A 57,671-nucleotide genomic window follows, 5' to 3' on the forward strand; every position below is an offset into this window, starting at 1 on the left:
CGGCGCGCCGGCCGCCCGTTGAGCTGCCGTCGACGCCGCTCGATGATGTCTCACGGAAAATCGCGGCGCATGCGGCGGGCTTGATCGCCGACGGCAGCACGCTCCAGTTCGGTGTCGGCCGAATTCCGGACGCGATCCTGTCGTCGCTCTCACATGTACGCAATCTCGGCATCCATTCCGGCCTGATCAACGACGCCGTCGTCGAGCTGATCGAGCGCGGCGCGGTGACGAATGCGGACAAGGGAATCGACGTCGGGATCACCGTCACCAACCAGGTAATCGGCACAAAGCGGCTCTATCGTTTCGTGGACGAGAATAAGTCAGTGGCGGTGCGGCCAACGTCCTACACGCACGGGCAAGGCGTGCTGGCGCGGATCAACCGGCTGGTCGCGATCAACTCCGCGCTTCAGGTCGGGCTTGACGGCAGCGTGAATTCGGAGACGCTGAATGGTGTCGCGATCGGCGCGATCGGCGGCCAGCTCGATTTCGTGCGAGGCGCCAATGCGTCACCCGGAGGCAGAGCGATCATCGCGCTGCCGGCGGTGGCATCCGACGGATCCAGCCGGATCGTGGTGAATGTCGAAACCGTGACGACGCCGCGTGCCGATGTCGACGCCATCGTTACCGAATGGGGCGTTGCGGAACTACGCGGCTGCGGCCTTGCCGAACGCGCACGCCGCATGATCTCGATCGCCGCGCCCGAGCACCGCGACACATTGTCGGCGCAGCTCCGCGGCGTCGCGCGCTAGTTCATCATCGCGAATGTCGGACGCTGGCTCTCGTTGGACCCGATGATGCCGGGGAGATCCGTCGCCTCGCCCGCGATCATGCCGGACATCCGCCAGAACAAATGCGCGAGGCGGGAGAATACCAGCCGCTCGCGCTCGGCGGCGACAGTGCCGTCCGGGATTGTCACGGTTTCGAGGCCGACCACCTTCTTGAAGTCAGGCCAGATCGTCATCGACTGCGCGATCACGGAATAGCAGCGCGGATCCTCATCGCTTTCGTCGGGCGCCGGCGGTAGACCGGGATATTGAACCGGCGCCGCATAGAACTTGTAGGCGCCATAGCCGAGCTGGAGCAGGAACTTTTCAGGGACGGCGATGTCGGCGGCAAAAGACACCAGGCGCGCCTCGCTCAATACTTCCGACTCGATGGCGCCGAGGTCCTTGGCGCGCAACGCGGAGCAGAAGGCGAGCTCGCGATTGTGTTCTCTCAGCAGGTTGGCCAGCGGCTGCTGCTGTTGCGCGGTGTCGGTGAGCAGGATGATGGTCTTGAGCATCTTGTGATGTCCGTCAGGGAAAGAGATGGCGAGCAGTCATGACCGCATCGTCGGATGCGTGGGCGGCGAAGAAGTCGTTGGCGATGCGCTGTCCCGGCGCGATCTCCAGGATGCGGTAACGCGCCAGGGCAGCGGCATCGCGCGCGGTGCCGACATCCTCCTGCCAGGCGCAGAGCGATAGCTCCATCCGGCCGTAGCCACCGCAATCGGCGGCATAGGCGCCGGTCACGGCCTCCACGGTCGCAGCGACCGCGCCGGCGTCGCTGGCCGAGATATCCCGCAGGATCACGGAGATGCCGTTTGCAGTCTGAACGTTCGAGGTCATGACCACGAAGGCATCGCGTGCGCCGGTGCGGCCGGCGCGCCGCGCCGTACGCACGAGGCTCGCGAAGGCAGGATCGGGCCCGAGCTCCATCGTCGTGGTCTGCTGGTCATGCAGGATCGTGGCGCGCATCGCGCCGAGGTCGCCTTTCAGTGCGTGATAGGACCGCGGCAGCCATACGGTGTCGAGCGATACCTGCGACGAGGTCAGGCTCCAGGCCTGGTCGAGCAGATAGCCTTCCCAGATCGCGGGGTAGGATGCGGCGAGCTGCTGCCAGGTGCGCAGCAGCATTTCGGCGCTTTTGGAGCGGCCGAGATACAGCGTGCGCACCGACATCTCCCAGCGGTTCCATTTGTGCAGGGCGACGTCGCAGCCGAGGAAGGACGGCAGGAGAGGAGCCTCGCGCAGCACGGCACCGGCCTCGACGAACAGCAGCGGCTCGCGATATTTGTCCCACATCCGCATCATGAACTCGGCTTTCTCGAAGCAGAGCACGCGGTCGCTGAACTGGGTCTCGATCGGCTCAATGTGACAGGCGAGGTCGAACCGCTCGAGCGAGTGCCGGAGCGCGAAGGCCGCAGTTGCGTCGGCGCCGCGCGGATGGCAGGAGACGATCCGCGGACGAACGCCGGACGCATCGGCCGCGGTGAGAAACTTCGACCAGCCGATGCCGCCCCACCACATCTCGTGCGGGCCGTCTGCGCCGCAGGGGCCGACGGTGCCGAATTCGGTCAGCTTGGACTTGAGGAAGTCGAAGCCGGGATTTTCGCTGAAGGGAATGACGACGGCGCAGCCGGGGTTGAGCGAGCGATAGAACAGCTCGGCCGCCGCGCCGCTCGGCGGCTCCTTCAAGATCGTGATGCCGCTTCGTCGACCGTCGGGAACGCCATCCAGCGTCGGCGCGCCGTATTGGCCGGTCAGCCAGTCCAGGCGGTCGCGCTGGGCCCGGCCGAGCCGGATGCGGCCAGCTTGCAGCAGACGATCAAGGTCTTCGTGCGTCCCGTCCGTCAATTCGATGCCCCCACGTCGTGCCGACCGTTTTCTTGCCCTTGGATTTCAACGGCCAGGGCAGCGCGATCAGGCGCACTATTTCGGGCTGGAACCGAGCGGGGTGATCGCGACGGAATAGATGGCGATGTCATGCGTCATCGCAGCGACCGGGATCAGCAGGCAGGCGTCGTCGTTCTCGGTGCGATAATGCGCGCCATTCCGCTGCATGCCTGCGTAGACCAGGCTTTCAGCGGCGATGCCGACAACGTCCTGGCTCTCGGCGGCGTCACGAACGTCGTCGCCCTGCTGCACGGTGACGCCGTGAAGAAGGCCTTCGGGCGCGAATTTCGCCAGCGGCAGCGTGATCATCGCGATGCCCATGGCGCGCGAGACCGGAACGCGCAAGCGCAGCTCGCCGAGGCCGGTCCGATGGACGGTCGCCGTCTCCAGCGCCGCTTCGCCGTTGGCGCGGAACAAACCGATCTGAACCGGGCCGCAGGGGCTTTCCTCGAAGACGTCGGCCGGGAGACGATTGGCGCCGAATAGCGCATAGAGATAGGCGTGGGACGGTGACAGGCGCGCAAAACTGCCTGCGAGCCACATCGGCGGCGCGAGCGACGTGCAAGCGGCGGAAAGGCCGCGGGCGGTGATCTGCCTGCGGATGAAATCGCTGTCGATCATTGGTGCTAGCGCATGCGTGCCGAGATTGACGTCATGCTTCAGTCCGCCGAGCAGCGCCAACTCCTCCTCATCCGGCAGCAGCAGGAGGCGCGCCAGTGTCGCCGTGCACCAGCGTGCGGCGATGTCCGGCGCGGCATGGGGGCTGAGACAGAAGTCGAGCGCGACATCTTCCGCCTTCTCCGCAAAGGCCAAGGCACCGGCCTGGATCTCCGCAGCCAGCGCGATCTGGCTTGCGGGGCGGGGATTGATCTCGCGAAGGACCTGATTGCCGTCATAGTCGCGCACCGACCCGTCGGCCGAACAGCAGACTTGCTCCAGCAGCGCCACGTTGCGGATCAGCATGCGCTTGATGTGAGGGGTCACGACGAGGTCGGAGATCAAGCCTGCGGCGCTGTCCTGTTCGGCGATGTCATCGAAGGCGTCGTCGAGCGAAAGCAGATAGGCGCCGTGCAGACGGATTTTGATGCCCTCCATGTCGAAGACGCGACGCAGCGCCTTCTGCACGCTGCCGGAATAGCCGAGATCGGTGAGCACGAGATCGGTGCAATCGTCGAAGCCAGGGATCATGTGGCGCAGATAGGCGAGCAGTCGCGCGCGTAAGGCTGTCGCGAGCTGGACGATCTGGTCTGCGTCCATGAGCTCAGGCAGCGCCTCGGCAATGTCCGCGCCGGTCACAATGCCATCAGGCGATTTCGCGAAGAGCGCCGCGACCTTCGGCGGCAGGATCTTGATCATGTCGCGGAAGGTCGGTGCGTCGATCTTCAGGATCTTGCTGAGAAGGTCGACCAGCGGCTGCATCGTATCGGCCGAGGCAATCAGGCTAACGCGACGGTTGATCTCGAGATAGGCGGACGTCATGCGGTGCAATTCCTGCCAGATCCGGTGCGGCAGAAAGCCGTCGCGACCGAGGAAGGCGAGGCCGACATGTCTGCCCGGACCCGCAATTTCCTCGCAACGCCTGGCGACGAAGGCGTCGAATGCCGTCATCACCGGGCCAAGCACGGTCACGCCGAGATGGAAGGCCGGAGATTTCTCGGCGCTACGCGCGGCTACCACGCGCCGCAAGGTGCGCGCACCGTGATCGAGCCGGGATGGCGCGCCCTGGCACAAGAGTTCGAACAGCGCGGTTTCGCGCAGAAATATCGAGGCCAGTTTCGGCGTGGCCTGCGGATAGTAGCGCGGGCGAATGCCGTGGCGCTTCGCGCCCTTGATATCGGCCCTGTCATTATCGCCGACGTGAAAGGAAGCGGCGGCGTCGATGCCTTCCATGGCCAGGTACTTTGCGAACAGCGCTTCGCTCTTGCCGCTGCCGTGGTCGCAGGACGCGTAGAGGAAGTCCCACGTCAGTCCGGGACGGCAGGCGCGCAGCAGTCGCGCCAGCCGATTGCAATCCCAGTAGGTGTCGGAGATGAATCCGACGCGGTGGCCGGCTTGTTCCATGTCCAGATATTGCCGAAGCATGTCCGGGTTGGTGCGGCAGAGCTCGAGCTCCGCCGAAAACTCTGATTCGACCAGAGCGTTCAGATGATCGCGTGTAAGGCCGAACAGCCTGAACGGAAAATAGGAATAGATTTCATCGATGCGCACTTCGCCGGCGCCGCACTTGTCCTTCGCGACTCTGCGCGCACGTGCTTCGGCCTGAATACGATGCTGAACGAAACTCGCGGAAACATCCGGACAAGTTCGTGAAATGCCCGAAAGCTCGTAAGTCCTTTCAAATACGCCATCCGGCGTCGTGCAGGCGCGAAGTAGAAATGTATCGAAAACATCGAACGACCATGCAGAAACAATTTTCGCGCGGCGCTCTGCGCCGGCCATTGCGATCGTCATGCCGAGATTCCCCGCCCATCAGAGCGATTAACGTGCGCAACGGTGAAGTCAGGCGCCACAACGACGAAAAAAATTCACGCGCGATTCAAAAACGCACTCGTCGCGACTGACAGATTCAAAAAAATCGCTAGGTTCGAAAAAGGTGATTCGGAAAAAATTGCCGGGTGCGGAAGTCGTCTCGCGTTCATTCACACTCGGAAACAATCGCTTCTTGATGCGCTACGCGCGTGTCGCGTTTGATCACCTAGTGCCGCGTAATGTCAGCGTTTTCTCCAAAGCACATCTGTTCAGGATGGATGATCCGCCATGGCGCGAGACGATGCGATGATTGCAGGACGGAAGCGCGGGAAGCTCGCGCAGTCGGCAATTATTGCCCGATGCTCGGCAAAAGATACCGGCTAACATCTTGAAAAATAACAAAAATTATCCGCCTGGATTGTTTTCGCCCTGCGTTCAACGCTTGGAAGCCGTGTGGCATGTGCGCTGCCGGCATTGCGGGTTGGAGATTGCGGGATGAGTTACGCTGCTGATGTCTGGGCTCCCGCCGAGGTCGAGATCACGACGACGGTGCCGGCTGAAGAGATCGTGCCGATGACGCCGTCGGTGCCGCTCGCGCCGGACTGCGCGCCGGTCGCCGCCGATGTCGTCTTCGATGAAGACAGCGAACTCCTGGACAGGCTCGCGACCGGTGACGAGGCAGCGTTCCGCATGCTGGTCGAGCGCCACATCGATCGCGCATATGCGATCGCGCTGCGCATCGTCGGCAACGCCGCCGATGCCGAAGACGTGGTGCAGGACACGATGCTCAAGATCTGGAGCCATCGCGGACGCTGGCAGCACGGCCGCGCCAAGTTCTCGACCTGGCTCTATCGCGTCATCTCCAACCGCTGCATCGACCTGCGCCGCAAGCCGCGCACCGAGAATGTCGAGACCGTCCCGGAAGTCGCGGACGGCCAGCCGGATGCCGCCGATATCATCGAGCGCAACGAGTTGAACAGCATGCTGGAGGTCGCGATGCAGCGTCTGCCCGAGCAGCAGCGTATCGCGGTGATCTTCTCGTACCACGAGAACATGAGCAACGGCGAGATCGCCCAGGTCATGGATACCACGGTGGCGGCGGTGGAGTCGCTGCTCAAGCGCGGCCGCCAGCAGCTTCGCCAGCTCCTGCGCAAGCACGAGCGCGACATCCGCACCGCGTTTACCGATTGCTAACCATAAAATTCGGCTCGCCAAAATTTTCGCGCCTGATCTCCTTGCGCTCCACCGTTTGAGCGAACGGACGGGGCTGCGCCCGCGTCGTCAGTCGTCTTCAACGATGCGGCACGTGATGCCCATCAGCACAGGAGCCTCCAATGCCCGCAATTTCCACCAATACCGCGGCGAACTCCGCGGTCCGCTACCTCAACATCAATTCCGCGCAGGAGAGCAGCGCGCTCGCGAAGCTATCGAGCGGCTCGCGCATCACCTCGGCTTCCGACGACGCCGCCGGCCTCGCGATCTCTACCCGCATCTCGTCGGACGTCACCACGCTCCAGCAAGCCGCGACCAACGCCTCGCAGGCGACCGCGATCCTCCAGACCGCGGACGGCGGCGCCTCGAACATCTCCGACATCCTGGCGCGCATGAAGTCGCTGGCCTCGGAGTCGGCGTCGGGCACCACCACCGACTCCAGCCGCGCCTACATCAACTCGGAATTCTCGCAGCTCACGAGCGAAATCGATTCGATCGCGACCGGCACGCGCTATTCCAGCCAGAGCCTTCTGGACGGCTCGAGCGTGTTCTCCTCGGGCGTCTCCGTGCTGGTCGGTTCGTCCGGCTCCGACACCATCACCATCACGCTCACGAGCCTGACGGCGTCCTCACTCGGGGTGTCCTCGCTCGACGTGAGCTCGCTGTCGGACGCGACCTCGGCGCTCGACACGCTGGATACCGCGATCGACACGGTCTCCGCCGCCCGCGCCAGCATCGGCGCGCAGGAATCGCGCTTCAACTTCTCGTCCGACTCGATTTCGACCCAGACCCAGAATCTGCAATCCGCGAACTCGGCGATCAAGGACGTCGACATCGCGGCCGAGCAGGCCACGCTGTCCTCGGCCGAGGTGAAGACCCAGGCCGCGGTCTCGGCCGAATCCGCGGCGAACCAGATGCCGCAATACCTGCTCAAGCTGCTCGGCTAAGGCGCAAGGCCTAGGCGACCGCCTAACGATCGTCATACCGGGCCGGCGTGACGCCGGCCCGGTCCACCTCGCGATGGATTGGGCAGCAAAGTGACCAGCGTCAGTTCGAGCACCAGCAGCACGGCGACAACCAGCTCGAGCACCTCGAGCGCTTCCTCGGTGACCACGACCGGCACCACGACATCGACCAGCCTCGACTGGAGCGCGCTGATCACGGCGGCGGTGGACGCCAAGCTCACCCAGGCGACCACGATCTCGACCACGATCACCAACAACGAGGCCAAGGTCACGGCCTACCAGACGCTCCAGACCGACCTCTCGACACTGTCGAGCGGGCTTGCCTCGCTCGCGACATCCGTCGTCAATTCGCTGGCGACCAACTCCTTTGCCACGCGCTCGGCGACCATCAGCTCGACCGGCGACGTGAGCGCATCCTCCGCGCTCTCCATGTCCGTCAGCAATGGCGCCGCGACCGGCGACCACACGCTGACGATCAGCCAGGTCGCGACTGCGCAAAAGGTGGTCGGCACCGCGCAGTCGAGCCAGACCAGCGAGCTCGGCTATTCCGGCACGTTTTCCATCGGTCTCGCGGGCGGCAGCACGGCCGATATTACCGTCAACAGCACGATGTCGCTTCAGGACGTCGTCGACACCATCAACGCCCAGACCTCGACCACCAATGTCCAGGCCTCGATCGTCCAGGTGTCGAGCGGGTCCTACGAGATGGTGCTGACGGGGACCGAGGATGCCGCCGATATCACCTATTCGAGCACGTCCGGCGACGACGTCCTGAACAAGCTCGGGGTGACCGACAGCTCGGGCGCTTTCAGCGACGTGCTGCAAACGTCGCAGGCCGCCGAATTTTCGCTCGACGGCATCGCGATGACTCGGGATACTAACGACATCACCGACGTGCTCACGGGCGTGACCTTCAACCTGCTCCAGGCGACGCCCAGCGGCACATCGCTCAGCATCAGCATCGAGCCTGACACCAGCCAGATCGAAACAGCGGTTCAGACCTTCGTCACCGACTACAACAATTTTCGCGACGCGGTGATCGCGCAGCAGGCGACCGCTTCGGACGGTACGGCGGACTCGAGTGCGGTGCTTTTCGGCGACGGTACCATGCGCGACATCATGGACGCGCTCCAGAATGCCATGAACAGCACCGTCGGTGGCCTCACCATGGCCGACCTCGGCCTGTCCTTCAACGAGAACAACGAGCTCGAGCTCGACACCTCGACGCTGTCGGAGATCCTGAGCACGAATTTGAGCGGGGTCACCACGCTCTTGTCGGCGCAGACCAAGACCTCGTCGAGCCAGCTCACCGTCGTCAACACCGGGACGTCGCCGCAATCCTTCACCCTGGACCTGACGGTCGATTCCTCCGGAAATCTCAGTTCGGCCTCGGTCGGCGGCGATTCCTCGCTGTTCACGGTCAGCGGCACCACGATCATCGGCAATGCCGGAACGGACTATGCCGGCATGGCCTTCACCTATTCGGGGTCGACGTCGCAGTCGATCACGGTGACCTCGACCTCGGGCCTCGCCACGCAGGTCTACCAGCTCGCCAAGAACTATTCGTCGAGCTCGGGCCCGTTGCAGACGCTGATCACGAATCTGACCGACCGCGACAGCGACCTCCAGCAGAAGGTCAACGACATCGAAAGCGCGGCGTCCGCCTACCAGACGCAGCTCCAGACGCAGTATGCGAAGTACCAGGCCGCGATCGAAAGCGCCAACAACACGCTGACCTATCTCAAAGCCTTGCTTAACTCCAGCTCGAGTAGTTGATGATGCATAATCCGATGGCGTACATGGCCAATCAGGCCTATCGGGGCGCGGCAACCAGCGTGCCGCCGCTGAAGGCGATCTCGATGTTGCTTGGCGGCGCGATCACCTTCCTCCAGAAAGCACTGACCGCGCAGGAAGCGCGACGCTTCGAGGAGGGGCACGAGCACCTGATGAAGGCGACCGCGATCCTGCGCGGTCTCAGCCACAATCTCGACTTCACCAAGGGCGGGGCGGTGGCCGAGCGGCTGTTTCAGACCTACAACGCCCTGATCCTGGCGAGCCTGAAAGCCTATGGCCGTCCGCATGCGCGCGAAAGCTTTCGGCGGATCATCGCCGGGCTGACCGAACTGCGGGAGGCCTGGGAGTCCGTCGATGCGACGGTGCGGGGCGGCAAGCCGGCCCCGGCCGATTCGCCCAGCAAGGGCTAAGGAAGGCCCGGCGTCCCGGTCCCGAGGGGCGCCGCGATCGCCGGGGCGACGTTTTGGCCGCCTTCCGTAAGGCTCCGGGCACTTTTGGCACAGGACACCGCGCAAATCCGGTTTCCGCCACGCCGGCAATGCTTTATGACGGGCCGGACCGAGGCGGGACCGGCGGGCGATGGACGTCACCGAGTTTGAGGAACTGATCGACCGGCTGGGCGAGGATCTCTCGCGCTGGCCCGACGACCGGCGCTTGCCTGCCGAACAGCTGCTGGCACGATCATCCGCCGCGCAGGCCCTGCTGGAAGAGGCCCGCGCCTTGCGCCGCGCGCTCGCCGCACCTCCGGTCCGGGCGCCCGCAGGCCTTGCCGACCGCATCGTCGCCGCCGCTTCGAAAATGAAGAGCGACCCCGCCGAGCCGCGCACGGAAGGCGAGACGGCGGAGAGCTGAGCGGCTCTCTTCGCATCTTGTCTGTTCTTTACCTCTTCCCGCAAGCGGGGCGAGGGAGCGCATCGCAACAAATCAGCTCGAGATCATCGCGCAGCTAACTCGCACGTGCGGCAGATTTTGCCGACTCGAAAGCGATTTTGCGCGGGTGAATCCCCGCCTGAATCCGCGCGCCCACCCGTTTCATCAGCACACAGATTTCAAGCGCCTCGAACCGACATCCTCGTCGTCGGCCGCGCGAGAAAGCCGGAGTTTCTGATGACAGTTTCCGCAACGAGTTCTGCCTCGACGGCCGCCACGACGACGTCGTCGTCATCGTCGAGCACGTCGTCCAGCTCGACGCTGACTTCCAGTGATTTCCTGAGCCTGCTCGTCAGCGAGCTTCAGAACCAGGATCCGCTGAACGCGACTTCGACCACGGACTTCATCAATCAGCTCACGTCCTACGCCAATTTCAGCCAGCAGCAGTCGATCAACTCCAACCTGACTTCGCTATCGAGCTCATTCTCGAGCCTCGTGACGCTCAACTCGGTCAACTATATCGGCCACACCGTCGAGGCGAAGACCGACACGTCGACCTTGAGCAATGGCTCGGCGACGTTCGGCTACTCGTTGTCCTCGGCTGCCTCGAATGTCGCAATCACTGTCAAGGATTCTTCCGGCAACACGGTCTACACCGGCACCGGCACGGGCAATTCCGGCTCCAACAGCTTCACCTGGGACGGCAAGAATTCCAGCGGCACCCAGCTCACCGACGGCGGCCAGTACACCATCTCGGTGACCGCGACGGATTCCGCCGGCAACTCGGTCCTCAACTACACCACCGTCACCGGCACGGTGACGGGCATCGACACCTCCACTTCCACGCCGTCGCTGACCGTGAACGGCGTCTCCGTCAGCGCCGCCAACATCATCGGCGTCACGTCCTGATCTTACGTCCCGAATTCTCTGGAGTGTCATCATGAGTCTCACAGGTGCATTGTCCTCGGCGATCTCGGCGCTCAGCGCGCAGAGCCAATCCCTGTCGATGATCAGCGATAACATCGCCAATACCAGCACGACGGGTTACAAGACGACGTCGGCGATGTTCGACGACCTCGTCACCGCATCGAGCAACGCGACCTCCTATGCCTCGGGCGGCGTCACCGTTTCGGGCCGCGCCAACATCACCCAGCAAGGCCTACTGGCTGCGACCTCCAACGCCACCGACGTCGCCATTCAAGGCTCAGGTTTCTTCGTTGTGAGCAGCGCCACGTCGGGTGGCACCGTCTCCTACACCCGCAACGGCGCCTTTTCGACCGACAACGCCGGCTATCTCGAGAACAACGGCAGCTACCTGGAGGGATGGCGCACCGATTCGGACGGCAATGTCGTCGGCAACGAATCAGCGAGCAACCTCCAGGCCATCAACACCCAGGTCGCCTCGACCAGCGGCAGTGCCACCACCAAGACCACGATCGCGGCTAACCTGCCGTCGGATGCGGCCGTCAACGACAAATTTACGAGCTCGATGACAGTGTACGATTCGCTCGGTGCTGCAAGCTCGATGCAGATCACCTGGGAGAAGACCGGCACCAACACCTGGAGCGCGAGCGTCGGCACACCGACCTCGACGTCGGACACCACGACTGCGACTGCGACCAGCGCGACGGCTGGCACGAGCGGCACGATCAGCATCGTCTTCAATACTGACGGCTCGCTGCAGAGCACAGACCCAAGCCCGGCAACCGTCGCGGTTACCGGTTGGACCGACGGCGCGGCGGACAGCACGATCACCATGGATCTCGGCACGGTCGGAGGCACCGACGGCCTGACGCAATACGCCTCGGGCGAGACCACGCCCACCGTCAACGTCACCAGCATCGACTCGGACGGCCTGTCCTACGGCAAGCTGTCCAGCATCGCGATCGGTAAGAACGGTGTGGTCGACGCCACTTATTCCAACGGCCAGACCATCGCGATCTACAAGATCGCAGTGGCGACCTTTGCCGATCCAACCGGACTTTCGGCGGCCAGCGACGGACTCTATTCCGCGACCGTGACATCGGGAAACGCAGCGTTGCAAGCGTCCGGCGAGAACGGTGCGGGCACGATCTACGGCAGCGAACTGGAATCTTCGACAACCGATACCTCTAGCCAGTTCTCCAGCATGATCTCGGCTCAGCAGGCCTATTCGGCCGCGTCCCAGGTCATCTCCACTGTCAGCAAGATGTACGACACCCTGATCTCGGCGATGAGGTGAGCGATGCGCAGTGAAGCCAAGGCCGTCGGAGACGCGCTGCTGCGCCGGCTGCGACGGCTGGTCGCGCGGGCCGCGACCGTCAAGGGCAGCGACCACAAGCAGTTGCTTGCGCTGCTCGACGATGTCGAGACGACCCGCCGCGGCCTGTTGAAGGAGTGCGCCGAGGTCGAGGGTGAGATGAGGCAGGCGACCGTCAGGACGACCGCGATTGGCGCGTATTTGCGCAGCTCGCAGGCCGGCCGCGGCAAACGGCATAATTAGAAGAAGGCGATGACCATGAGTGTAGCCAAAGCCAACAGCCAAGCCACGCGGACGAACGCCGCAACCGGCGATGCACGGATCAAGTCGCTGATCGCGCTGATCGACGTCCTGACCGCGCTGGTCGCGGAGGAGAACGCGGAGCTCGCCAAGGGCCTGCCGGCCTCACGTTTGAAGCAGGTCGACGAGAAGAACCGCCTGGCGGAGATCTTCGAACGGACTGTCGCCGAGTGCGCGGCGGGCACGAGCACCCTGAACGTGAGGGACCGGATCCTGCGCGAGCAGCTGCTGGAGCGAATCCTGAAGTTGCGCGCGGCGATGGACGAGAATCTGGTGCGCCTGCGTGCGGCGATCGAGGCCAGCAACCGCCGGATTGAAGCCGTCATGCAGGCGATCCGCGAGCAGATCGCTGCGGTGTCGCCCTATGGCGCCTCCGGCCGCGTCGCCGCGCGGGCCGTCTCCAGCGGCACCAGCCGCAGCGCCTGACGATACGAGGAGCCCGCCGTGTCGCTCGATATCGCACGATCGATCGCCTTCAGCGGCCTGTCGTCCACGTCGGTCCAGATCAGCGTGACGTCGTCGAACATTTCGAACGCCGACACGACGGGCTATACCAAGAAGACCGCGAACCAGTCGAGCAGCGTCACCAACGGCGTCGGCACCGGCGTCACGGTGACGGGCATCACCTCGACGGTCGACAAGCTGCTGCTGAAGTCGCTGGTCAGTGCGACCTCGGATCTCGGCTCGGCGGACACGACGAACAGCTATCTGACGTCGCTCGAAAAGCTCTACGGCTCGACCAGCAGCACCGACAGCTCGTCGACCGGAACGTCGCTCGCCAACAGCATCGCCTCGCTGGAATCGGCGCTGTCGTCGCTCGCGAGCACGCCGAGCAGCGCCTCACTGCAATCCAACGTCGTCAGCGCGCTCGACGACGTCACGAGCCAGTTGCGGGAGACCTCCAGCGGGATCCAGAAGCTACGCTCCAATGCAGACCAGGACATCTCGTCCTCGATCGACGACGTCAATACGGACCTGCAGTCGATCGCGGATCTGAACGCCGAGATCAAGCAGACGGCGGCGGCCGGCCAGTCGACGGCGGATCTGGAGGACCAACGCAACACCGCGCTCCAGGACGTCGCCTCGAAGATGAACGTCAGCTATTTCACGGCGTCGAACGGCGACCTCCAGATCTACACCACGACCGGGCAGGCCCTGGTCGACAGCTCCGCGCACAAGATCAGCTATACGGCCGCCGCCAACGTGTCGTCGTTGACGACCTACACTGCCGGTTCGTCGTCGAGCGGTTTCAGCGCGATCACGGTGAACGGGGTCGACATCACATCCCAGATCACCGGCGGTGACATCGGCGCGCTGATTACGCTCCGCGACAAGACCCTGCCGGCGGCGCAGTCCCAGCTCGACCAGCTCGCAACGCAGCTTGCCTCTGCGGTGAACAGCGTCTCGAACAGTGCTTCCTCGGTGCCAGCGCCGACCAGCCTGACCGGCACGACCAGCGTTACCAGTAGCACGGCGCTGTCCGCTACCGGCACGGTGCGCCTCGCCGTGACCGACCAGAGCGGCGATCTGGTTTCCTATAGCGATCTCGATCTGTCGTCCTATTCCACCGTCGGCGATCTCGTCACCGCCATCAACGGCATCTCCGGCGTGTCGGCGTCGGTCGATGCGAACGGCCATCTTTCGATCACGGCGACCGGTTCGGGCAACGGCGTTGCCATCAACGAGATGACCAGCTCGGTCGGAAGCTCCAGTGAAGGATTTTCGGAGTATTTCGGTCTCAACGACCTCGTGACGGGAACGAGCGCGTCCGACATCGCGGTCAACAGCAGCATCCTGTCCGGCACCAGTGAGTTGCAGCTCGCCACGCTGGATTCCTCCTCGAGCCTCACGGTCGGCAGCAGCGTGCTGTCATCGGGATCCGCGACCGTGGTCAATGCGTTCTACAGCGCATTGACATCCTCCCGGACGTTCTCCTCCACCGGCGGGCTCGCCGCCACCACCGGCTCGTTTGCCGACTATGCCTCGGCCATCGTATCCGACGTCGCGAGCAAGTCCTCGCAGGCTTCCACCAATTACACCGCCAAGGAGACCGCGCAGTCGACCTATGCGAGCTCGCTGTCGTCGCAATCGGGCGTCAACCTCGACGAGGAATCGGCCAATCTGAGCACGCTCCAGAACCAATATACGGCGGCCTCCGCGCTGATCCAGGCCATCAACATCATGTATTCGGCGCTGCTGACCGCCGTGCAGTCGTCTTAAAGCGCAGGAGCAGGCCCATGGTCGCGATGCGGATCGCCACCTTCGCCCAGTCGAACAAGATGATCGCCGACGCGATGCGCGTGGAGTCGGTCATGGCCAACGAGCAGGTCCAGGAATCGTCGGGCATGATCTCGACCGATTACGGCGGTTACGGCTCGAACGCGCAGCATGTCGTCAATCTTCAGGTCTCGGTGACGCGCGCGCAATCCTATGTCGATGCGGCCACGCTCGCCGACAGCAAGGTCCAGGTGATGTATTCGGCGGTCGGCTCGATGACGGACATCGTCACGCAGCTCCGGTCCCAGCTCAGTGCCGCCTCGACCGGAAGCACGACCGAGTCGAACTCGGTGATCTCGTCCGCTCAGCAGATGCTGGAGCAGATGGGATCGCTCATGAACACGCAGTATGACGGCCAGTATGTCTTTGCCGGCGGCAAGACGGACACGGCACCGGTCGATCTCACCAGCTTCTCCACCGGGACGGGGTCCACCACCGCAGCGGATACCAGCTACTACAACGGCGACGATGAGATCGCTTCGGTGCGCGTCGCCGCCGACGACACCGTGTCCTATGGTGTCACCGCCGACAATTCGGCGTTCGAGGAGGTGATGCGGGTACTGAAGTTCGTGGCCAACAGTACCTCGCTGTCGTCCTCGGACATCACCAGTGCGCTCAATCTCGCCAGCACGGCGCTCGACGACACCGCGGCCGTGCAGGCAAAACTGTCCAGTTCGGCATCCGCGATCGAGACCGCGAGCGCCCGCCAGACCGATTACAAGAGCTATGCGGAGAGCCTGTCGAACGACCTCACCGGCGTCGACGTCGCCGCCATCACCGCGCAGCTCTCGACCTACCAGGCGCAGCTCACCGCGTCCTATTCGGCGATGTCCAAGATTCTCAGCATGAATCTCGCGAGTTACCTGAAATAGACTGGCCTATTCAGCGGCGATGCGCTCCATCGCCATGGCGCGGAGCCTGGCACGCTGGATTTTCACGCCGTTGGCGCTGTCGGTGACCGGGAAGGCATCCACGACGTAGATCCGTGCCGGGATCTTGTAACCCGCGAGCCGCTCGCGCAAGTGTGCGGTCAGTGCGTCCTGCGGCGGCGGCGCAGCGGCCGAAATCACGAAGGCGACGCAGCGGGCCTGACCCTTCAGATCGACCGCGACGACCTGGGCATCGGCAATGCCGGGGCAGGATTTGAGCTCGTCCTCGATCTCACCGGGTGCGACCAGGAAGCCGCCGAGCCGCATCGCATCACCCGCGCGGGTCTCGTAGACGAAGGAGCCGTCGCCGCGCAGATGGCCGATGTCGCCGGTACGGAAGAAGCCGTCCGGGGTGATGGCGTCGCGCGTCGCCTCGGGATTGTTGAAGTAGCCGAGAAAGCGCGACGGAGCGCTGATCTCGATCTCGCCAGACGCACCGGCCGCTGCAAGCTCGCCGGTCTCGGTGTCGCGCACGCGGACCTTGGCCTCAGGCGACATCGACCAGCCGCCGCCCTCGATACGGTCGGCAAAGGCATCACTGGCCCGGCTGATCGAGAACAGCGCCTGCACCTCACTCGACCCGTAGAGGCCGAACAGCGGCACGCCGCGTGCCTCGGCGTCTGCGGCTAACTCGCGCCAGCCCGGCTGGAACGCAGCGAAGCCGCAGATTTCGGCATGCGGGAACAGCCGCGGTGCATCGGTGAGCGCGAGGATGCGGCGGAACATCTCGTCGGAGCCGAAGACATGGGTGATCCTGTGTGCGCTGAGCATCTTCAGCGCCGGTTCCGCCTCGAAGGCGTCGAGCACGTGAAGGGTCGCGCCCGCTGCGATGAAGGCGAGCAGGCTCGTCATGCCGAAAGTGCCACAAAACGGCAGCATGGCCAGCAGCGAATGACGCTGTGGCGAAAGCTGAAGCGCTCCGGCGACAGACGCGGCATGCGTGGCCAGCGTCCGCTGCGAATGCGCCACGAGTTTTGGCCCCTTGGTCGTACCCGAAGTGGTGTAGAGCAGCACCGGCAAGTCGACGTCACCACCGTGTGGTAGCGAGGCAGGCGGGCAGGCCTTGTCGAAGGCGTCGAAGCGCACGCAAGGCCATTGCGCGGAGATCGCATCCGCGCCGACCACCGCGAGCCTTTGCAGCGCGGGCACGTCGGCCCTGGAGACGTCGGCGAGAATGGCGGCGAAATCGATCGCGCGGAACGCGGCCTCCATCACCATGAGCCTGGCGCCGGAAACCTTGAGCAGATGCGCGACCTCGGCACTGCGGTAGCGCGTATTGACGGCGGCGATGACCGCGCCCAGCCGGGCAGCGGCGAACAGCAGCGCGACCCATTCGATCCGGTTGACCAGCCAGACCGCGACCACGTCGCCCTTGCCGATGCCTTGCGCGGCAAGCCAGGCCGCGGTCTGGTCGATCTTCAGCGAAAATTCCGCGCGCGAGACCGGCGTGCCGTCGAGCACGAAAGCGGGATCGGCGGCAGTCTCCAACCCGATCAGCGAATACAATGAAAAACCGTCGGCTTGCATGGCAACCGGAGTAACCCGATCGCGCAAACCTGTCTACTTGGTGCCGAACATCCGGTCGCCGGCATCGCCGAGGCCCGGCACGATGTAGCCGTGGTCGTTGAGCCGCTCATCGATTGCGGCAGTCCAGACCGGCACGTCGGGATGCTCGCTCTGGAATTGCGCGATGCCTTCGGGCGCGGCCAGAAGGCAGACGAAGCGGATGTCGCGGGCGCCGCGATCCTTGAGCAGGGACGCGCCCGCGCAGGCCGAATTGCCGGTCGCCAGCATCGGGTCCATCAGGATCACGGTGCGGTCAGACAGGTCCTGCGGCGCCTTGAAGTAATATTCCACGGCCTGCAATGTTTCGGGGTCGCGGTAGAGTCCGATATGGGCGATGCGCGCCGAGGGCATCAGCGCCAGCATGCCGTCGAGGAAGCCGACGCCGGCGCGCAGGATCGGCGCCAGCGTGAGCTTCTTGCCGGCGATCTTCGGCGCCCGCATCGGCGAGATCGGCGTCTCGATCTCGACCAGCTCCAGCGGCAGGTCGCGCGTCACCTCGTAGCACAGTAGCATCCCAATCTCGTTCAGGATCTCGCGAAAGCTCTTGGTCGAGCGGTCCTTTTCCCGCATGAGCGAAAGCTTGTGCTGGACCAGGGGATGGGCGACGACATGGACGTTGCTGGTGCTCATGAAACCGCTCTACACGGTTCCGCGAAACTGCGCCAGATCGGCCGGGTTTTTTCCGCGGGATAGGCGGCCTATCCCGCCACTGCCACCGCGGTTCGCGCCCGATTGCTCGCCTCATAGGCAGCCATGGTCAATTCGCGGTCGATCGCCATGAGGGCTAGACCCCGAGCCCACGCGCCACGAGCGTGATGACGATCGTCAGGATCGCGCCCCAGACCAGGCTCAGCGTCATGGTCAGGATGGTCGTGGTGACCGCGTGCTCGAGATTTTCCTTGAGGAGTTGCACGCTAGCTGTCCGAGGCGGCCGCCGCTGTGACGCGCATGCCGAGCAGCAATGCGCCCATCAGTGCGACGAGGATGGCGATCTTGAGCTCGATCATGTCCGTCGCCGTGTGGCCAGGCGCGCCGACAATTGCCTGGCTCGCTCCAGCAATCGCGCGGCCAGTACGATCAACGAACTGCCCCGGTTCTCGACGTCGAGCTCGAAGGATTCAGTGGGGAAGACCAACGCGCAACGCACCGGTTCGCTCTGATGGTTTGCGAAATCGACTGCGGAGCTCTTGAACAGGAAGAGACCGCCGATGCGTCCGTTCGCCTCGCGCGCGACCCAGAGGCCGGCCTTGTTGCGGCCGATGAAGAACGCAGGAATGGAAGCGCTGACGACGTCAGGGTCGAGCGGCTTGAGCGCAGAGGCCGCCTTGGCCCCAGCGGCCCGGCGGCGGGCGGCTTGAAGAGCGATCGCGGCCATGGCGGCCTCCTCACACATCTGCAAGGTCATAATGGTCAACCTCAGGCGTGCAGGTGCCACACATAGATTGCGGTCTTCACCGCAATCAGGGCAGCGAGCACGCTGCCCATCGAGAGCACGGCCAGCGCGCGCAAGGCGATGCGCCTGAGCTGCGCCTTGCGTGTCTTCGAGATCCGCGCCGGGCGTTCGATCTCGAAGGCCCGGTCAAAGCCATGTGTCAGCATCGACATGTTGGAAATCCTTGTCTGTGGCGCGGCGAGACGGCCGCTCCTGTCATGCCCCGTATGATGTTCATCGCTGCGTAGGATTGCGAGATGAACGCCGTGGCCGCCGCATAGGAATCTCATAAAGAAGCCTGCCGTCGCGCCGGCAGCCCCCTGAAGAGGTCGAGGTCTCGCTTCGGTCGAGGTGCGGCCGGAGTAGTCTTCGAATGCGAAAGCCCGACGGACGCGGCGAAGGCGAGCCGCAGGCGGGGTTGATCGATCTGTTTGCAGAAGCAGTCCAGAAAGGCCTCCGCGTTCTGTTGCTGCCCGCTGATCGCTGCGCAGAGTTGGGAGCTGGTTCGTCGGAAGAAGTGGAGGGAGTCCCGGGCGTTGCGCTGGCCGCCCAGACGATCGAGCTCTACCGCGAGAGCCGCGACATTCTGTCTGTCAAAGTCGTCCAGCGTCACTGCAAAGCGCAGGATCGCGAGCTGCCAGGCGCAGAGCAGCCTGCGATGTTCCTCGGATGATGGGAGCGAACTCATGCGATATTCAGGTGGCCGAGAAACGTCATGCCCCGACGCTGTCGATCAGCTCCTCGTCGGCGATCGCGGCGAATGCTCGCGCGACCTCCGCCTGGGCCGCGGTCTCCAGCGGTACGATCGGCAGCCTTGTGGCCGGAGACATCAGGCCGAGCGTACTTAGCGCGTATTTGAGCGCCGCCGGGCTCTCCCTGGAAAGGCAGGCGATGAGCGGGGCGAGGCGCTTGTGCAGATAGCACGCCGATTGCAGCCGGCCTTGCCTGACCTGCGAAAAGATTGTCCGGCAAAGATCCGGCGCGATGCTGGCGATCTCCGAGATTGCGCCATCGCCGCCGCCTGCGATGGTGCCGAAGGAGGTGACGTCGTCGCCGGACAGCAGCCGAAAGCCGACGGGCAGCAGCCGGCTCAGGCGCATCGGGCGAGTGATGTCGCAGCTGCCATCGCGCAAGCCCACAAACTGGCGGGATTCGACGAGACGCAGAAGCGTCTCGTCGGCGAGCGGGCGCAGCGTGCGGGAGGGAACGTCATGCAGGATCACGGGCAGCCCGACCGAACCGGCGACGGCGCGGAAGTGGGCGAGCATCCCCTCCTGCATCGGCTTGTTGTAGGCGGGCACCACCGACATGATTGCATCGGCTCCGGCCGCTTCCGCGCGCCGCGCGAGTTCTATGGCATGGCCGGTCGCATTCGAGACCGTACCCGCGATGATTCGCACGCGGCCGCAGGCGACATCGACCGCGGTGCGAATGACGAGCTCCTGCTCGGCCGGTGAGAGTGTCGGCGCCTCGCCGGTTGTCTCGCAGACCACGAGCGCGGGAACGCCGGCGGCGACCTGGCGCTCGCAGAGTGCGGCGAACGCCTTGAGATCGATTGTATCAGCCGCATCGAACGGGGTCGGCAGGTCCGGAATGAAGCCGGTGAACCAGGCAGAGGGAGGGATGAACATGGCTCTTTCGCCGGAAAGCGCCGGCTCAGGCGGCGCGCTGCGAGACGACAGCGTCGGGACTCTTGCCCATGTCGAGCTCGATCTCGCGCGGCAGCTCGACGATGGTCTCGGGATGCTGTCCGTTCTCGAACAGCGCATATTTGATGGCCTGGACGCGGCTGACGAACAGGCCGCCATAGAGGCCGTTCTGCTCTTGCGCGATCCATTGTCCCCGGTGGTTCCGGCCGATGAAGACGATGGTCGAGGGGGAGCTGCACGAGGGAGGTTCGACGAGTTTCACGGATTTATTCCTTCCGATTGACGCAAGTCGCGGGAGCATGTCAGGCACCCGCGCGCTCAATATCCCGTCTCGCAAGTATGTTTTCGAGGGCGCCCGCAAGGCGATCTCATAGGAACGTCATAAAGCCCGCGCTCAGGCTAATTCATTGGCGATATGAACCAGCGCGAAGAGCGCAGCGAACGCGACGGCTTCGTCCCAATGGTTGAGAGCGACGCCGAACAGTGGCTCGCGTCTGATGAGACCGACGCCGGCGCACAGGATGATCGACATCCAGAGCAGAGCGCCAAGGCTTCGGTTGAAGCCGACGCTGCCGAATGCGGCAAAGGTTGCGAGCAGCGCGACGCGGACGGCGAAGCGCGCCAACACCCGCGTCGGGCTCAGCATGTGCGGCACGTCCGGAGATTGCGGCAAGGCTGGAACCCTGTCAGAAACTTGAACCCGCCAGGCTGCTCTAGCCGAAATGATCGCAGAGGACCGGCTCGTAGAGCGGGTCCGGCGCGGGACGAACGGAGGGAACGCTCGGCCGCGACGTTTCCAGGGCCAGTGCCTGGACTTCGATGAAAGTCGACAGCAACGCGAGCGCAAGATCGGCGTGGCGGCCTTCAACCGCGGCGTCGAGCCAGTCCGGCAATTCCCGTTCGCGCGAGAGCGCGCAATACCATTCGCCCTCGTCATAGGCGATGCGGCGGACCTGCCACAGCGGCAGCTCGAGCTCCATCAGCGCCAGCGCAGCATCGCCCCAGGCCTCCGCATCGATCAGGCGCGTGAGACGCGCCGTGCGCTTGCTCTGTCCGAGCGACGGGAAACGCCGGCAGGCCTTGTCGATGATCTCGAGCATCAACGGCCGCGTCATCGCATGCGCGTTGCGCAAACGATCGTTGAGCGAGGGTGGATCGTAGTTTCGGAGAGCGGCGGTCATGTCAGGCTTCCTGGATTGGACGTCGGTCAGTCGGCCGGCCTCTCCAAGATGGCTGGAAGGACATTTGAAAACGAGATGGGGACGGGGCGGGAGATATAGGGATTCCATAAGTGTCGGGACGACAGCGGGAATTGCTTCACGAGCTTTGTTTGACCGCGCCACCGGCCCCGGCCCTTTATGAGATTCCTATAACTCCGCCATAGCCCTCATCTCGAAAACCTATGCCTGCAGTGGCACTTCAGCCCGGTGAAAAGTCCCGGCTGGCGTCGTGGAAACGGGTTTGCGTTTCTGTTTCCACCGATGCCCGCCGGGCCCCCGAGAAACGGTTGCGCCGGACATAAGGGCGCAATGAGGAGTATCCCCATGATGGACATTCTGATGCTGGCGTTGGGCTTCGCCTTCTTCGCCCTTGCGATCGGCTACACCTACGCCTGCGAACGGCTGTGAGGGAGCGGACCATGATCTTCGATTATGCGCTCGCCGGTGCCGTTTCGTTCGGCCTGCTCACCTACCTCACCTACGCGCTGCTGCGGCCCGAGCGGTTCTGACCGTGCTGCTCCTTGTCAAATTACTGCTGGCGGACGCCGTGCTCGTCGCGGGCCTGCTCGCGCTGGTCCTACCGCTTCTGCGCCGGACACAAAGCCTGAGGGGTTAACGCCATGACTATGATCGGTTGGTTCCAGATCATTCTTTTCTGCGCTATTATCGTCGCGCTGGCCAAGCCGCTCGGCTGGTACATGACGCGCGTGTTCAACGGCGAGCGGACGTTCCTGTCGCCGGTGCTGCGTCCGATCGAGGCGGGCATCTACTGGTTCTCCGGCGTCGACGAGAGACGAGAGCAGCACTGGATGACCTATACGGTCTCCATGCTGCTGTTCCATGTCGGTGGCTTCCTCATCATCTATGGCGTGATGCGATTGCAGGCCATGCTGCCGTTCAATCCGGCCGGGCAGGGTGCGGTCGCGGAAGACCTCTCCTTCAACACCGCGATCTCCTTCATCACCAACACCAACTGGCAGAATTACGGCGGCGAGAGCACGATCTCCTACCTCGTGCAGATGGTCGGCCTGACGCACCAGAACTTCCTGTCGGCGGCGACCGGCATCGCGCTCGCGGTGGCCCTGATCCGCGGCTTCTCGCGCGCCTCGATTCGTACGGTCGGCAATTTCTGGGCCGATGTGACCCGCTGCACGCTCTATGTGCTGCTGCCGATCTGCATCGTCTACACGCTGTTTCTCGTCTCGCAGGGCATGCCGCAGACGCTCGGCGACTACGTCGAGGCCACGACGCTCGAAGGCGCCAAGCAGACCATCGCAGTCGGACCGGTCGCCTCGCAGGTTGCGATCAAGATGCTGGGCACCAATGGCGGCGGCTTCTTCAACGCCAACGCGGCGCATCCTTTCGAGAACCCGAGCGCGCTGTCGAATTTCGTGCAGATGCTGTCGATCTTCACGCTCGGTGCGGCGCTGACCAACGTGTTCGGCCGCATGGTCGGCAACCAGCGCCAGGGCTGGGCGATCCTATCGGTGATGGGCGTGCTGTTCATTGCCGGCGTCACCGTCACCTACTGGGCGGAAGCCAACGGCACCTCGACGCTGCATGCGCTCGGCCTGACCGGTGGCAACATGGAGGGCAAGGAGGTCCGCTTCGGCATCGTCGCGTCCTCACTGTTCGCCGTGATCACGACAGCGGCGTCTTGCGGCGCAGTTAACGCCATGCATGACAGTTTCACTGCGCTCGGTGGCATGATCCCGCTGATCAACATGCAGCTCGGCGAGATCATCGTCGGCGGTGTCGGCGCCGGCCTCTACGGCATGCTGCTGTTCGTCGTGCTCGCGATCTTCGTGGCGGGCCTGATGGTTGGCCGAACGCCGGAATATGTCGGCAAGAAGATCGAGGCCCGCGAGGTCAAGATGGCGATGCTCGCGATCCTGGTGCTGCCGCTGATGTATCTCGGCTGGACCGCGGTCGGTGTGGTCTATCCGGCGGCGGTCGCCTCGATGGCGAATGCCGGTCCGCACGGCTTCACCGAGGTGCTCTACGCCTATACGTCGTCGACCGGAAACAACGGCTCCGCCTTCGCGGGCCTCACCGGCAACACCTTCTTCTACAACCTCACGCTCGCCAGCGCGATGTTCGTCGGCCGCTTCTTCATGATCATTCCGGCGATGGCGATCGCGGGCTCTCTGGCCGCCAAGAAATCGATCCCGCCGTCGGCGGGCACGTTCCCGACCACTGGCGGGCTGTTTGTCGGTCTCGTCGTCGGCGTGATCCTGATCATCGGCGGCCTGACCTTCTTCCCGGCCCTCGCCCTCGGTCCCATCGTCGAGCATCTCGCGATGAATGCCGGCCAAGTGTTCTGAACAGCAAGTGTTCTGATCGACCGTCTTCTGATTGTTTGGAGTGACCTCCATGGATACCATGAAACTGCAAAAACGCGCGTCCGGCTCGGCGATGCTCGATCCCAAGATCGTCGTGCCCGCGATCCGCGCGTCCGTCGTCAAGCTCGATCCGCGGCTGATGATCAAGAACCCCGTGATGTTCGTGGTCGAGATCGTGGCCGCGCTCACCACCGTGATCTTCCTCCGCGACCTCGTCACCGGCGGCGAGAATCTCGGCTTCACCTTCCAGATCATCCTCTGGCTCTGGTTCACGGTGCTGTTCGCCAATTTCGCCGAAGCGGTCGCCGAAGGCCGTGGCAAGGCGCAGGCCGAATCTCTGCGCAAGACCCGCACCGAGAGCCAGGCCAAGCTCCTGACCGGCGTCGGCCAGGCCTTCACGCTCGTGCCGGGCACGAGCCTCAAGGTCGGCGATATCGTGCTAGTCGAAGCCGGCGATGTCATCCCCTCCGACGGCGAGGTGATCGAGGGCGTCGCTTCCGTCAACGAGGCCGCCATCACCGGCGAATCCGCGCCAGTCATCCGCGAATCCGGCGGCGATCGGTCGGCGGTGACCGGCGGCACGCAGGTGCTGTCCGACTGGATCCGCGTCCGCATCACGGCGGCGCAAGGCTCGACCTTCATCGATCGCATGATCAAGCTGGTCGAAGGCGCCGAGCGGCAGAAGACACCGAACGAGATCGCACTCAACATCCTGCTGGCCGGCCTCACCATCATCTTCGTGTTCGCCACCGTCACTATTCCGAGCTATGCGGCCTATGCCGGCGGCTCGATCTCGGTGATCGTGCTGGTCGCGCTGTTCGTGACGCTGATCCCGACCACCATCGGCGCGCTGCTCTCGGCGATCGGCATCGCCGGCATGGACCGCCTGGTCCGCTTCAACGTGTTGGCGATGTCCGGACGCGCGGTCGAGGCCGCCGGCGACGTCGACACGCTGCTGCTCGACAAGACCGGAACGATCACGCTCGGCAACCGCCACGCGACCGCGTTCCGTCCCGTGCGCGGCGTGAGCGAGCAGGAGCTTGCGGATGCGGCCCAACTCGCCTCGCTTGCGGACGAGACGCCGGAAGGCCGCTCCATTGTCGTGCTGGCCAAGGAGAAATACGGCATTCGCGGCCGCGACATGGCCGAGCTTGGCGCCACCTTCATCCCGTTCACGGCGCAGACCCGCATGAGCGGCGTCGACGCCGGCGGCTCGGCGGTACGCAAGGGCGCGGTCGATGCCATGCTCAATTATGTCGGCGGCGGTACGCCGCTGGCCGTTGCGTCCGGCAACACGGCGCGGGCCATCCAGCCTGCGGCGCTGTCGGATGTCGATCGCGAGGTCCAGACCATTGCGGACGAGATCGCCAAGGCGGGCGGCACGCCGCTTGCGGTCGCCAGGGACGGCAAGCTGCTCGGCGTCATCCAGCTCAAGGATATCGTCAAGGGCGGCATCCGCGAGCGTTTCGCCGAGCTGCGCCGCATGGGCATCCGCACCATCATGATCACCGGCGATAACCCGATGACGGCGGCCGCGATCGCGGCGGAAGCCGGCGTCGACGACTTCCTGGCGCAGGCAACGCCCGAGGACAAGCTCAAGCTGATCCGCGACGAGCAGGCCAAGGGCAAGCTGGTGGCGATGTGCGGCGACGGCACCAACGACGCGCCGGCGCTCGCACAGGCCGATGTCGGCGTTGCCATGAACACCGGTACGCAGGCAGCCCGCGAGGCCGGCAACATGGTCGACCTCGATTCCAATCCGACCAAGCTGATCGAGGTGGTCGAGATCGGCAAGCAGCTGTTGATGACGCGCGGTGCGCTGACGACGTTCTCGATCGCCAACGACGTCGCAAAATACTTTGCGATCATCCCCGCGATGTTCCTGGCGTTCTATCCGCAGCTCAACGTGCTCAACGCCATGCACCTGGCGAGTCCGCAGAGCGCCATCCTGTCGGCAATCATCTTCAACGCGCTGATCATCATCGCGCTGATTCCGCTGGCGTTGAAAGGCGTTGCCTATCGCGCGGTCGGTGCCGGTGCGTTGCTCCGGCGCAACCTGATGATCTATGGCTTGGGCGGCATCATCATTCCCTTCATTGGCATCAAGGCGATCGACCTCGTCGTCACCGCCCTGCACCTGGCTTGACCGTCGTTGCGGGTGCGCAGTGCGCGCCTCGCGCAATGATGATGAAATAGGAGACGTAACATGCTCAGAGAAATCCGCCCCGCCATCGTCTTGTTGCTGGTGCTCACCGCCATCACGGGACTTGCCTATCCGCTCGCGATGACCGGCATCGCCGGTGCGATTTTCCCCGCGCAGGCACAAGGCAGCCTGATCGAAAAGGACGGCAAGGTGGTCGGCTCGGCGCTGATCGGGCAGGAGTTCAAGGACGACAAATACTTCCACGGCCGCCCTTCGGCGACGCTTGCACCCGATCCGAATGATTCGACCAAGACGGTGTCGGCGCCCTACAACGCCGCCAACTCGGGCGGCTCCAATCTTGGCCCGACCAGTAAGACGCTGGCCGATCGGCTGAAGGAGGATGTGGACAAGCTGAAGGCGGAGAACCCGAACGCCGCCGTGCCGGTCGACCTGGTCACGACCTCGGCCAGCGGTCTTGACCCGGATATCTCCCCGGAAGCGGCGCAATTCCAGGTGCCGCGGGTGGCGAAGGCGCGGAATCTGTCGGATGACCAGGTCAAGCAGCTCGTGGCCTCCAACACCCAGGGCCGTCTGCTCAGTCTGATCGGCGAACCGCGGGTTAACGTTCTGGCGCTGAACCTCGCGCTCGATCGCGTTGCCGCGAAGTAGCGGTCTAGGCTCACGGCGCCCGGATCATTATATTGGCCTGATGGTCCGAGAGCGCCGCGATCCCGAACAACGTCCGTCCCCCGAGGCGCTGCTGGAAGCAGCGCGCCGGGAGGAGAGCGCGAGCGGCAAGCTGAAGATCTTCGTCGGCGCCGCCCCCGGCGTCGGCAAGACCTACGAAATGCTGCAAAGCGCCCACGCCAAGCGCAAGGCCGGCATCGATGTCGTGGTCGGCTTCGTCGAGACCCATGGCCGCGCCGAGACCGAGGCGCTGGTGCGGGGGCTGGAAGTGATCCCGCGCAAGAAGCTCGATTACCGCGGCCAGATCGTCGAGGAGATGGACCTCGACGCCGTGATCGCGCGCCGGCCGGCAATCGCGCTGGTCGATGAACTCGCTCACACCAATGCGGTCGGCAGCCGTCATCCCAAGCGCTATCTCGACGTCGACGAGCTGCTCTTCCAGGGCATCGACGTCTACACCACCGTCAATATCCAGCATATCGAAAGCCTGAACGACGTCGTCGCCCAGATCACCCATGTGCGCGTCCGCGAGACCGTGCCGGATTCCATATTCGACCGCGCCGACGCGATCGAGCTGATCGACCTCACGCCTGACGATTTGATCCAGCGGCTGAGAGAAGGCAAGGTCTACGTCCCCAAACAGGCCGAGCGGGCGCTGGATCACTATTTCTCGCCGGGCAACCTCACGGCGCTGCGCGAGCTCGCGCTGCGACGTACGGCCGAGCGGGTCGACGAGCAGCTCCTCTCCCACATGCAGGCGAACGCCATCGCCGGTCCCTGGGCCGCTGGTGAACGTATTCTGGTCTGCGTCAGTGAGGATCCGCGCGCGGCCGGGCTCGTGCGTTACACCAAGCGCCTCGCGGACCGGCTGCACGCGCCGTTCACCGCGATCTCGATCGAGACCCGGCGGTCGCTCCAGCTCTCCGACGAGGAGCGCGACCGGCTCGCCGATACCCTTCGGCTCGCCGAGTCGCTCGGTGGTGAAGCGCTGACCATTCCCGCCGTCGGCCGCCGTATCGCCGATGACGTCATCAATTTCGCGCAAGGCAACAACGTCACCCAGATCGTAATCGGAAAGTCGACGCGCTCGCGCTGGTTCGAGATGACGCGCGGATCGGTCGTGCATGATCTGGTGGGCCGCGCCGGCAATATCAGCGTTCACGTCATTCCGGGCGACGAGCTCGCGAGCGAGCCGGCGCCAAAGACGGCGGTGCAAACCGCGGCACGGTCCGAGCCGTTCGATGCGCTGCCTTATCTGAAGGCGCTCGGGATCACCGCGCTCGGCCTTGCCGCAGCGGTGGCCATCAAGCCGTATTTCGGCATCGAGAACGTCGACCTCATGTTCCTGACCGCGGTGGTCGCCGTGGCCGTCCGCTATGGGTTGTGGCCGTCGCTGCTTGCGAGCATCGCGGCGTCACTGGCGTACAATTTCTTCTTCCTGCCGCCGGTGTACACTTTCACCATCACCGATCCAACCAACGTCGCGGCGTTCTTTTTCTTCATGTTGATCGCGTTCGTGGTGTCGAATGTCGCGGCGCGGGTGCGGACTCAGGCCGACACCGCGATCGGCCGCATCAGGACCACCGAACAGCTCTATGCCTTCAGCCGCAAGCTCGCCGGCACCGCCACGCTCGACGACGTGCTGTGGGCGACCGCGTATCAGATTGCGCTGATGCTGAAAGTCCGCGTCGTGCTGCTGCTCCCGGAAGACGGGCTGTTGACGGTGAAATCCGGCTATCCGCCGGAGGATCAGCTCGATCAAGCCGATCTTGCCGCCGCCAACTGGGCCTGGAGCAACGACCGTCCGGCGGGCCGCGGCTCGGACACGCTGCCCGGCGCAAAACGGTTGTTCCTGCCGATGCGAACCGGCCGCGGCCCGATCGGTGTCATCGGCATCGACAACGACCGAACCGGTCCGCTGCTGACGCCGGACCAGCGCCGGCTGCTCGACGCGCTGGTCGACCAGGGTGCGCTGGCCATCGAGCGCGTGCTGCTGGTCGAGGACATGGACCGCGTCAAGCGCACCGTCGAATCCGAACGGCTACGCTCGGCGCTCTTGACCTCGATCTCGCATGATCTGAAGACGCCGCTCGCCTCCGTGCTCGGTGCCGCCTCGACCATGCGCGATCTTGCCGGCGCGCTGTCCGACACCGAGAAGCGCGACCTGCTTTCGACCGTGATCGACGAATCCGAGCGGCTCAACCGCTTCATCGCCAATCTGCTCGACATGACCAAGCTCGAGTCCGGCGCCATCGTGCCCAACACCGCGCTGCACGATCTCGGCGAGATCGTCGGCAGTGCGCTCCGGCGTGCAGCCAAGATCCTGACCGCGCACAAGGTGGAGCTGGTGCTGGCCGCCGATCTGCCGATGCTCGAGTTAGATGCCGTGCTGTTCGAACAGGTGCTGTTCAACCTGCTCGACAACGCCGCGAAATATTCAGCGGCCGACACCACGATCTCGATCAAGAGCCAGCGCGAGCGGGATCAAGTGGTGCTCCAGATCGCAGACCAAGGCGACGGCATTCCGTCCGACGAGCTCGAAAGCGTGTTCGACAAGTTCTATCGCGCGCAGAAGGGGGATCGTGTCCGTCCCGGCACCGGGCTCGGGCTCGCTATCTCCCGCGGCTTCGTCGAGGCGATGCGCGGTACGATCTCGGCCGCCAACCGCAGTGACCGGAGCGGCGCTGTTTTGACCATCCGTCTGCCCGTCCCGGCACAGACCCACGCATTGGATACCGCCGCATGAGTGCTGCCCCGATCAAGGTTCTGGTCATCGACGACGAGCCGCCGATCCGCAAATTGCTGCGGATGGGGCTCACGACGCAGGGTTATGAGATCTTGGAGGCCTCGAACGGAAAGATGGCGCTGGAGAAGCTCAACGAGGAGCCCGCGCTGATCATCCTCGATCTCGGCCTGCCCGACATCCAGGGCCATGAGCTCCTGCGCACGATACGCGCGCGCAACGAGAGCGTGCCGATCGTCGTGCTGTCGAGCCGCGGCGACGAGTCCGGCAAGGTGCAGGCGCTCGATCTCGGCGCCGACGATTACCTGACCAAGCCGTTCGGCATGGACGAGCTGTTGGCGCGCCTGCGCGCCGCGCTGCGGCACCAGCTTCAGGTCCAGGGCGAGCGCCCGGTGTTCCGCACCGGTGATCTCTCCGTCGATCTCGTGCGACGGATCGTCAAGGTCGGCGAGCGCGACGTCAAGCTGTCCCCGAAGGAATATGATCTTCTGCGCGTGCTGGTCCAGCACGCCGGCAAGGTGCTCACCCATCGCTTCCTGCTTAAGGAGCTCTGGGACGAACTGACCGATGCGCAATATCTGCGCGTCTATGTCCGCCAGCTCCGCCAGAAGATCGAAGCCGATCCGGAACGGCCGCAATATGTGCTGACCGAGACGGGGATCGGGTACCGGCTGAAGGCGGGGGATTGAGCCACGCCGTCATTCCGGGGCGCGCGTCAGCGCGAGCCCGGAATCCATTTCTCCGCCAGGCACGCTTGTCACGATGGATTCCGGGTTCGATGCTTCGCATCGCCCCGGAATGACAAGCCTTGCTACCCCGCCTTGCGATGCCGCGCCGTCGACCGATGCGTCTTCTTTGCGCTGCGACTCCGTCCCGGCGCGCGGCGTGCATGGGACTTCGCCATCGTTTTCCCTCCTGCGCGCCTCTTCAAGCTCTGCTTCAGCGCGTCCATCAGGCTGACCACATTGCTCGGCCGTTCCTCCGGCTCCGGCAGCTCGATCTTCTTGCCGCTTGCCTTGCGCTTCACCAGCGCCTTGAGCGCGTTCTCATACTCGTCCTTGAACTTGCGGGGATCGAAATGCGCAGCCTTGGTGTGCAGGATGTGGCCGGCGAGCTCGACCATGTCCTTGGTGATCTTCGGGCTCTTGATACCGTCGAAGAACTGGTCCTCGTCGCGCATTTCGTAGGGGTAGCGCAGCGTGGTGCCGAGCAGGCCCTTGCCGAGCGGCTCGATTGTGATGACGTGCTCGCGGTTGGTGAGCACGATCTTGGCGAGCGCGACGCGGCCCTGATCCTTCATGGCGTCGCGGATCACGGCAAAGGCGTCAATTGCAGCCTTGCCATCGGGGGCGATGTAGTAGGGGTGGTTCAGATAACGCTGGTCGATCTCGTCGCTCGGTACAAAGCTCTCGATGTCGATGGTGTGGTTGCTCTCGATCTGGACGGCCTCGAGCTCTTCCGGTTCGATCTCGACATATTTACCCTTGCGCAGCTCGTAGCCGCGTCCCTTCTGATCGCTCTCGACGACGTCCCCGGTCTCGGAATCCACCATCTGCTGCTTCAGCCGGTTGCCGGTCTCGCGGTTGATCATGTGAAACCGTGTCTTCTCGGCTGCCGTGGTCGCCGGATAGAGCGCCACCGGGCAGCTGACCAGCGACAGCTTCAACGTTCCCTTCCAATAGGCGCGCGGAGCCATTCCATTCTCCAGTGTTTTCAAGGCCTTTTCGGAACTCCAACCGCTCTTGCGGGTTTTGGTTCCGAGCGGGACTTTTGCCGTGATAGGCTTCAAGGCCGAAAGAGATGCGGGACCGGTCGTGCTGCGAAAACTTTCCACCTATCGACAAAAACGCGATTTCGAACAGACGCCGGAGCCATCCGGCGAGGCTGCGGTGGCGCCGTCGCAGCAGCGACGCTTCGTGATCCAGAAGCATGATGCGACCCGGCTGCATTACGATTTCCGGCTCGAGTTTGATGGTGTCTTCAAATCCTGGGCGGTGACGAAAGGCCCCTCGCTTGATCCGCACGACAAGCGGCTGGCGGTCGAGGTCGAGGACCATCCGCTCGACTATGGCGATTTCGAAGGCACGATTCCGGAAGGCCAGTATGGCGGCGGCACCGTGATGCTGTGGGACCGCGGCACTTGGGAGGCCGATGATCCCGAACATGGCTTCAAGAAAGGCGACCTGAAGTTCACGCTGCACGGCGACAAGCTGCACGGAAGCTGGGTGCTGGTGCGGATGCGGCATGACCGCGACGGCGGCAAGCGCGCCAACTGGCTCTTGATCAAGCATCGCGACGAATACGCCCGTGAGGGCGAGGACCTCCTTGAGGAGGACAAGTCGGTGGCCTCCGGCCGCGCGATGGCAGAGATCGCCGATGGCAAGGGCCGTGCGCCAAAGCCGTTCATGCTGGCGAAGGGCGCCAGGGGCAAGGCCGATGCGGTCTGGCAGTCCAACCGTGTGGAGGAGACGAAAGGACGCACGGTCAAAGCTGCGCCGCGCACGGCGTTGAAGGCAGGCAAGACGGCAAAGAAAAAAGCGACCACGGCAACGACTGCCAAGAAGGTCTCGGAGATGCCGGACTTCGTCGCGCCGCAGCTCTGCACTGTGGTCGAGCGTCCGCCGTCGGGAGATGGCTGGTGCCACGAGATCAAGTTCGACGGCTACCGCGTACAGCTTCGAATCGAGGACGGCAAGGCGACGTTGAAGACGCGGAAGGGACTGGACTGGACCGACAAGTTTGCGTCGATTGCGAAGGAGACCAGCGCGCTGCCCGATGCGATGATCGACGGCGAGATCGTCGCGCTCGACCACAACGGCGCGCCGAACTTTTCCTCGCTTCAGGCCGCGTTGTCGGATGGCAAGACCGAAGACCTGATTTTCTTTGCCTTCGATTTGCTGTTCGCCGAAGGTCTTGATTATCGGAGGCTGCCGCTGGGCGAGCGCAAGACGCGCCTTAAGGAACTGCTGGAAGCACGCAAGCGGAAATCGAGCCAGATCCGCTATGTCGAGCATTTCGTGAGCGGCGGCGATGCGGTGCTGCAATCGGCCTGCAAGCTCGAGCTGGAGGGCATCGTATCGAAGAAGCTCGATGCTCCGTATCGTTCGGGGCGGACGGAGAGCTGGACCAAGGCAAAATGCCGCGCCGGCCATGAGGTCGTGATCGGCGGCTGGAAGACGACGGCGGGAAAATTCCGCTCGCTGATGGCCGGCGTCTATCGCGGCGATCATCTCGCCTATGTCGGCATTGTCGGCACCGGCTTTGGTGCCGACAAGGTCAAGCGCATCATGCCGTTTCTGAAAGATGCGTCCTCGAGCGAAAGCCCGTTCGGCGGCAAGAATGCGCCGAAGAAGACGCGGGACGTTCATTGGGTCAAGCCGGAGCTGGTCGCCGAGATCGAGTTCGCCGGCTTCACCGCCGACGGAAATATCCGCCAGGCGGCGTTCAAGGGCCTGCGGCAGGACAAGCCGGCCGAGGAAGTCGAGGCGGAAATGCCTGTTGATACCAAGCTCGCCCAGCCTTCCGTCAAAAAACGCGTCCCGGCGAAGCCCGCCAAGCAGTCAAAGGCGGCCGGCAGTGCCGAAGTCATGGGCGTCGTGATCTCAAAGCCGGACAAGGAGCTGTGGCCGGATGGCGGCGACGGCGAGGGCGTTACAAAACTCGACCTCGCGCGCTACTTCGAGGCGGTCGGTGGCTGGATGATCGCGCATCTGAAGGGACGCCCCTGTTCGATCCTGCGCGCGCCCGACGGCATCGGCGGCGAAAAGTTTTTCCAGCGCCATGCCATGCAGGGCAGTTCGAACCTGCTCGAACTCGCCAAGGTCTCGGGCGATCGCAAGCCGTATCTCCAGATCGACCGCGTCGAGGGCCTTGCGGCGGTGGCGCAGATCGGTGGTCTCGAACTCCACCCCTGGAATTGCGCGCCGGACGCCTATGACACGCCGGGCCGGCTGGTGTTCGATCTCGATCCCGCGCCGGACGTCGATTTCTCCGATGTCGTCGCGGCAGCGAAGGAGATGCAGCAGCGGTTGACGGATGTCGGCATGGAGAGTTTTTGCAAAACCACCGGCGGCAAGGGCCTGCACGTGGTAGTCCCGCTGCTATTTGGCGCGCGCGACAAGGTGAGCTGGAAGGAAGCGAAGGCCTTCGCGCAACGCGTCTGCCAGTGGATGGCGAATGACGATCCCGAGCGCTATCTGCTCAACATGTCGAAGAAGCTGCGCAACGGAAAGATCTTTCTGGACTATTTGCGTAACGATCGTTTGTCGACGGCCGTGGCCCCGTTATCGCCCCGTGCGCGGGAGGGTGCCACGGTTTCGATGCCGGTGACTTGGGCGCAGGTGAAGAGCGATCTCGATCCGAAGCGCTACACGGTGCGGACGGCACCGGGCTTGTTGGGGCGCTCGAAAGCGTGGGAGGGATATGACGATGCCGCCACGTCGATCAAGGCGGCCATGAAGAAGCTCGCGGGGAAGGTGAAGTAGGCGCCTCGCTCGACAGCACCAGAATTCGTAGGGTTGGCAAAGCGAAGCGTGCCCACCATCCTTGTTGCAGGAACGAGGTGGGTACGGCGCGTTGCGCCATTGCCCACCTCACGTAGTCATGCGCGCTGCTAGATCCGTCCCAGCAGCAGCAATATCAGCAGGATGACGATAACGAGCCCGAGGCCGCCGCCGCCGTAATAGCCGGTGCCGTAGAACGGTCCGCCGCCGACGCCGCTGAAGCCGCCAAGCAGGGCGATAACCAAAATGATCAGAATGATCGTACCGATAGACATGCTAATCTCCTCCAGCCCTTTGTTGAAAGGGTCGTTTGCACCTGTCCCTTGGTGCTGGGCAACCTGCCGCAGGTTTTAAAGTTCCGACGATGAAACACTGGCTACGGGCCTAACTTGCATGGAACCTTTGCCGTTGCGGCCGGCATGACTATGTGAGGATCAATCAGCACGGGGCAGACCATGTCAGCACCGCTTGTCGTTTCAATTCCGCATCGCCTCGGTCGCGAGGAGGCGGCGCGCCGGCTCAAGACCGGGCTCGGCCGTGCCGCAACCAGCATTTCCGTCATGCAGGTCGAGGAGGAGCGCTGGAGCGGCGACACCATGAACTTTCGCATCCGCGCGCTCGGCCAGATCGCAACCGGCCAGGTCGATGTCGCCGACGACCACGTCAAGGTCCAGGTGGTATTGCCCTGGCTGTTGCAGCGTTTTGCCGAGATCGCGCAAGCCACGATCCGCAAGCGCGGCCAGTTGCTGCTGACCAAGGACCAGGGAAAATGAACCTCAGGCGCGCACGCGCTGTCGTGCAGGCCTTGTCGCAGTCGCGGCGCGCGCTTCGATGACAGCCGCAGGAAAATCGCGAAAGGCTTGCGCGAGCGGCAATTCGTTGTTTGCGAGGCCCGGCGCGGTAAAGCCCGCGATGTCGATAGTTGCGTCGAAGCCTTCGAGCACGGGCCATTCACGGCCGGCCTGCGTGAATGGTGCAAACAGCCGCCCGACCACGACAATCGCCGCGTTGCGGCCGTGGCGGCGGGCGAAGGCGATGACATGGTCGGCGTCTGCGCCGCGCACCTCCAGCGGCCGGTAGTCGCCACGCGTGAAGACATCGGCCAGCCCGTTCCGCAGCTTGAGGAGCCGCCGCGTCCAGGCCAGCTTGAGCTGGCCGTCCGGCCAGGTCCTGATCAGGCTGCTCCAATCCGGATCGTCGAGCGAGTTCAGTGGCGCATGACGCGCGGCAAAGTCCACCGGCCGGCGGTTGTCGGGATCGACCAGTGACAAGTCCCAGAATTCGGTGCCTTGATAGAAGTCGGGCACGCCTGGCAACGTCGTCTTGAGCGTGAGTTGGCTCAGCGAATTCAGCGCGCCGAGCAGCGCGATGCGCCGGGCCAGGGTTTGCAGCGCCTCCAGGAATTCGGCGGACTGCGCCGGATCGAGGATCTTCTCGATAAAACTTCGTACGCCCGACTCGTAGACCTCATGCGGGTTGAGCCAGCTGGTCTCCTCCTTGCCCTCGCGCGCGGCCTTGAGCGCATAGGCCTGGATACGCTCGACGAAGCCGGCATCGGCAGGCTCCTGCAGCGGCCAGGCTCCGAGCAGGGTCTGGTAGAGCATGTATTCGAACGTTGCCGACGGCGCCCGCAGATTGCCTTGAAGTGCGAGGTGCGGTGCGTTCAAGACCTTCCAGCGCGCCACCGCGCTGGTCCATTCGCCGGGAATCTCGCTGAGCGCGGCGATCCGGACGCGGGCGTCCTCGCCGCGCTTGGTGTCGTGCGTGGCGGTCGCGGTCATGCCGTGCGCCCATTCCTTGGCGCGAGCCTTCATCGCCTCGTGGAAGGCGGGAATCGCAAGGCCGGCGCTTGCGGGATCGCCGCCGACCTCGTTCAGCGCGAGCAGCCGATGGAATTGATAGAACGCGGTGTCCTCCAGTGATTTCGCCATCATCGGCCCGGTGAACTGCTGCACCTTCAGCGCGAAGCGGCGCACGCGCGGAGCGCTGTGTGGAGGACGGCCGGGCTTGAGCAGGTCCATGGTCAGCGCGTCGCGCAGGAAGTCGAAAATGCCTTCGTCCGCGGCGAACCATTCCGCGCGGGCGCGTTCGATGGTCTCATCGATCAGCTTGCGGTCGTGCGTGGTTGGCGCGCCGGTCGTGAGATAGGTGCGATAGACCGGGAAATGCAGCACGTACAATTCGAGCGCCTGCCGCAGACTGTCGGCGGAAAAATCGCGGGTTGAGTAGTGCCCGTTGGCGATGCGCGCGAGCAGGCGCGTCAGCAAGATGAATTCGCTGGTGAGCAGCGTTTCCAGCACGCGCCGCTTGGCGTCCTTGACGTAGGGCGCGAGCCGCGGCGGCCGGTTGCTGATCTGCCGCCAGGTCTCGTCCAGCGCTCCCAGCCCCTTGGCGTCGACCAGGACGTGGGTGATGACGTTCATCCATTCATAGCCGGTGGTGCCCTGAACGCCGGCAAAATGCGGCAGGCGCTCGTGCTCGCACAGGATCTTCTCGATCACGGTGTAGAACGGCTTCGTGTTGCCTTGCGCGTCGCGCACCAGCCGGCGCAGCCGCTGGCAATATTGCGCGGGATCGCGCAGGCCGTCGATGTGATCGAGGCGGATGCCCTGGAGCTTGCCGTCGGCAACCAGTTGCTTCACCAGCCGGTGCGTGGCGGCGAATGTGCCGGGATCCTCGACGCGCAGACCTGCGAGCCCGTTGACGTCGAAGAAGCGGCGGTAGTTGATGTCGCTGGATGCAAGCCGCCAGTGTCCGAGCTTGTAGTGCTGGCGCTCGAGGAGGTGATGCAGCGCCAGCGTTTGCGCCGGGCGATCCTTTGCGGCTCGATAGGCAGCGAGGCCGCCTGTGATGGTATCGGCCGCGCCGGCGATCTCCCGAAGCTCCGTCTTGAAGCCAGGGGCTTCCTTGCGGTTCGGGCGGCGCAGTCCCGTGTAGCGTGCCGCCAGCGAAAGCAGGCGCTTGCCGGCCTCCGTCTCGGCGGCGTCCGCCTCCTTCACGACCATCCGCAGCACTTCGCCATAGCGCTCCGGCGCAATCGGCAGGCGATGCTCGAAATACCAGGCGGAAAAACTGCCTTCGCCGGCATCGTAGCGCAGCTCGATATCGCCGCGCTCGAGCGCCTCGCCATAGGACGAGCCAAGGATCGGCAGCAGCACGCCGCCGCGGGCGCGATGGGGCAGCAGATCCCAGTCGATGTCGAACGCGGCCGCATGCGGCGAGGTCGGTCCCCATTCCAGCACGTCCAGCCACCAGGGATTGTCGGCAAAATGCACGCCGACATGGTTCGGTACGAAATCGATGATGAGGCCGAGGTCGTGATTGCTCAGCGCCTCGCTCAGCCGCGCAAAACCGGCTTCGCCGCCAAGCTCGGGATTGAACTGGCTGTGATCCACGGTGTCGTAGCCGTGGGTCGAGCCTTTGCGGGCCTTCATCACTGGCGAAGTGTAGAGATGCGTGATCCCCAGCGCCTTCAAGTAAGGCACCAGCGCGGCCGACTTGTCGAAGTCGAACTCCGCGGTGAGCTGAAGCCGGTAGGTCGCGAGAGGAATGGTCGAAGGCATGCTAACCTCCGAGACGCCAGACCACCGACCAGGGCGGAAGCCGGTCGCCGGCCGCGCCGCCCCAGATCGGCGTGCCCGCATTGTTGTTGGAATACGCGATGTCCTTGTCCGATAGATTGGCAGCGAGGCGCAGCGTCGCGCCATCGCCCATGCGCCAATGCGCGGTCAGCAAGCCATTGTCGGCGGCCTCGGCGTCGCCGAAGGTCGCGCCTTTCAGCCGCGGCGCAATCTGCTTGCGGCGAAGTGCGAGCAGTTCGCACACGAGAGCAAGTCGCTTATCTTGATCAGGCGTGCGGCCGGTCCAATCAAGCACAGCCGATTGCAGCGTTGCCGGATCGAATGGATCCGGCACGTCATCGCCATATTTCTCATAAGCCCAGGCATATTCCTGCCGGCGCCCCTTGCGCACGGCATCAGCCAGCCCGCCCTGGAAATCGCAGAAGAACGGGAACGGCGCTGTCGAGCCCCATTCCTCGCCCTGAAACAGCATCGGCACCATCGGCGCGAGCAGGGTCACTGCGAGCGCCGCCTCGATCTGCTTGGGCGATGCCAGACTCTCGAGCCGATCGCCCAGCGGCCGGTTGCCGATCTGGTCGTGATTCTGGAGGAAATTGACGAAAGTCGCCGGCGGTAATTCGCCACTCGGCTCGCCGCGCGGCTTCTTGCCCCAGAATTCCGAGATCTCGCCCTGGTAGACGAAGCCCGACGCGAGCGCGCGCGCGAGATCCATGCGCGGCGTCTGATAATCTGCGTAGTAGCCGCCAAGCTCGCCGGTCAGCATCACATGCCAGACGTGATGGTAATCGTCGTTCCACTGCGCGCGATATTTGCCGCTCGGTGGCTCCTGTGCGGCGTCGAGCAAGCTCGCGCGGTTGTCGCCGTTCTCCAGCACGAGATGGATGTGCCGTCCCGTGGCCTTGGCAAGCTCGCCGGCGGCGACGCTGAGCTCTTGCAGCATCGACTGCTCGCCCGGGATCGCCATGATGTGGTTGGCGGCATCCAGCCGCAGACCGTCGAAGCGGTAATCGGTGAGCCAGGACAGCGCATTCTCGACCGCAAACGCGCGTACCTGAGGCACGCGATAGTCGATCGCGCTGCCCCAGGGCGTATGCGCATCGGTGAAGAAGGTCGGCGCATAGCGGCCGAGGTAATTTCCTTCGGGACCGAAATGGTTGTAGACGACGTCGAGAAACACCATCAGCCCACGCAGATGCGCCGCGTCGATTAGTGTTTTCAGGTCCTCGGGCCGGCCATAGGCGCCGTCGGGCGCATACCACAGCACGCCGTCATAGCCCCAGCCGCAGCGGCCGGCGAAATCGGCAAGCGGCATCAATTCCAGCGCGGTGACGCCTGCGGCAACCAGATGATCGAGCTTGTCGATCATGGCGCGATAAGTGCCCTCGGCCGTGAAGGTGCCGACATGCGCCTCGATCAACACGGTGTCTTCCCAGGGGCGGCCGCGCCAGTCCGTGGCGCGCCATTCGAATGCCGCCTGATCGATCACCTCGCTGGGGCCGAACACGTCGTCGGGCTGGAAGGCCGAAGCCGGATCGGGCACGTCGATCTCGTCATCGATCCTGAACTTGTAGCGGCTGCCGGCGGCGAGGCCGACAATCTCGGCCACGTACCAGCCATCCTCGCGACGCCGCATCGCATGACGCCGTTCGAGAAGCAGATCGACGCGTTTTGCGGCCGGGGCCCACAGGCGGAATGATACGCCGTCCTTCGTCGGCCTGGCGCCGAAGGATGGCCTCATAGCGCCCCCGCGAAAGCGAGCACGGAACGCGGCGGCGCCTTGCTGTCGCTTCCGGGTAGGAAATCAACGCTGTTCAGCTTGGCGTCGGTCGTGTTCAGGATCTGCTGCCAGCTCTTGTATTCGGGCATTTTTGGCAATTTGAATGCGATCTCTTCGGGGGCGGCGTTCAGTACGATAAAGATCGCGGCGCTGCCCGGTTCCATCGGCCCCATCACATAAGAAAGGAACCGCCCCTCCGGGAATTTCCAGTCGTTCTCCGTCATCTCGGCACCGGCGGGCGTCAGCCAGAGCGCGCCGTAGGAGATGCCATCCTTGGGCCGGCCGTCGAGCCAGCGATGGCTGCGGAGCTGCGCGAAGCGGCGGCGGAGGTCGGCGAGATGAGCGACGAAATCGATCATATCGTCACCGTCCTTGCCGAGATTGTCCCAGCCGATCCAGCCGACCTCGTTGTCCTGGCAATAGGCGTTGTTGTTGCCGGACTGCGAGTTGCCGACCTCGTCGCCGGCGAGAAGCAGGGGAATGCCCTGGGCGAGCATCAGGCAGGCCAGCACGTTCTTGCGAAGCTGGCGGCGCAGGCTGAGGATATTCGGATCGTCGGTCGGACCCTCGACACCGCAATTGTTGCTGTGGTTGTCGTTGGAGCCGTCGCGATTGTCCTCGCCATTGGCCTCGTTGTGCTTTTCGTTGTAGCTGAAGAGGTCGGCCAGCGTGAAACCGTCATGAACGGTGATGTGGTTGATGCTGGCGCGCGGTCGCCGTCCGTCATGGTTGAACAGGTCGGAGGACGCCGTCATGCGGCTGGAGATGTCGCCGATCAGGCTGCCTTCGCCGCTCCAGTAGCGGCGCATGGCGCTGCGATAGCGATCGTTCCACTCCGACCATTGCGAGGGGAATGCGCCAACCTGGTAGCCGCCGAGGCCGAGGTCCCAGGGCTCGGCGACGAGCTTGACGGTCGCCAGCACCGGATCCTGCCGGATCGCGGTCAGGAACGAGATGCCGCGGTCATAGCCGTTCGGCCCGCGCGCGAGCGTGGTGGCAAGGTCGAAGCGGAAGCCGTCGACATGGCAGACCTCGACCCAGTAACGCAGCGAATCCATCACCATCTGGAGCACGCGCGGATGGGTGAGGTTCACCGACGAGCCGCAGCCGGTGAAGTCGTCATAGTAGCGGGGGTTCTCGCGGTTCAGCCAGTAATAGGAGGCATTGTCGATGCCGCGGTAGCACAGCGTCGGGCCGAGGTGATTGCCTTCGGCGGTGTGGTTATAGACGACATCGAGCATCACCTCGATGCCGGCATCGTGCAGGCGCGCCACCGTGGTGCGGAAGGAGTCGAGTGCATTGTCCTGGGCGTAGCGCGGCTCCGGCGCGAAGAAGGACAGCGTGTTGTAGCCCCAGTAATTGGCGAGCTTCTTCTCCACCAGCATGCGGTCGTCGATGAAGGCGTGGATCGGCAGCAACTCGACCGTGGTGACGCCGAGCTTCTTGAGGTGCTCGATCATCGCCGGCGACGATAGGCCGCCATAGGTACCGCGCAGGTTCGGCGGAACGTCGTCGCGCTTCTGCGTCAGGCCCTTGACGTGGGCTTCGTAGATGATGGTGTCTTCCCAGGGGACGTTGGGCCGGATCTCGCGCCGGCCCCAGTTGAAGGTTTCGTCGACGACGACAGCCTTGGGCATCCCGCGGGCATTGTCGCGCCGGTCGAAAGACAAATCTTCGCGCGCGCTTCCGGTGCGGTAGGCGAAATGTGCGTCGCTCCAGACCAGCCGGCCCGCAAGCCGCTTGGCATAGGGGTCGAGCAGCAATTTGTTGGCATTGAAGCGGTGGCCGTGCTCGGGCTCATACGGGCCGTGCACGCGATAGCCGTAGAGCTGGCCCGGCGAGACGTCGTTGAGATAGCCGTGCCAGACGTCTTCGGTGCGTTCCGGCAGCTCGATGCGCTCGAGCTCGCGTCGGCCCTGGCTGTCGAACAGGCACAGCTCGACCTTCTGCGCGTTGGCGGAGAACAGCGCGAAATTGGTGCCGCGTCCGTCCCAGCTTGCGCCGAGGCGTGCAGGCGATCCAGCAGTCAGGCGCATAGGTCAGCTTTCCGGAACGAGGAAGATCGCGGCCAGGGGCGGAATGGTGAGACGGAGCTCGGGTGTCTTGCCGTCAACGGCATGAACCTCGCCGATGTTCCCGACATTGGTGCCGCCATAATGGGCGGAGTCCGAATTGAACACCTCTTTCCACTTGCCGCCAAACGGCACGCGAACGCGATAGTTGCGGTAAACGTTCGGTGAGAAGTTGATGATCACGAGACACCGCGCGTGCTCGTCGATCCCCTTGCGCAGCCAGGCAAACACGTTGCGGTTGGCGTCATCAGTGATCAGCCATTCGAAGCCGGCCTGGTCGCAATCCATCTGGTGCAGCGCCGGCACGGCGCGATAGAGCCGGTTGAGGTCGCGGATCAAGGCCTGGATGCCGGAATGGTTCTTGTATTCGAGCAGGTGCCAATCGAGCGACTGGTCATGATTCCACTCGCGGCTTTGCGCGATCTCGGCGCCCATGAACAGCAGCTTCTTGCCGGGATGGCCGAACATGAAGCTGTAATAGGCGCGCAAATTCGCAAAGCGCTGCCACTCGTCGCCTGGCATCCGGCCGAGGATGGAGCGCTTGCCGTGCACGACCTCGTCATGTGACAGCGGCAGGATGAAATTCTCCGAGAATGCGTAGTGCAGGCCGAACAGGATCTCGCCGTGATGATGCTTGCGGTGGATCGGATCCTTGCTGATGTAGTTCAGCGTGTCGTGCATCCAGCCCATATTCCACTTGTAGCCGAAGCCGAGCCCGCCGAATTCGACCGGGCGCGAGACCTGCGGCCAGGCGGTGGATTCCTCGGCTGCGGTGGTCGCCTGCGGGAATCGCGCGAATAGCTCTGTGTTGAAGCGGCGCAGGAACGCGATCGCCTCGATGTTCTCGCGCCCGCCATACTGGTTCGGAATCCAGGCGCCCGGCGGCCGGCTGTAGTCGAGATAGAGCATGGAGGCGACCGCATCGACGCGCAGGCCGTCGATCGCGTAGCGCTCCAGCCAGAACAGCGCGTTCGACACCAGGAAGTTCGTCACTTCGGTGCGGCCGTAATTGTAGATCAGCGTACCCCAGTCGAGGTGGCGGCCCTGGAGCGGATTGGCGTGCTCGTAAAGCGAGGTGCCGTCGAAGCTGCCGAGCCCGTGCGGATCGTCGGGGAAGTGGCCGGGCACCCAGTCAAGCAGTACGCCGACGCCTTCGCGATGGCAGGCATCGACCAGCGCCGCAAAATCCTCCGGCGTGCCGAAGCGGCTGGTCGGCGCATAAAGGCCGGTGGGCTGATAGCCCCACGAGCCATCGAACGGATGCTCGCTCACGGGGAGGAATTCGAGATGGGTGAAGCCCATGTCGCGCGCGTAAGCCGGCAACTGCTCGGCCAGCTCGCGATAGGTGAGCCATTCATCGCCGTTCTTGCGTCGCCACGAACCGAGATGGACCTCGTAGATCGACATCGGTGCCGACAGCGCGTTGATGCCGTCGGGCGCTGCGCGCGGTCGTGCGAGATGCGCCTCGTCGAAGACGATGGAGGCCGTCTTCGGCCGGACTTCGGTTGCAAACGCCATCGGATCGGATTTCAGCGGCAGCTGATGGCCGTGCGGCCCGACGATGTCGAACTTGTAGTGGTCGCCTGCCTTCGCGTGCGGAATGAACAATTCCCAATAGCCGGCGCCGCGCACCCGCATGGAATGGCGTCGTGCGTCCCAGAAATTGAAATCGCCGACCACGGCGACGCGCCGCGCATTCGGAGCAAGCACCACGAAGCCAATTCCGTCAACGCCCTCGAGCGTCATCGGATGCGCGCCGAGCTTGTCATAGAGGCGCTGATGTGTTCCCTCGCCGAGCAGATAGAGGTCGAAATCGGTCAGGATCGGCGGAAAGCGGTAGGCATCTTCGAATTCGACGATGCTGTCGCCGAACTTCGCGCGCAACTGATAATGTTTGGAGCCGTTGGGCAGGGCGCCGATGAACAGGCCGGCGTCGTGGACGCGGTCGAGCCTCGCCACTTCGCCATGCTCGCCGACCGCCTCGACATTGGAGGCCTGGGGGAGAAACGCGCGCACCACGCTCTTGCCGCCCTCGGGATGCAGCCCGAGATAGTGGAAGGGGTCGGAGTGGCGGCCCTCGATGATCGCGTAGGCCTCGGCAGGCAGTTTAGGCATGTGCTTCGCTCTCGGCATTTGACAGAATGCGAAGCAGCCCGGTCAGTGGCGCGCTGAGCCCCTCCGGCCGGTGGGACAGCTCGTACTCTACTTCGTCGAACGCTTGATCAAGCAGGAAAAACCTTAACAGGCCTTCTGCGGAATGCCGATCTTCCGGCCAAAGCCGCCGGTCGGTCATGGCCTCGCGATAAGCGGTGAGGAATATGGAGGTGGCGCGCTCGCGCCATTCGCCGAGCGCGGCCGTGATCCGGCCCTGCTCGTCAGGCGCGCCCGCGAGCGCGCGATTGAGCGCGGCGGTCGCCGCAAGCTCGATCGACCGCACCAGGCCGGCGACGTCGCGTGCGGCCGGGGCCTTGCGCCGCTTCTCGGCCAGCGTCAGGCGCGGGTGACCGTCGAAATCGATGATGAAGATATCGTCCTTCACGATAAGAGTTTGACCGAGGCGGAAGTCGCCATGATGACGGATGTTCAACCCGCCGATGTCGGATGGCAATAGCCCATTCAGGCGGTTAGACAAGCTCGCGCGTGCCGCGACGAGCTTGTCGACCAGCGGCCGGTCGACCTCTCTCAGGCTGTTGCGGTTTGCGACGAGCCGCTCGAAAATCCGCTCGGAGCGTCCCTTGAGGTCCGAGGCCCACCGCTTGACGTGAGCGGGGCTGATCGGCTGTGGGGCAAGATCGGCGGGCTTCGCGGCGGCCAGCGCCATATGCAGTTCGGCGAGCCGCCGGCCGGTCTGCGCCAGATGGTGAGGATAGGGCGCCTGGTCCTGGTTCTCGCGCGGCGTGTCGCTCGACGCCAGCAGCCGCTGCTCGTCGACATGACGGTCGAGATAGCCCGCGGTTACGGCCCAACCGTCGCCCTGGTTCTCGACATAGGCATGCAGGACGCCGAGCGCGCTGCGGTTATCGCCTTCCACCAATTCGACGCTGCCGAGCAGGGCCGGCGCATGAGCAAAGCGGGCGACCTCGGTCAGATAATGGCCGAGCTCGATCTCGGGATTGATGCCGCTTTCAAGCTGGCGATAGATCTTGGCGACATACTGGTTGTCGACCAGCGCGGTGCTGTTCGACTGCTCGATCGCGCGGATGCGCTCGGGCTCCTTGATGGTGTATTCGGAGAACAGGCTGGTCGGCTTGAACTCCAGCCGCAGATTGTTCTCCTCCACCGCCAGGTTCTGCGACAGATTGCGCAGGAACAGGCCGATGAAGATCTGGTCGGTCGCGACATCGAGCAGCGTGCCCTCGCGCGCACCCTGGCGCACGGCGGCAAGCGCCTTGGGGTTGAAGCGTTCGCGGTCGAAGCGCACCCATTCGATCTGCATCGGCACCACGTAGCGCGCGGCGACGTCATGTTGGGTCGCTTCGAAGAATGCGATCCAGGGCCGGTTGTCGCCGATGTCGCAGAATGGCACCGCCGATGTGAGCGTGGGCTGGATATGCTTGGGATTGTGTTCGGGATACCACCGTGTGCGCGACAGGAATCCCGGCAGCACGTCGCGCTCGAACATGCCGCGTTCGCGGGCAAGCGACACCCAAGTCGAGTTGACCGGCACCACCAGCGTCTCGAACTCCGGCACCGCGGTTGGCGTCACCGGCTCGGACTTGTCGCGCTCCAGCAGCTGGAACCAGTAGAAACCGTAGGGCCCCAGCGTGATCATGTAGGGAAGTTCGCCGATCGCCGGGAAGCGGGTCCGGCCGAGCATCTCCTGCGGGATGCGGTCCTTCCACGGCGACAGGTCCAGCTCGGTCGCCTGCGCCGCGCGAGAGAGGTTGGCAACGCAGAGGATCACCTCGTCGTGGTACTGCCGGACATAGGCGAGCACGGCGCGGTTGGTCGGTCGGATGAAGGTCATGCTGCCGCGGCCGAAGGCGAGCGTCGACTTGCGCACCGAGATCAGCCGCTTGGTGGCGCTGAGCTGCGAGGACAGGCTGCGCGACTGCGCTTCCACGTTGACCGACTCGTAGCCGTAGACGGGATCCATGATCAGTGGCGCGTAGAGGCGGGCCGGGTCGCAGCGGGAGAATCCACCATTGCGGTCCGGGCTCCATTGCATCGGCGTGCGCACGCCGTTGCGATCGCCGAGATAGATGTTGTCGCCCATCCCGATCTCGTCGCCGTAGTAAATGATCGGCGTTCCCGGGAAGGACAGCAGCAGCGAGTTCATCAGCTCGATCTTGCGGCGGTCATTGTCCATCAGCGGCGCGAGCCGCCGCCGGATCCCCACATTGATGCGGGCCCGGGGATCGTTGGCGTAGGTGGTCCAGAGATAGTCGCGCTCGACGTCGGTGACCATTTCCAGCGTCAATTCATCATGATTGCGCAGGAACAGCGCCCATTGGCAGCTCGCGGGAATGTCCGGCGTCTGGCGCAGGATGTCGGTGATCGGGAAGCGATCCTCCTGAGCGATCGCCATGTAGATGCGCGGCATCAGCGGGAAGTGGTAGGCCATGTGGCACTCGTCGCCACGGCCGAAATATTCCTGCACGTCCTCCGGCCATTGATTGGCTTCGGCCAGCAGCAGCTTCCCCTTGGAATAGGCGTCAAGCTCCTGGCGCAGGCGCTTGATGATCGCATGCGTCTCGGGGAGATTCTCGTTCGAGGTGCCTTCGCGCTCGCAGAGATAGGGAATGGCGTCCAGCCGGAAGCCGTCGACGCCGGCGTCGAGCCAGCGCTTCATGACCTGGATGATGCCGCTGACGACGCGCGGGTTGTCGAAATTGAGATCAGGCTGGTGCGAGAAGAAGCGGTGCCAATAGAAGGCGCCGGCCTCCGGATCCCAGGTCCAGTTGGATTTCTCCGTATCAGTGAAGATGATCCGCGTGCCCTGGTATTTCTGGTCGGTGTCGCTCCAGACATACCAGTTGCGCGCGCTCGAGCCTGCCGGGCTGCGGCGGGCGCGCTTGAACCATTTGTGCTGGTCCGAGGTGTGGTTGACGACGAGCTCGGTGATGACACGCAGGCCGCGCTTTTGCGCCTCCTGGATGAAGCGCTTGAAATCCTTCATCGTGCCGAAATCGGGATTGACCGCGCCGTAGTCGCCGATGTCGTAGCCGTCGTCGCGGCCGGGCGAGGGATAGAACGGCAGCAGCCACAGCGCGGTGACGCCGAGGTCCTGGAGATAGGGCAGCTTCTCGGTCAGGCCTGCGAAATCACCGATGCCGTCATTGTTGCTGTCGGCAAACGCCTTGACATGGAGCTGGTAGATGATGGCGTCCTTGTACCATAGCTCATCCACGACCTCGGCAGCCTCGACCTTCTTGGTATCGACGGAAGACAAAACATTCATGGCGTGCGCCTTTACGCCAGGCAGCGGAACAGCAGTGCCGGATCGCGGTCGGGATCGATACGCAATTTGATCCCGCCCCATTCGATGCGGGCCTGTTCGCCGGTGAGGAGATTTTCGAGTGCGGTGACGTGGCGGCGTTCGCCGCTGACGTCGATGGTGAGGTCGCCAAGCGGCAGCCAGAACTCGCGCGCATGGCGCGAGAGTGCGATGACGCTTACGACGGTGTTGGCCGGATCGGCCGCCTCTTTCACGAAGGCGATGGTGTCGCCGTCCTCGATGCCGAGGAAGTGCAGGCTCGCAATCTGCTGAAGTGCCGCGTTGTCGTTGCGGATCCGGTTGAGCTCGGCGATGTAGGTTTTGATATTGCCGGACTTGTCCCAGTCGCGCTGTCGGATCTGGTACTTCTCTGAATCAAGATATTCCTCGCGGCCGGGGACAGCCTCGTGTTCGAGCAGCTCGAAGCCGCTGTAGAGGCCGTAATTGCCCGACAGCGTCGCGGCCAGCGCAACGCGCGACTTGAACGCCCAGGCTTCGCCGCACTGGAGGTGATAGGGCAGCAGGTCTGGCGTGTTGACGAACAAGTTGGGCCGATAGAAGTCGCGCTCGGGATAACGCGTCAGCTCGCCGAGATATTGCTCCAGCTCCCACTTCTCCGTGCGCCACGGGAAATAGCTGAAGGACTGCGCGAAGCCGAGTTTGGCAAGGCCCTTCATCAGCTTCGGCCGCGCAAAGGTCTTGGAGAACAGGATCACTTCGGGATGCCGGCGGCGGATGTCCTGGATCAGCCACTCCCAGAACTGCAACGGCGCGGTGTCGTGATTGTCGAGGGCGAAGATGGTCACGCCATGGTCGATCCAGAACAGCATGGCGTCGCGGAAGGCGTTCCACAGCCCGATCCTGTCGACGGACGCAAAATCGGGAATGACGATGTCCGAATAGGGCCCATCCGCCGTCCGCACCGAACGGTCCGGCCGCCACTTGAACCATTCCGGATGCTGCGTCAGCCAGGGATGGTCCGGTGAGCATTGCACGGCGAAGTCGAGCGCGAGCTCGAGGCCATATTCCAGGCAGGTCGCGACCAGCGCGCGGAAATCCTCGATCGTGCCGAGCTCGGGATGCAGCGCATCATGTCCGCCTTCGGCGGTGCCGATCGCATAAGGCGAGCCTGGATCGCCTTCGGTCGCCACCGGCGCATTGTTGCGGCCCTTGCGTCTGCTGTGGCCGATCGGATGGATCGGCGTGAAGTAGAGCACGTCAAAACCCATTGCGGCGATGTCGGGCACGCGCGCGATGCAATCGCGGAGTGTACCGTGTTGTCCGGGAATCTGGCTCTGGCTCCGCGGCATCATCTGATACCAGGCGCCAAAGCGCGCCCTGTTGCGGTCGACGATCAGCGGGAATAGCGGCGAGCGGGTCAGGTCGGGCCGCGACTGGCTCTCCGACATGGCCTCGCCGAGCTCGGTTGCGAGCAGCGGCGTCACATCGCCGGTCTGAAGATAGTCCTCGCATTGCCTGACGATGACCTCAGCGGCGTCTTGCCGCGCGCCATGCGCCTTGGTCAGGAGCCCTGCGCCCTCGATCGCATCGAGGCTGACGTCCGCGCCGGAGAGCTGCTTCCGCGCGAGCGTATGACGCCAGGTGGCGAACTCGTCGGTCCAGGCTTCGATCGCATACACATGTTGACCGGGCTCGGTCGGCACGAAGGAGCCGGACCAGCGGTCATTGCCGTGACGGATCATCGGCTCACTCTGCCATTCCCGGTCCTGCTCGCCGCGCCAAACCAGCGCGGCGCTGATCACGGCGTCGCCGTCGCGATAGATGTCGGCCCAGACCTCGACCCGTTCGCCCGCGATCCGCTTCACGGCGAAGCGGCCGCCATCGATCGACGGATAGACGTCTTCGATCAGGAAAGCGCTGCCTGAAGCGGCACTCTCGACAGTTTGAATTGTCTTGTTCACGGTGATGCCATTGACAAGAAAGCAGGGGCCCGTTTCCCTTGTCGGGAACCTACGCTTGGTACCTATATAGAAAGCCGCTTGTGTGTCATTAGTTCCCCCTGGGAACGGCAGGTGCTGCTTGCGAGTTAACCCTGACTAACGTCTTCCGCGACCTCATTAAAATCAATACCCCCGGCCAAAGAATGGCCTGCAAGCTGCGTGCCGAATGGATCTTTTAGCTCAAGCCCAGATCAAGGGCGTTCAGTCCGAATTTGTCGATGCCCTCGGAAAGCTGCGGGTCACCGATCCCGTGGCCCTCAAATCCATCCTCGACGCGCTGCCGGAGAAGCGGGCCTATCGCTTCGTCAGCGGGCCGATCGTGGTTCGGGCCCTGGGACATCCGCGCACCGAGCTGGTGACGACCGGCGCAGCGCCGCTGCGATGGAAAGTCACCGCCAACGGTAATTTGATCGCGCAAGGCGAGACGCGCGAGCCTGTGATCGCCTGGCCGGCCGGATTGCCGCTCGGTTACCACCGCTTGACATTGACCGATGCCGCGGGCGCGACGGAAGAGGTGCCGATGATTGTGGCACCCGAGCGCGCCTTCGGCGGTGATTTCGACCGCGGCTGGCTCCTCGCCGTGCAGCTCTACAGTATCCGCTCGAACCGAAACTGGGGCATCGGCGATTTCACCGACCTTGCCGATCTCGTCCGGCTCGCAAAACAGCTCGGCGCGGACGGTGTCGGCCTCAATCCACTGCACGTCCTGTTCGACAATCAGCCGAGCGATTGCAGTCCGTATTCGCCGAACAGCCGGCTGTTTCTCAATCCGCTCTATATCGACGTCGAGGCGATCCCGGAATATTCCGCGGACCTCGTCCCGGACGCCGCCAAGGTCGCCGCCCGGCTGCGTGAAGGGGACCGCGTCCCCTATGCCGACATGGCAGCGCTGAAATGGCTGGGCCTGCGCGCCGCCTTTGACAGCTTCGTGACAACGGCAAGCGGCGTCCGCCGCAACCAGTTCGACGCATTCCGCGCCGCCCGCGCGCCGCTCTTGTCCCGTTTTGCCTGCTTCGAGGTCCTGCGGCATCGCTTTGTCGGACCGTGGTGGGAGTGGCCGCCGGAATGGCAGCAGCCGGACGAGACGAAATGCGCCGAACTGCGCAATGGTCGCGATAAGCGCAATGTCGAGTTCGTCGAATTCGTGCAATGGACTGCTGATGCGCAATTGCATGCCGCCAAGAAGCTGGCCGGCCAGCTTGGCATGCGGGTCGGGCTCTATCTCGACGTTGCCGTCGGCGTGCAGTCGAACGGCTTCGACGCCTGGAATGAGCAGATGGCCATCTCCCGCCATCTCGCCGTCGGTGCGCCGCCCGACGTGCTCAATACCGTCGGCCAGGACTGGGGCCTTGCCGGATTCAATGCCGGCGGACTGGAAGCGCAGTCCTTCGTGCCGTTCGCCGACATGCTGGCGGCCTCGATGCGGCATGCCGGCGCGATCCGGCTCGATCACGTGCTGGGGCTGAAGCGGCTTTATCTGGTGCCGAGCGGCTTCAGGCCCGACAACGGCGCCTATGTGCAGATGCCGTTCGAGGCGCTGCTTGGCGCGGTGGCGCAGGAGAGCGCGGCCCATAAGTGCATCGTGATCGGCGAAGACCTCGGCACCGTGCCGGAAGGTTTTCGCGAGACCATGCAGGATTTCGGCATCTGGTCCTATCTGGTCATGATGTTCGAGCGCGACGATGCCGGCCACTTCCGCAACGTCGACTATTACCGGCCGAACGCGCTGGTCACGCTGAACACGCATGATTTGTCGACCTACGCGGGCTGGCGCTCGTTCAGCGACCTCAAGATGAAGCTCTCGCTCGGGCTTGATCCCGGCGAGAGCGATCAGGCGCGCTGGGATGCGCTCGGCCTGCTCGACGAGATCCTGCGCCAGAACGGCATTAGCGCCAACGATCTCTATTCGGTGCTCGCCTTCCTGTCGCGCACGCCGTCGCGGCTGTTGGCGGTTTCGCTGGAAGACCTGCTCGGCGTGATCGACCAGCCCAACATCCCCGGCACGATCGACGAGCATCCAAACTGGCGTCAGCGCCTGCCGGTCGCGCTCGACAAGATCGCCGCCAAGATCGATCTCGCGAGGCTGAAGGCTGCAACGCGGGAACGTTCCCTGACCGGCGGGAGTTGAACGGGTTGAGGATTTCCAAGGTTCGATTTCCAAGGCTCGCAAACATTGTCTCAGAAGATCGAGGATTACGCGCTGATCGGCGACTGCGAGACCGCAGCGCTGGTCGGACGCAACGGCTCGATCGACTGGCTGTGCTGGCCGGCCTTCGATTCCGACGCCTGCTTTGCCGCGGTCCTCGGCACACCCGAGAATGGCCGCTGGCTGGTTGCGCCGACCGAGGATGTCACCACAATTTCGCGCCGCTATCTCGGCGATACCCTCATCCTCGAAACGCGGTTTGAAACGACGTCCGGCACGGTTGCGTTGATCGACTTCATGCCGCCGCGCGGCAAGGCGTCGGACATCGTGCGGCTGGTGTGCGGCGTGAGCGGCACGGTGAAGATGCGGATGGAACTCGTGATCCGCTTCGGCTTCGGCGTCGACGTTCCCTGGGTGCGCCGCTGCGAGGACGGCTCGCTGCTGGCGATCGCCGGCCAGGACATGACGGTGCTGCGGACGCCGGCCAAGACCCGCGGCGAGGATCTTACAACGGTCGCTGAATTCGAGGTGGCGGCCGGCGAGACCGTACCCTTCGTGCTGACCTATGGCCCCTCGCATCTCGATCCGCCCGAGCCGATCGATCCGGAGATCGCGCTCCAGGAGACGGAGAAATTCTGGAACGACTGGTGCAGCCGCTGCACCCGCGACGGCGCCTATCACGATCTCATCCTGCGCTCGCTGATCACGCTGAAGGCGCTGACCTTTGACCCGACCGGTGGCATCGTCGCGGCGCCGACCACCTCATTGCCGGAAAAGCTCGGCGGGGCCAGAAACTGGGATTACCGCTTCTGCTGGCTGCGTGACGCCACTTTCACGCTGCTGGCGCTGATGAACTCGGGCTACACCGAGGAAGCCTCGGCCTGGCACAATTGGCTGTTGCGCGCGTCCGCCGGTTCGCCGTCGCACATGCAGATCATGTACGGGATCTGGGGCCAGCGTCGGCTGCTGGAATGGGAGGCGGGCTGGCTCGACGGCTATGAGGGCGCGCAGCCGGTGCGCGTCGGCAATGCCGCCCATGCGCAGCTCCAGCTCGACGTCTACGGTGAGCTGATCGACGCCTTCCATCAGTCGCGGATGGCCAAGCTGAAGCTCGACGACGAAGCGACCTGGGCGCTGGAATGCGCCGTGCTCGATCATCTTGCAGAAGTCTGGGACCAGCCTGATCACGGCATCTGGGAGCGGCGCGGGCAGCCGAGGCATTACGTGTTCTCCAAGGTGATGACCTGGGTCGCGTTCGATCGCGGCATCAAGAGCGCCGAGACCTTCGGCTTCAAGGCGCCGCTGCTGCATTGGCGCGCCCTGCGCGACGCCATTCATCGCGATGTCTGCAACAGGGGTTTTGACGAGGAAGAGAACGCCTTTGTCGAATCCTACGGTTCGAAGCTGCTCGACGCCAGCGTGCTGCTGCTGCCCGCGGTTGGCTTCCTGCCGGCGTCGGATCCGCGCATCTGCGGCACCATCGCGGCCGTGGAAAGACACATGATGCGCGACGGCTTTGTGCTGCGGCACGATCCGCGCGAGGTGTCCGAGGAGCAACAGCCGATCGAGGGCGCGTTCCTGGCCTGCAGCCTGTGGCTGGCGGATGCCTATGTGCTGTCAGGCGACCTCGATAAGACGCAAAAGTTATTCGATCGCGTGGCGGGCCTGGCGAATGATGTCGGGCTGCTCGCCGAGGAATATGATTCCGTCGCGCGCCGCCAGACCGGCAACTTTCCGCAGGCGTTGACCCATATCGCGCTGATCAACACCGCGCACAATCTATCGGCGGCACGACAGGGCAGCGAGAAGCCGGCGATGCAGCGGTCGCAGTAGCTCCTTAACCCACGCCGTTTAGCTTCAAAATCATCTCCATCGCCTCGGCAAAACCGTCCTGCTCATTGGTTGCGGTGACGTGGGTTGCCTGCTCCTTGACGCTGTCGGTGGCATTGCCCATGGCGATCGAGACGCCGCTGACGCGGAACATCGAGAGGTCGTTCTGCATGTCGCCGATGGTCGCGACCGCGTCGGTCGCAATCCCCAGGCGCTTGGCCATCGCCTCGACGAACGTGCCCTTGTTGAAGCCGGGCGGGGTGATGTCGAGATAATAGGTCTGCGACCGCACCGCCGTCGCCTGCGTGCCGAGCGCCTCCTGCATCGCCTTTTCGCAACGCTCGAGGCCCGCGGCATCGGCGCTGGCGCCGACGATCTTGCAGGCGCTTGCGAGGTAGGGCGAAAAGTCCGTCACGATGGTCGGCGCGGACCGGATCGTGTGCTGCTCATGGGCGACGTATTTGCCGTTCGGGTTATCGATCAGCCATTTGTCGTAGGTGAAGAGCCAGATGTCGGCGCCGAACTCGCGGAGGATTTGCAAGCATCGCTCGGCGGCGCTTGCAGGGATGAGGTGTTGCTCGACTGGGTTCATCTCGGGATCGACGATCGAGGAGCCGTTGAACGGGCCGACCGGCAGCCAGATCGCGAGCGGTTCGACCAGGAAGCGCATGCCGATTGCGGGGCGGCTGGAGGTGATGGTGAAACCGATGCCGGCCCGGTGCAGGCGGTGCACCGCGGATCTGGCGCGGTCGGTCAGCGTCTTGTCCTTGGTCAGCAACGTGCCGTCAACGTCGGAGACGACGAGTGAGATCTGTGTCATGGCATGGCCCTGCTTTTCCCGCCGGCGAATTTCAGCTGCCGCATGATGCCGTCCACGATCGCCTCGACGGACTCGTCGATCGAGGCCGTAATGACGTGCTCACTCGCCTCGGGTGGCTCGAGTGTGTTGAACTGGCTGGTCAAAAGCCCGGGCGGCATGAAATGGCCCTTGCGGTGGGCGAGCCGGTCGGCGATCAGCTCCTGGGTGCCCTTCAGAAAGACGAAGCGGACGTCGTCGCGTCCGCGCAGCAGCACGTCGCGATAGGTGTGCTTCAGCGCCGAACAGGCGATGATGACGTGTTTGCCCGCCTTGCAGACCCGTGCGATTTCGTCGGCGATGGCGTTGAGCCAGGGCCAGCGGTCCTCGTCGGTGAGCGGATGGCCGGCCTTCATTTTCTCGACGTTGCTGGCGGGGTGAAAGCTGTCGCCGTCCTCGAAGCGCCAGCCGAGGCGTTTGCCGAGCAGTTCTGCAACCGTGCTCTTGCCGGAGCCCGACACGCCCATCACGATCAACGCACAAGGTGCTTCAACGCCCGCCACGAATTCCCTCCGGAAGCGCGGCCTGGTCGACCAGCCAGACGGTCTCACCATTCGAGCGCGCGCGTACAGCGGGCAGAGTCTCGCCATTGAGGAGGCGCGTCAAGATCGGCTGCTTGTCGTGCCCGGCTATCTCGAACAGCATTTCGCGGCAGGAGGCCAGAGCGGGCAAAGTGAGCGAGACCCGCGGCACGAAGGGAGCGACATTGGCCCTGGGGACGCCGACGACCCAGCGACCGGTCTCCTCGATCGCGGGATAGCCCGGGAAGAGCGAGGCGGTGTGGCCGTCGGGACCTGCGCCCATCAAAACCATGTCGAACAGCGGCCGCGCCGGATCGAGCCGGTCTGCACCGTAGAAGGCCTGTAGCACACGCGCATAGGCCTCGGCGCTCCGATCGGGATTCTCAGTCGTTGTCGGGATCGGATGGATGTGACCGGGAGGCGCGCTCCGATCGAGAAAGGTCGCGCGCGCGACCGCCATATTGTTGAGGGGATCGCTCTCCGGCACGAAACGCTCATCGCCGATGAACCAGTGCACCCGATCCCACGGGATCTTGCCGCGCCAGGCGTCGCTTCCGAGCAATTGATAGAGCTTCTTCGGGCTGGAGCCGCCGGTGAGGCAGATCGCAATGCGCCCGGCATTGGCCGCGATCCGTGCCGTCACCCGCTCGGCCGCCGCCTGCGCGAGTGCCTCGGCGTCGGCCACGACAATCAGCTTGGGCTGGCCGGCCGTGTCCATCACGTAAACTTCCGCCAGCTTCGTCCGTCGCGCCGGAGCAGTTCATCGGCACAGGCGGGGCCGTCGCTGCCGGCGGGATAGGTTTCGATGCCGTTGGTGCCGGCCTGCTTCCAGGCGTCGATGAACGGCTGCACCGCCTGCCATCCGGCCTCGACGCCGTCGGCGCGCTGAAACAGGATGTTATCGCCGATCATGCAGTCATAGATCAGCGTCTCGTAGCCGGTCGAGGGGTCAGCCCGGAAATAGTCGCCGTAGCGGAACTTCATCTCGACACCGTCGATCGTGATGCTCGGTCCCGGAATCTTGGCGTTGAACTGAAGCTCGATGGTTTCGGTCGGCGCAATGCCGATGGTGAGGAAGTTCTGCGAGAGGCGGTCGACCGCCGTGCCAGAGAACATCGACAGCGGCGCCTGCTTGAACTTGATCGCGACTTCCGTTCGCTTGTGACCCAATGCCTTGCCGGTGCGCAGATAGAAGGGCACGCCGGCCCAGCGCCAATTGTCGATCATCAGTTTTAGCGCGACATAGGTTTCGGTGGTGCTGCCGGGCTTGACCTCCTCGGTCTTGCGGTAGTCCGGGATCTCGTCGTCGCCGATGCGGCCGGCAAGATACTGCGCGCGGACCGAACTTTTCAGCGCTTCCTCCTGGCTCGGCTGCTGGATCGCGGTGAGAACCTCGGCCTTCTCGGAGCGCACCGAATGGGCGTCGAACCGGGCCGGCGGCTCCATCGCGACCAGCGACATCAGCTGGAACAGATGGTTCGGCACCATGTCGCGCAACGCGCCGGTGGCGTCGTAGAAGCCGCCGCGATGGCCGACGCCGAGCTTCTCCTCCACCGTGATCTGGATGTGATCGATATGGTTGCGATTCCAGATCGGTTCGAACATGCCGTTGGCAAAGCGCAGCACCAGGATGTTCTGCACCGTCTCCTTGCCGAGATAATGATCGATCCGGTAGATCTGGTGCTCATCCATGATCTTCAAGAGCTCGGCGTTCAGCGCGCGCGCCGAAACGAGGTCGGTACCGAACGGCTTTTCGATCACCAGCCGCCGCCAGGCGCCGTTCTCTTTCATCAGACCGGTACGGCCGAGCTCGCGCGCGGTCGGCGCGAACGCGGCCGGCGGGGTCGCGAGATAGAACAGCCGGTTGCCGCCAGTGCCCTGCGCGCATTCGAGCGTATCGAGATGGTCGCGCAAGCGGTCGAATGACGGTGGGTCCTTCGGATCGGCCTCGACGAAGGTGACGCATTGCAGCAGCTGCTGAGCAATGGCGTCGTCGACCGGTCTCGTGGCGAACTGGCGCAGGCCCTTCATCAGGCTGTCGCGCAATTCGTCATCCGATTGGCCACTGCGCGCCACGCCGACGACGCAGAACTTTTCCGGCAGCAGGTTCTCGGCCGCCAGATTGTAGAGGGATGGCATCACCAGCCGATGAGTGAGATCTCCGGTCACGCCAAAAATGACGAAGGCGCAATTTTCCGGCTTGCGCTTGGGCTGCGGGTCTTTTGTCACGAATGATCGGCCTTCGCTTTGTTGTTTATCACTTGGGCTTCGAGGCGTCCGGCTGCTTCGGCTCCTTGTGGCCGCCAAAACCCGCGCGCATCGCGGAGAGAATTTTTTCGGCGAAGGTGTGTTCCTTGCGGGAACGGAAACGTGCGTAGAGCGCCGCAGTCAGGACTTCGGCCGGGACCGCCTCGTCAATCGCTGCATTCACGGTCCAGCGTCCTTCGCCGGAATCCTCGACGAAGCCGGAATATTCCCCCAGCGCCGGGCTGTCTGCGAGCGCCGTCGAGGTGAGGTCGAGCAGCCAGGACGGGATCACGGAGCCGCGCCGCCACACTTCGGCGATGTCGGCGAGGTCGAAATCGTAGCGATGATCCGCCGGCAAGGCCTCGATGCTTGCATTCTTGAGGATGTCAAAACCTTCGGCATAGGCCTGCATCAGGCCGTATTCGATGCCGTTATGGATCATCTTGACGAAGTGGCCGGCGCCCACCGGGCCAGCATGGATATAGCCCTGCTCGATGCGGGGATCGCGCCCCTCACGTCCCTCCGTGCGCGGGATGTCGCCGGCGCCGGGCGCGAGGGCTGCGAAGATCGGATCGAGCCGGTCGACCACGGGCTTCTCGCCGCCGATCATCATGCAATAGCCGCGGTCGAGGCCCCAGACGCCGCCGGAGGTGCCGACGTCGACATAATGGATGCCGCGCTCTATGAGCGCCTTGCCGCGGCGGACGTCGTCCTGCCAGAAGGTGTTGCCGCCGTCGATGATGACGTCGCCTTCCTGCATCACCTTTGCGATCGTGTCGATCGTCGTCTCGGTGATGCGCCCCGCCGGCAGCATCACCCAGGCGGTGCGCGGCCGCTCCAGTTTGGCGATGAACTCCTCCAGCGTCGCCGATCCCTGCGCGCCGTCTGCGGCCAGGCCGGCGACGGCCTTGGCGTCCTTGTCGTAGACCACGGTCGAATGGCCGTGACGCATCAGCCGGCGAACGATGTTGCCGCCCATCCGGCCGAGGCCGATCATGCCGAGTTGCATCGAGATATTCCTCTAATTCAGTGCATCGTTGAGCGCCGCATTGAGCGCCGCGAGACCTTTCTTGAGCCCGCCCTTAAGGTGGACCCGAAGCGCGCGCCGGCCACGTTCGGTGAGCACGTCGAAATCGCCGCGCGCCTGCGCTGCCTTGATCACGCCAAAGCTCGCCTTCTGGCCCGGCACCGGAAGATCCTTGGCATCATCCGCGGTGATCTGGAGGAACACGCCGCTGTCGGGCCCGCCC

Annotated in this window: 50 protein-coding genes (2 of these 50 running past the window's edge); 23 read left to right on the top strand and 27 right to left on the bottom strand. The window is 64.1% G+C overall.

Features of this window, described 5'->3' with window-relative positions; translation table 11 throughout:
• On the top strand, positions 1–749 hold the 3' portion of the coding sequence (locus ABIB73_RS09860; protein ID WP_354223464.1) for an acetyl-CoA hydrolase/transferase family protein. Its footprint begins 502 nt before the window's first position; the window shows 749 of its 1,251 coding nt (coding positions 503–1,251); its start codon lies off the left edge, out of view; its stop codon occupies positions 747–749.
• Here ABIB73_RS09860 and ABIB73_RS09865 read toward each other — a convergent pair.
• The 3 genes from ABIB73_RS09865 to ABIB73_RS09875 all read right to left on the bottom strand — a co-directional run bounded on the left by ABIB73_RS09865 (position 746) and on the right by ABIB73_RS09875 (position 4,862).
• The gene (locus ABIB73_RS09865) at positions 746–1,282 is read right to left on the bottom strand and encodes a hypothetical protein (protein WP_354223466.1); all 537 of its coding nucleotides are present in this window, start codon (positions 1,280–1,282) and stop codon (positions 746–748) included. The two genes, ABIB73_RS09860 and ABIB73_RS09865, sit on opposite strands and share 4 nt — an antisense overlap.
• Before the next feature lie 13 nt (positions 1,283–1,295).
• The gene (locus tag ABIB73_RS09870; RefSeq protein WP_354223467.1) at positions 1,296–2,615 is read right to left on the bottom strand and encodes a hypothetical protein; all 1,320 of its coding nucleotides are present in this window, start codon (positions 2,613–2,615) and stop codon (positions 1,296–1,298) included.
• Positions 2,616–2,690: 75 nt separating this feature from the next.
• Entirely contained in the window at positions 2,691–4,862 is a 2,172-nt protein-coding gene (locus tag ABIB73_RS09875) for a hypothetical protein (RefSeq protein WP_354223469.1), read from the bottom strand.
• A gap of 756 nt (positions 4,863–5,618) precedes the next feature.
• On the opposite strand from ABIB73_RS09875, the gene ABIB73_RS09880 reads away from it, so the two are divergent.
• Both ABIB73_RS09880 and ABIB73_RS09885 read left to right on the top strand, forming a co-directional pair.
• A complete protein-coding gene (locus tag ABIB73_RS09880) occupies positions 5,619–6,317 on the top strand; it encodes an RNA polymerase sigma factor (RefSeq protein WP_354223471.1) in 699 nt (232 codons plus the stop codon).
• A 140-nt stretch (positions 6,318–6,457) separates the two neighbouring features.
• Complete coding sequence (locus tag ABIB73_RS09885) at positions 6,458–7,282, top strand: flagellin (RefSeq protein ID WP_354223473.1); 825 nt, start codon at positions 6,458–6,460, stop codon at positions 7,280–7,282.
• Between the two features lie 32 nt (positions 7,283–7,314).
• Here the strand turns inward: ABIB73_RS09885 and ABIB73_RS09890 are convergent, their stop codons facing one another.
• Positions 7,315–7,449 carry a hypothetical protein gene (locus ABIB73_RS09890; protein WP_354223475.1) on the bottom strand — a complete coding sequence of 45 codons (135 nt, stop codon included), beginning with the start codon at positions 7,447–7,449 and terminating at the stop codon, positions 7,315–7,317.
• Between ABIB73_RS09890 and fliD the strand changes: the two genes are divergently transcribed.
• The 9 genes from fliD (at position 7,442) to ABIB73_RS09935 (ending at position 15,652) form a co-directional block, all read left to right on the top strand.
• On the top strand, positions 7,442–9,076 hold the full coding sequence (fliD, locus tag ABIB73_RS09895) for a flagellar filament capping protein FliD (protein ID WP_354223477.1): 1,635 nt from the start codon (positions 7,442–7,444) through the stop codon (positions 9,074–9,076). The two genes, ABIB73_RS09890 and fliD, sit on opposite strands and share 8 nt — an antisense overlap.
• Positions 9,076–9,504, top strand: a complete 429-nt coding sequence (locus tag ABIB73_RS09900; RefSeq protein ID WP_354223479.1) for a flagellar export chaperone FliS — start codon at positions 9,076–9,078, stop codon at positions 9,502–9,504. The genes fliD and ABIB73_RS09900 overlap by 1 nt, the downstream gene beginning before the upstream one ends.
• A gap of 169 nt (positions 9,505–9,673) precedes the next feature.
• Entirely contained in the window at positions 9,674–9,946 is a 273-nt protein-coding gene (locus ABIB73_RS09905; RefSeq protein WP_354223480.1) for a hypothetical protein, read from the top strand.
• Positions 9,947–10,201: 255 nt separating this feature from the next.
• Complete coding sequence (locus ABIB73_RS09910; RefSeq protein WP_354223481.1) at positions 10,202–10,873, top strand: flagellar hook assembly protein FlgD; 672 nt, start codon at positions 10,202–10,204, stop codon at positions 10,871–10,873.
• 31 nt (positions 10,874–10,904) lie between these two features.
• A complete protein-coding gene (gene flgE / locus ABIB73_RS09915; RefSeq protein ID WP_354223483.1) occupies positions 10,905–12,185 on the top strand; it encodes a flagellar hook protein FlgE in 1,281 nt (426 codons plus the stop codon).
• A 3-nt stretch (positions 12,186–12,188) separates the two neighbouring features.
• A complete protein-coding gene (locus tag ABIB73_RS09920; RefSeq protein WP_354223485.1) occupies positions 12,189–12,446 on the top strand; it encodes a hypothetical protein in 258 nt (85 codons plus the stop codon).
• Between the two features lie 9 nt (positions 12,447–12,455).
• The gene (locus tag ABIB73_RS09925) at positions 12,456–12,929 is read left to right on the top strand and encodes a flagellar protein FlgN (protein ID WP_354223487.1); all 474 of its coding nucleotides are present in this window, start codon (positions 12,456–12,458) and stop codon (positions 12,927–12,929) included.
• Positions 12,930–12,947: 18 nt separating this feature from the next.
• The gene (flgK, locus tag ABIB73_RS09930; RefSeq protein WP_354223489.1) at positions 12,948–14,723 is read left to right on the top strand and encodes a flagellar hook-associated protein FlgK; all 1,776 of its coding nucleotides are present in this window, start codon (positions 12,948–12,950) and stop codon (positions 14,721–14,723) included.
• A gap of 17 nt (positions 14,724–14,740) precedes the next feature.
• A complete protein-coding gene (locus ABIB73_RS09935) occupies positions 14,741–15,652 on the top strand; it encodes a flagellin (protein ID WP_354223491.1) in 912 nt (303 codons plus the stop codon).
• 6 nt (positions 15,653–15,658) lie between these two features.
• On the opposite strand, the gene ABIB73_RS09940 is transcribed toward ABIB73_RS09935, so the two are convergent.
• The 5 genes from ABIB73_RS09940 to ABIB73_RS09960 form a co-directional block, all read right to left on the bottom strand.
• On the bottom strand, positions 15,659–17,236 hold the full coding sequence (locus ABIB73_RS09940; RefSeq protein WP_354223492.1) for an AMP-binding protein: 1,578 nt from the start codon (positions 17,234–17,236) through the stop codon (positions 15,659–15,661).
• A gap of 33 nt (positions 17,237–17,269) precedes the next feature.
• Positions 17,270–17,905 (bottom strand): uracil phosphoribosyltransferase, encoded by a 636-nt coding sequence (gene upp, locus ABIB73_RS09945; protein ID WP_354223493.1) that lies wholly within the window; start codon positions 17,903–17,905, stop codon positions 17,270–17,272.
• Positions 17,906–18,059: 154 nt separating this feature from the next.
• Positions 18,060–18,188: a hypothetical protein gene (locus ABIB73_RS09950; RefSeq protein WP_354223494.1), complete on the bottom strand. Its 129-nt coding sequence runs from the start codon at positions 18,186–18,188 to the stop codon at positions 18,060–18,062.
• Between the two features lie 90 nt (positions 18,189–18,278).
• Positions 18,279–18,650, bottom strand: coding sequence for a hypothetical protein (locus ABIB73_RS09955; protein ID WP_502918410.1), 372 nt, complete (start codon positions 18,648–18,650; stop codon positions 18,279–18,281).
• Positions 18,651–18,691: 41 nt separating this feature from the next.
• Complete coding sequence (locus ABIB73_RS09960; RefSeq protein ID WP_354223498.1) at positions 18,692–18,880, bottom strand: hypothetical protein; 189 nt, start codon at positions 18,878–18,880, stop codon at positions 18,692–18,694.
• A 200-nt stretch (positions 18,881–19,080) separates the two neighbouring features.
• Here ABIB73_RS09960 and ABIB73_RS09965 point away from each other — a divergent pair, with 200 nt between their 5' ends.
• Positions 19,081–19,380 (top strand): hypothetical protein, encoded by a 300-nt coding sequence (locus ABIB73_RS09965; RefSeq protein ID WP_354223499.1) that lies wholly within the window; start codon positions 19,081–19,083, stop codon positions 19,378–19,380.
• A 40-nt stretch (positions 19,381–19,420) separates the two neighbouring features.
• Here the strand turns inward: ABIB73_RS09965 and dapA are convergent, their stop codons facing one another.
• The 4 genes from dapA to ABIB73_RS09985 form a co-directional block, all read right to left on the bottom strand.
• Positions 19,421–20,338 carry a 4-hydroxy-tetrahydrodipicolinate synthase gene (gene dapA / locus ABIB73_RS09970; protein ID WP_354223501.1) on the bottom strand — a complete coding sequence of 306 codons (918 nt, stop codon included), beginning with the start codon at positions 20,336–20,338 and terminating at the stop codon, positions 19,421–19,423.
• Positions 20,339–20,363: 25 nt separating this feature from the next.
• Positions 20,364–20,618, bottom strand: coding sequence for a hypothetical protein (locus ABIB73_RS09975; protein WP_354223503.1), 255 nt, complete (start codon positions 20,616–20,618; stop codon positions 20,364–20,366).
• A gap of 132 nt (positions 20,619–20,750) precedes the next feature.
• Entirely contained in the window at positions 20,751–21,002 is a 252-nt protein-coding gene (locus ABIB73_RS09980) for a hypothetical protein (protein WP_354223505.1), read from the bottom strand.
• Between the two features lie 67 nt (positions 21,003–21,069).
• Positions 21,070–21,537 (bottom strand): hypothetical protein, encoded by a 468-nt coding sequence (locus tag ABIB73_RS09985; RefSeq protein WP_354223507.1) that lies wholly within the window; start codon positions 21,535–21,537, stop codon positions 21,070–21,072.
• A 458-nt stretch (positions 21,538–21,995) separates the two neighbouring features.
• Between ABIB73_RS09985 and ABIB73_RS09990 the strand changes: the two genes are divergently transcribed.
• The 6 genes from ABIB73_RS09990 to ABIB73_RS10015 all read left to right on the top strand — a co-directional run bounded on the left by ABIB73_RS09990 (position 21,996) and on the right by ABIB73_RS10015 (position 30,180).
• Positions 21,996–22,085 carry a K(+)-transporting ATPase subunit F gene (locus tag ABIB73_RS09990; RefSeq protein WP_212299082.1) on the top strand — a complete coding sequence of 30 codons (90 nt, stop codon included), beginning with the start codon at positions 21,996–21,998 and terminating at the stop codon, positions 22,083–22,085.
• Between the two features lie 111 nt (positions 22,086–22,196).
• A complete protein-coding gene (gene kdpA, locus ABIB73_RS09995) occupies positions 22,197–23,900 on the top strand; it encodes a potassium-transporting ATPase subunit KdpA (RefSeq protein ID WP_354223509.1) in 1,704 nt (567 codons plus the stop codon).
• Between the two features lie 49 nt (positions 23,901–23,949).
• A complete protein-coding gene (gene kdpB, locus ABIB73_RS10000) occupies positions 23,950–26,064 on the top strand; it encodes a potassium-transporting ATPase subunit KdpB (protein ID WP_354223511.1) in 2,115 nt (704 codons plus the stop codon).
• A gap of 60 nt (positions 26,065–26,124) precedes the next feature.
• The gene (locus ABIB73_RS10005) at positions 26,125–26,730 is read left to right on the top strand and encodes a K(+)-transporting ATPase subunit C (RefSeq protein WP_354223513.1); all 606 of its coding nucleotides are present in this window, start codon (positions 26,125–26,127) and stop codon (positions 26,728–26,730) included.
• Positions 26,731–26,770: 40 nt separating this feature from the next.
• Positions 26,771–29,494, top strand: coding sequence for a DUF4118 domain-containing protein (locus tag ABIB73_RS10010; RefSeq protein ID WP_354223515.1), 2,724 nt, complete (start codon positions 26,771–26,773; stop codon positions 29,492–29,494).
• The gene (locus ABIB73_RS10015; RefSeq protein ID WP_354223517.1) at positions 29,491–30,180 is read left to right on the top strand and encodes a response regulator; all 690 of its coding nucleotides are present in this window, start codon (positions 29,491–29,493) and stop codon (positions 30,178–30,180) included. Before ABIB73_RS10010 ends, ABIB73_RS10015 begins: the two co-directional genes overlap by 4 nt.
• A 122-nt stretch (positions 30,181–30,302) precedes the next feature.
• Here ABIB73_RS10015 and ku read toward each other — a convergent pair whose 3' ends face one another.
• The gene (ku, locus tag ABIB73_RS10020) at positions 30,303–31,187 is read right to left on the bottom strand and encodes a non-homologous end joining protein Ku (RefSeq protein ID WP_354223519.1); all 885 of its coding nucleotides are present in this window, start codon (positions 31,185–31,187) and stop codon (positions 30,303–30,305) included.
• Between the two features lie 118 nt (positions 31,188–31,305).
• On the opposite strand from ku, the gene ligD reads away from it, so the two are divergent.
• Positions 31,306–33,975: a DNA ligase D gene (gene ligD, locus ABIB73_RS10025; RefSeq protein ID WP_354224263.1), complete on the top strand. Its 2,670-nt coding sequence runs from the start codon at positions 31,306–31,308 to the stop codon at positions 33,973–33,975.
• 128 nt (positions 33,976–34,103) lie between these two features.
• On the opposite strand, the gene ABIB73_RS10030 is transcribed toward ligD, so the two are convergent.
• Positions 34,104–34,268 (bottom strand): DUF3309 family protein, encoded by a 165-nt coding sequence (locus ABIB73_RS10030; RefSeq protein WP_092021464.1) that lies wholly within the window; start codon positions 34,266–34,268, stop codon positions 34,104–34,106.
• Between the two features lie 180 nt (positions 34,269–34,448).
• Here ABIB73_RS10030 and ABIB73_RS10035 point away from each other — a divergent pair, with 180 nt between their 5' ends.
• Positions 34,449–34,766 carry a polyhydroxyalkanoic acid system family protein gene (locus ABIB73_RS10035; protein WP_354223521.1) on the top strand — a complete coding sequence of 106 codons (318 nt, stop codon included), beginning with the start codon at positions 34,449–34,451 and terminating at the stop codon, positions 34,764–34,766.
• Positions 34,767–34,769: 3 nt separating this feature from the next.
• Here the strand turns inward: ABIB73_RS10035 and treY are convergent, their stop codons facing one another.
• Genes treY through ABIB73_RS10065 form a run of 6 tightly spaced genes read right to left on the bottom strand, consistent with a single transcriptional unit; the run spans position 34,770 to position 48,782 of the window.
• Positions 34,770–37,556 (bottom strand): malto-oligosyltrehalose synthase, encoded by a 2,787-nt coding sequence (treY, locus tag ABIB73_RS10040; protein WP_354223523.1) that lies wholly within the window; start codon positions 37,554–37,556, stop codon positions 34,770–34,772.
• Between the two features lies 1 nt (position 37,557).
• Positions 37,558–39,312: a malto-oligosyltrehalose trehalohydrolase gene (gene treZ, locus ABIB73_RS10045; protein ID WP_354223525.1), complete on the bottom strand. Its 1,755-nt coding sequence runs from the start codon at positions 39,310–39,312 to the stop codon at positions 37,558–37,560.
• Positions 39,309–41,387 (bottom strand): glycogen debranching protein GlgX, encoded by a 2,079-nt coding sequence (glgX, locus tag ABIB73_RS10050; protein ID WP_354223527.1) that lies wholly within the window; start codon positions 41,385–41,387, stop codon positions 39,309–39,311. The genes treZ and glgX overlap by 4 nt, the downstream gene beginning before the upstream one ends.
• Before the next feature lie 3 nt (positions 41,388–41,390).
• Complete coding sequence (gene glgB / locus ABIB73_RS10055) at positions 41,391–43,538, bottom strand: 1,4-alpha-glucan branching protein GlgB (protein ID WP_354223529.1); 2,148 nt, start codon at positions 43,536–43,538, stop codon at positions 41,391–41,393.
• On the bottom strand, positions 43,531–46,824 hold the full coding sequence (gene treS, locus ABIB73_RS10060) for a maltose alpha-D-glucosyltransferase (protein ID WP_354223531.1): 3,294 nt from the start codon (positions 46,822–46,824) through the stop codon (positions 43,531–43,533). Before treS ends, glgB begins: the two co-directional genes overlap by 8 nt.
• 11 nt (positions 46,825–46,835) lie before the next feature.
• Positions 46,836–48,782: a maltotransferase domain-containing protein gene (locus tag ABIB73_RS10065; protein ID WP_354223533.1), complete on the bottom strand. Its 1,947-nt coding sequence runs from the start codon at positions 48,780–48,782 to the stop codon at positions 46,836–46,838.
• A 205-nt stretch (positions 48,783–48,987) separates the two neighbouring features.
• Here ABIB73_RS10065 and malQ point away from each other — a divergent pair, with 205 nt between their 5' ends.
• Positions 48,988–50,949, top strand: a complete 1,962-nt coding sequence (gene malQ / locus ABIB73_RS10070; protein ID WP_354223535.1) for a 4-alpha-glucanotransferase — start codon at positions 48,988–48,990, stop codon at positions 50,947–50,949.
• Between the two features lie 45 nt (positions 50,950–50,994).
• A complete protein-coding gene (locus ABIB73_RS10075; RefSeq protein ID WP_354223537.1) occupies positions 50,995–52,800 on the top strand; it encodes a glycoside hydrolase family 15 protein in 1,806 nt (601 codons plus the stop codon).
• Positions 52,801–52,804: 4 nt separating this feature from the next.
• Here ABIB73_RS10075 and ABIB73_RS10080 read toward each other — a convergent pair whose 3' ends face one another.
• The 6 genes in view from ABIB73_RS10080 to ABIB73_RS10105 are tightly spaced (at most 28 nt apart) and all read right to left on the bottom strand, a layout consistent with a single transcriptional unit that may run on beyond the window.
• Positions 52,805–53,617: an HAD family hydrolase gene (locus ABIB73_RS10080; protein ID WP_354223539.1), complete on the bottom strand. Its 813-nt coding sequence runs from the start codon at positions 53,615–53,617 to the stop codon at positions 52,805–52,807.
• Positions 53,614–54,156, bottom strand: coding sequence for a gluconokinase (locus tag ABIB73_RS10085; protein WP_354223541.1), 543 nt, complete (start codon positions 54,154–54,156; stop codon positions 53,614–53,616). Before ABIB73_RS10085 ends, ABIB73_RS10080 begins: the two co-directional genes overlap by 4 nt.
• Positions 54,143–54,892 carry a 6-phosphogluconolactonase gene (pgl, locus tag ABIB73_RS10090; RefSeq protein WP_354224265.1) on the bottom strand — a complete coding sequence of 250 codons (750 nt, stop codon included), beginning with the start codon at positions 54,890–54,892 and terminating at the stop codon, positions 54,143–54,145. The genes ABIB73_RS10085 and pgl overlap by 14 nt, the downstream gene beginning before the upstream one ends.
• On the bottom strand, positions 54,892–56,403 hold the full coding sequence (gene zwf, locus ABIB73_RS10095) for a glucose-6-phosphate dehydrogenase (protein ID WP_354223542.1): 1,512 nt from the start codon (positions 56,401–56,403) through the stop codon (positions 54,892–54,894). The genes pgl and zwf overlap by 1 nt, the downstream gene beginning before the upstream one ends.
• Before the next feature lie 28 nt (positions 56,404–56,431).
• Entirely contained in the window at positions 56,432–57,430 is a 999-nt protein-coding gene (gnd, locus tag ABIB73_RS10100) for a phosphogluconate dehydrogenase (NAD(+)-dependent, decarboxylating) (RefSeq protein ID WP_354223544.1), read from the bottom strand.
• A gap of 12 nt (positions 57,431–57,442) precedes the next feature.
• Positions 57,443–57,671: the final stretch of a bifunctional transaldolase/phosoglucose isomerase gene (locus tag ABIB73_RS10105; RefSeq protein WP_354223546.1), read on the bottom strand. The gene runs 2,621 nt beyond the window's last position; the window shows 229 of its 2,850 coding nt (coding positions 2,622–2,850); its start codon lies beyond the right edge, outside the window — the gene reads right to left on this strand; its stop codon occupies positions 57,443–57,445.

Source organism: Bradyrhizobium sp. F1.4.3 (genome assembly GCF_040548375.1).
Taxonomy (GTDB): domain Bacteria; phylum Pseudomonadota; class Alphaproteobacteria; order Rhizobiales; family Xanthobacteraceae; genus Bradyrhizobium.

Excerpts from the sequence above, each read along its gene's own strand:
- ABIB73_RS09935 (WP_354223491.1), top strand. The coding sequence starts at position 14,741 with ATGGTCGCGATGCGGATCGCCACCTTCGCCCAGTCGAACAAGATGATC.
- gnd (WP_354223544.1), bottom strand. The coding sequence starts at position 57,430 with ATGCAACTCGGCATGATCGGCCTCGGCCGGATGGGCGGCAACATCGTT.
- ku (WP_354223519.1), bottom strand. The coding sequence starts at position 31,187 with ATGGCTCCGCGCGCCTATTGGAAGGGAACGTTGAAGCTGTCGCTGGTC.
- ABIB73_RS10030 (WP_092021464.1), bottom strand. The coding sequence starts at position 34,268 with ATGTCTATCGGTACGATCATTCTGATCATTTTGGTTATCGCCCTGCTT.
- malQ (WP_354223535.1), top strand. The coding sequence starts at position 48,988 with ATGGATCTTTTAGCTCAAGCCCAGATCAAGGGCGTTCAGTCCGAATTT.
- ABIB73_RS09880 (WP_354223471.1), top strand. The coding sequence starts at position 5,619 with ATGAGTTACGCTGCTGATGTCTGGGCTCCCGCCGAGGTCGAGATCACG.
- ABIB73_RS10010 (WP_354223515.1), top strand. The coding sequence starts at position 26,771 with ATGGTCCGAGAGCGCCGCGATCCCGAACAACGTCCGTCCCCCGAGGCG.
- glgX (WP_354223527.1), bottom strand. The coding sequence starts at position 41,387 with ATGCGCCTGACTGCTGGATCGCCTGCACGCCTCGGCGCAAGCTGGGAC.
- upp (WP_354223493.1), bottom strand. The coding sequence starts at position 17,905 with ATGAGCACCAGCAACGTCCATGTCGTCGCCCATCCCCTGGTCCAGCAC.
- ABIB73_RS09900 (WP_354223479.1), top strand. The coding sequence starts at position 9,076 with ATGATGCATAATCCGATGGCGTACATGGCCAATCAGGCCTATCGGGGC.
- ABIB73_RS09965 (WP_354223499.1), top strand. The coding sequence starts at position 19,081 with ATGCGAAAGCCCGACGGACGCGGCGAAGGCGAGCCGCAGGCGGGGTTG.
- treY (WP_354223523.1), bottom strand. The coding sequence starts at position 37,556 with ATGCCTTCGACCATTCCTCTCGCGACCTACCGGCTTCAGCTCACCGCG.
- ABIB73_RS09920 (WP_354223485.1), top strand. The coding sequence starts at position 12,189 with ATGCGCAGTGAAGCCAAGGCCGTCGGAGACGCGCTGCTGCGCCGGCTG.
- ABIB73_RS09885 (WP_354223473.1), top strand. The coding sequence starts at position 6,458 with ATGCCCGCAATTTCCACCAATACCGCGGCGAACTCCGCGGTCCGCTAC.
- kdpA (WP_354223509.1), top strand. The coding sequence starts at position 22,197 with ATGACTATGATCGGTTGGTTCCAGATCATTCTTTTCTGCGCTATTATC.
- ABIB73_RS09925 (WP_354223487.1), top strand. The coding sequence starts at position 12,456 with ATGACCATGAGTGTAGCCAAAGCCAACAGCCAAGCCACGCGGACGAAC.
- ABIB73_RS09990 (WP_212299082.1), top strand. The coding sequence starts at position 21,996 with ATGATCTTCGATTATGCGCTCGCCGGTGCCGTTTCGTTCGGCCTGCTC.
- ABIB73_RS09940 (WP_354223492.1), bottom strand. The coding sequence starts at position 17,236 with ATGCAAGCCGACGGTTTTTCATTGTATTCGCTGATCGGGTTGGAGACT.
- ABIB73_RS09955 (WP_502918410.1), bottom strand. The coding sequence starts at position 18,650 with ATGGCCGCGATCGCTCTTCAAGCCGCCCGCCGCCGGGCCGCTGGGGCC.
- ABIB73_RS10015 (WP_354223517.1), top strand. The coding sequence starts at position 29,491 with ATGAGTGCTGCCCCGATCAAGGTTCTGGTCATCGACGACGAGCCGCCG.
- dapA (WP_354223501.1), bottom strand. The coding sequence starts at position 20,338 with ATGTTCATCCCTCCCTCTGCCTGGTTCACCGGCTTCATTCCGGACCTG.
- pgl (WP_354224265.1), bottom strand. The coding sequence starts at position 54,892 with ATGGACACGGCCGGCCAGCCCAAGCTGATTGTCGTGGCCGACGCCGAG.
- flgE (WP_354223483.1), top strand. The coding sequence starts at position 10,905 with ATGAGTCTCACAGGTGCATTGTCCTCGGCGATCTCGGCGCTCAGCGCG.
- ABIB73_RS10005 (WP_354223513.1), top strand. The coding sequence starts at position 26,125 with ATGCTCAGAGAAATCCGCCCCGCCATCGTCTTGTTGCTGGTGCTCACC.
- treS (WP_354223531.1), bottom strand. The coding sequence starts at position 46,824 with ATGAATGTTTTGTCTTCCGTCGATACCAAGAAGGTCGAGGCTGCCGAG.
- kdpB (WP_354223511.1), top strand. The coding sequence starts at position 23,950 with ATGGATACCATGAAACTGCAAAAACGCGCGTCCGGCTCGGCGATGCTC.
- ABIB73_RS09910 (WP_354223481.1), top strand. The coding sequence starts at position 10,202 with ATGACAGTTTCCGCAACGAGTTCTGCCTCGACGGCCGCCACGACGACG.
- ABIB73_RS09985 (WP_354223507.1), bottom strand. The coding sequence starts at position 21,537 with ATGACCGCCGCTCTCCGAAACTACGATCCACCCTCGCTCAACGATCGT.
- glgB (WP_354223529.1), bottom strand. The coding sequence starts at position 43,538 with ATGCCTAAACTGCCTGCCGAGGCCTACGCGATCATCGAGGGCCGCCAC.
- ABIB73_RS09960 (WP_354223498.1), bottom strand. The coding sequence starts at position 18,880 with ATGTCGATGCTGACACATGGCTTTGACCGGGCCTTCGAGATCGAACGC.
- ABIB73_RS10035 (WP_354223521.1), top strand. The coding sequence starts at position 34,449 with ATGTCAGCACCGCTTGTCGTTTCAATTCCGCATCGCCTCGGTCGCGAG.
- ABIB73_RS09905 (WP_354223480.1), top strand. The coding sequence starts at position 9,674 with ATGGACGTCACCGAGTTTGAGGAACTGATCGACCGGCTGGGCGAGGAT.
- ABIB73_RS09980 (WP_354223505.1), bottom strand. The coding sequence starts at position 21,002 with ATGCTGAGCCCGACGCGGGTGTTGGCGCGCTTCGCCGTCCGCGTCGCG.
- treZ (WP_354223525.1), bottom strand. The coding sequence starts at position 39,312 with ATGAGGCCATCCTTCGGCGCCAGGCCGACGAAGGACGGCGTATCATTC.
- ABIB73_RS09865 (WP_354223466.1), bottom strand. The coding sequence starts at position 1,282 with ATGCTCAAGACCATCATCCTGCTCACCGACACCGCGCAACAGCAGCAG.
- ABIB73_RS10080 (WP_354223539.1), bottom strand. The coding sequence starts at position 53,617 with ATGACACAGATCTCACTCGTCGTCTCCGACGTTGACGGCACGTTGCTG.